55 protein-coding genes (1 of these 55 running past the window's edge) are annotated in these 57,671 nt (G+C 43.4%); 6 read left to right on the top strand and 49 right to left on the bottom strand.

Annotated elements, in window-relative coordinates:
* The 11 genes from der to NFR56_RS04105 all read right to left on the bottom strand — a co-directional run.
* Positions 1–251, bottom strand: the beginning of a protein-coding gene (gene der, locus NFR56_RS04155) for a ribosome biogenesis GTPase Der (RefSeq protein ID WP_031575509.1). Its footprint begins 1,060 nt before the window's first position; the window shows 251 of its 1,311 coding nt (coding positions 1–251); it begins with the start codon at positions 249–251; its stop codon lies off the left edge, out of view.
* Between the two features lie 57 nt (positions 252–308).
* Entirely contained in the window at positions 309–1,022 is a 714-nt protein-coding gene (locus NFR56_RS04150) for a nitroreductase family protein (RefSeq protein ID WP_049492441.1), read from the bottom strand.
* Entirely contained in the window at positions 1,019–1,918 is a 900-nt protein-coding gene (gene dnaI, locus NFR56_RS04145) for a primosomal protein DnaI (RefSeq protein ID WP_003008404.1), read from the bottom strand. The genes NFR56_RS04150 and dnaI overlap by 4 nt, the downstream gene beginning before the upstream one ends.
* Entirely contained in the window at positions 1,919–3,097 is a 1,179-nt protein-coding gene (locus tag NFR56_RS04140) for a replication initiation and membrane attachment family protein (RefSeq protein WP_049492437.1), read from the bottom strand. It lies immediately after the preceding gene.
* The gene (gene nrdR, locus NFR56_RS04135) at positions 3,098–3,571 is read right to left on the bottom strand and encodes a transcriptional regulator NrdR (protein ID WP_003005476.1); all 474 of its coding nucleotides are present in this window, start codon (positions 3,569–3,571) and stop codon (positions 3,098–3,100) included.
* Between the two features lie 164 nt (positions 3,572–3,735).
* Positions 3,736–4,548 carry an endonuclease/exonuclease/phosphatase family protein gene (locus tag NFR56_RS04130; RefSeq protein WP_049483337.1) on the bottom strand — a complete coding sequence of 271 codons (813 nt, stop codon included), beginning with the start codon at positions 4,546–4,548 and terminating at the stop codon, positions 3,736–3,738.
* 85 nt (positions 4,549–4,633) lie between these two features.
* Positions 4,634–6,829: a PTS transporter subunit IIBC gene (locus NFR56_RS04125; RefSeq protein ID WP_118095474.1), complete on the bottom strand. Its 2,196-nt coding sequence runs from the start codon at positions 6,827–6,829 to the stop codon at positions 4,634–4,636.
* A 233-nt stretch (positions 6,830–7,062) separates the two neighbouring features.
* Positions 7,063–7,761: a response regulator transcription factor gene (locus tag NFR56_RS04120; protein WP_049492430.1), complete on the bottom strand. Its 699-nt coding sequence runs from the start codon at positions 7,759–7,761 to the stop codon at positions 7,063–7,065.
* A gap of 9 nt (positions 7,762–7,770) precedes the next feature.
* Positions 7,771–9,195, bottom strand: coding sequence for an NADP-dependent phosphogluconate dehydrogenase (gndA, locus tag NFR56_RS04115; protein ID WP_049472054.1), 1,425 nt, complete (start codon positions 9,193–9,195; stop codon positions 7,771–7,773).
* A 170-nt stretch (positions 9,196–9,365) separates the two neighbouring features.
* On the bottom strand, positions 9,366–10,844 hold the full coding sequence (locus tag NFR56_RS04110; protein WP_003005145.1) for a flotillin family protein: 1,479 nt from the start codon (positions 10,842–10,844) through the stop codon (positions 9,366–9,368).
* 123 nt (positions 10,845–10,967) lie between these two features.
* Entirely contained in the window at positions 10,968–11,507 is a 540-nt protein-coding gene (locus NFR56_RS04105; RefSeq protein ID WP_251457882.1) for a YceD family protein, read from the bottom strand.
* A 204-nt stretch (positions 11,508–11,711) separates the two neighbouring features.
* On the opposite strand from NFR56_RS04105, the gene NFR56_RS04100 reads away from it, so the two are divergent.
* From NFR56_RS04100 to NFR56_RS04090, 3 genes are all read left to right on the top strand, one after another.
* Positions 11,712–12,572, top strand: coding sequence for a helix-turn-helix domain-containing protein (locus tag NFR56_RS04100; protein ID WP_251457879.1), 861 nt, complete (start codon positions 11,712–11,714; stop codon positions 12,570–12,572).
* 110 nt (positions 12,573–12,682) lie between these two features.
* Positions 12,683–12,859 carry a hypothetical protein gene (locus NFR56_RS04095; RefSeq protein WP_162837396.1) on the top strand — a complete coding sequence of 59 codons (177 nt, stop codon included), beginning with the start codon at positions 12,683–12,685 and terminating at the stop codon, positions 12,857–12,859.
* Positions 12,856–14,073 (top strand): MFS transporter, encoded by a 1,218-nt coding sequence (locus tag NFR56_RS04090; protein ID WP_251457876.1) that lies wholly within the window; start codon positions 12,856–12,858, stop codon positions 14,071–14,073. Before NFR56_RS04095 ends, NFR56_RS04090 begins: the two co-directional genes overlap by 4 nt.
* A gap of 26 nt (positions 14,074–14,099) precedes the next feature.
* Here NFR56_RS04090 and htpX read toward each other — a convergent pair whose 3' ends face one another.
* Together htpX and NFR56_RS04080 are read right to left on the bottom strand one after the other, a co-directional pair.
* Positions 14,100–14,996, bottom strand: a complete 897-nt coding sequence (gene htpX, locus NFR56_RS04085) for a zinc metalloprotease HtpX (RefSeq protein ID WP_251457873.1) — start codon at positions 14,994–14,996, stop codon at positions 14,100–14,102.
* A 1-nt stretch (position 14,997) separates the two neighbouring features.
* On the bottom strand, positions 14,998–15,558 hold the full coding sequence (locus tag NFR56_RS04080; protein ID WP_049472048.1) for a LemA family protein: 561 nt from the start codon (positions 15,556–15,558) through the stop codon (positions 14,998–15,000).
* Positions 15,559–15,628: 70 nt separating this feature from the next.
* On the opposite strand from NFR56_RS04080, the gene rsmG reads away from it, so the two are divergent.
* Entirely contained in the window at positions 15,629–16,342 is a 714-nt protein-coding gene (gene rsmG, locus NFR56_RS04075) for a 16S rRNA (guanine(527)-N(7))-methyltransferase RsmG (protein WP_251457870.1), read from the top strand.
* 216 nt (positions 16,343–16,558) lie between these two features.
* Here rsmG and NFR56_RS04070 read toward each other — a convergent pair whose 3' ends face one another.
* The 29 genes from NFR56_RS04070 to NFR56_RS03930 form a co-directional block, all read right to left on the bottom strand.
* A complete protein-coding gene (locus NFR56_RS04070; RefSeq protein WP_070588741.1) occupies positions 16,559–17,461 on the bottom strand; it encodes a carbohydrate kinase family protein in 903 nt (300 codons plus the stop codon).
* 83 nt (positions 17,462–17,544) lie between these two features.
* The gene (locus NFR56_RS04065) at positions 17,545–18,297 is read right to left on the bottom strand and encodes an SDR family oxidoreductase (RefSeq protein ID WP_070588740.1); all 753 of its coding nucleotides are present in this window, start codon (positions 18,295–18,297) and stop codon (positions 17,545–17,547) included.
* Between the two features lie 155 nt (positions 18,298–18,452).
* Entirely contained in the window at positions 18,453–19,226 is a 774-nt protein-coding gene (locus NFR56_RS04060; RefSeq protein WP_070588739.1) for a nucleoside phosphorylase, read from the bottom strand.
* Between the two features lie 156 nt (positions 19,227–19,382).
* A complete protein-coding gene (locus NFR56_RS04055) occupies positions 19,383–20,288 on the bottom strand; it encodes a DUF4299 family protein (RefSeq protein WP_070588738.1) in 906 nt (301 codons plus the stop codon).
* A gap of 99 nt (positions 20,289–20,387) precedes the next feature.
* Positions 20,388–21,371: an oxygen-dependent tRNA uridine(34) hydroxylase TrhO gene (gene trhO, locus NFR56_RS04050; RefSeq protein WP_045759784.1), complete on the bottom strand. Its 984-nt coding sequence runs from the start codon at positions 21,369–21,371 to the stop codon at positions 20,388–20,390.
* A gap of 139 nt (positions 21,372–21,510) precedes the next feature.
* Entirely contained in the window at positions 21,511–22,002 is a 492-nt protein-coding gene (locus tag NFR56_RS04045) for a DUF6773 family protein (protein WP_070589698.1), read from the bottom strand.
* A 10-nt stretch (positions 22,003–22,012) separates the two neighbouring features.
* Positions 22,013–22,495 (bottom strand): DUF6773 family protein, encoded by a 483-nt coding sequence (locus NFR56_RS04040; protein ID WP_070588737.1) that lies wholly within the window; start codon positions 22,493–22,495, stop codon positions 22,013–22,015.
* Positions 22,496–22,523: 28 nt separating this feature from the next.
* Positions 22,524–22,718: a helix-turn-helix transcriptional regulator gene (locus NFR56_RS04035; protein ID WP_003005328.1), complete on the bottom strand. Its 195-nt coding sequence runs from the start codon at positions 22,716–22,718 to the stop codon at positions 22,524–22,526.
* A 125-nt stretch (positions 22,719–22,843) separates the two neighbouring features.
* Positions 22,844–23,431, bottom strand: a complete 588-nt coding sequence (locus NFR56_RS04030; protein ID WP_049497779.1) for an MptD family putative ECF transporter S component — start codon at positions 23,429–23,431, stop codon at positions 22,844–22,846.
* A 12-nt stretch (positions 23,432–23,443) separates the two neighbouring features.
* Positions 23,444–24,136 (bottom strand): methionine ABC transporter permease, encoded by a 693-nt coding sequence (locus tag NFR56_RS04025; RefSeq protein WP_003008487.1) that lies wholly within the window; start codon positions 24,134–24,136, stop codon positions 23,444–23,446.
* Complete coding sequence (locus NFR56_RS04020; protein ID WP_251457867.1) at positions 24,133–25,200, bottom strand: methionine ABC transporter ATP-binding protein; 1,068 nt, start codon at positions 25,198–25,200, stop codon at positions 24,133–24,135. The genes NFR56_RS04025 and NFR56_RS04020 overlap by 4 nt, the downstream gene beginning before the upstream one ends.
* Positions 25,193–26,566, bottom strand: coding sequence for a M20/M25/M40 family metallo-hydrolase (locus NFR56_RS04015; protein ID WP_251457864.1), 1,374 nt, complete (start codon positions 26,564–26,566; stop codon positions 25,193–25,195). The genes NFR56_RS04020 and NFR56_RS04015 overlap by 8 nt, the downstream gene beginning before the upstream one ends.
* 72 nt (positions 26,567–26,638) lie before the next feature.
* Complete coding sequence (locus tag NFR56_RS04010; RefSeq protein WP_251457861.1) at positions 26,639–27,496, bottom strand: MetQ/NlpA family ABC transporter substrate-binding protein; 858 nt, start codon at positions 27,494–27,496, stop codon at positions 26,639–26,641.
* Positions 27,497–27,520: 24 nt separating this feature from the next.
* Positions 27,521–28,348 carry an amino acid ABC transporter substrate-binding protein gene (locus NFR56_RS04005; RefSeq protein WP_024056430.1) on the bottom strand — a complete coding sequence of 276 codons (828 nt, stop codon included), beginning with the start codon at positions 28,346–28,348 and terminating at the stop codon, positions 27,521–27,523.
* A gap of 126 nt (positions 28,349–28,474) precedes the next feature.
* On the bottom strand, positions 28,475–29,614 hold the full coding sequence (locus NFR56_RS04000; protein WP_251457858.1) for an amidohydrolase: 1,140 nt from the start codon (positions 29,612–29,614) through the stop codon (positions 28,475–28,477).
* Between the two features lie 145 nt (positions 29,615–29,759).
* Complete coding sequence (locus NFR56_RS03995; RefSeq protein ID WP_251457855.1) at positions 29,760–30,848, bottom strand: DUF4352 domain-containing protein; 1,089 nt, start codon at positions 30,846–30,848, stop codon at positions 29,760–29,762.
* A gap of 143 nt (positions 30,849–30,991) precedes the next feature.
* Positions 30,992–31,903 (bottom strand): DMT family transporter, encoded by a 912-nt coding sequence (locus NFR56_RS03990; RefSeq protein ID WP_003013343.1) that lies wholly within the window; start codon positions 31,901–31,903, stop codon positions 30,992–30,994.
* A gap of 94 nt (positions 31,904–31,997) precedes the next feature.
* Entirely contained in the window at positions 31,998–33,041 is a 1,044-nt protein-coding gene (locus NFR56_RS03985) for a 2,3-butanediol dehydrogenase (RefSeq protein WP_023918955.1), read from the bottom strand.
* A gap of 133 nt (positions 33,042–33,174) precedes the next feature.
* Positions 33,175–33,558, bottom strand: a complete 384-nt coding sequence (locus NFR56_RS03980; protein WP_070505222.1) for a hypothetical protein — start codon at positions 33,556–33,558, stop codon at positions 33,175–33,177.
* 99 nt (positions 33,559–33,657) lie between these two features.
* Positions 33,658–35,100 carry an Asp-tRNA(Asn)/Glu-tRNA(Gln) amidotransferase subunit GatB gene (gene gatB, locus NFR56_RS03975; protein WP_251457852.1) on the bottom strand — a complete coding sequence of 481 codons (1,443 nt, stop codon included), beginning with the start codon at positions 35,098–35,100 and terminating at the stop codon, positions 33,658–33,660.
* Positions 35,100–36,566 carry an Asp-tRNA(Asn)/Glu-tRNA(Gln) amidotransferase subunit GatA gene (gene gatA / locus NFR56_RS03970; RefSeq protein ID WP_251457849.1) on the bottom strand — a complete coding sequence of 489 codons (1,467 nt, stop codon included), beginning with the start codon at positions 36,564–36,566 and terminating at the stop codon, positions 35,100–35,102. Before gatA ends, gatB begins: the two co-directional genes overlap by 1 nt.
* Positions 36,566–36,868, bottom strand: a complete 303-nt coding sequence (gatC, locus tag NFR56_RS03965; protein ID WP_002884769.1) for an Asp-tRNA(Asn)/Glu-tRNA(Gln) amidotransferase subunit GatC — start codon at positions 36,866–36,868, stop codon at positions 36,566–36,568. The genes gatA and gatC overlap by 1 nt, the downstream gene beginning before the upstream one ends.
* Before the next feature lie 119 nt (positions 36,869–36,987).
* On the bottom strand, positions 36,988–38,481 hold the full coding sequence (locus tag NFR56_RS03960) for a glycosyltransferase (RefSeq protein WP_251457847.1): 1,494 nt from the start codon (positions 38,479–38,481) through the stop codon (positions 36,988–36,990).
* Positions 38,478–39,761 carry a glycosyltransferase family protein gene (locus NFR56_RS03955; protein WP_251457844.1) on the bottom strand — a complete coding sequence of 428 codons (1,284 nt, stop codon included), beginning with the start codon at positions 39,759–39,761 and terminating at the stop codon, positions 38,478–38,480. The genes NFR56_RS03960 and NFR56_RS03955 overlap by 4 nt, the downstream gene beginning before the upstream one ends.
* A 26-nt stretch (positions 39,762–39,787) precedes the next feature.
* Positions 39,788–40,675 (bottom strand): glycosyltransferase family 2 protein, encoded by an 888-nt coding sequence (locus NFR56_RS03950; RefSeq protein WP_155124673.1) that lies wholly within the window; start codon positions 40,673–40,675, stop codon positions 39,788–39,790.
* Positions 40,662–41,885, bottom strand: a complete 1,224-nt coding sequence (locus NFR56_RS03945; RefSeq protein WP_155124672.1) for a glycosyltransferase — start codon at positions 41,883–41,885, stop codon at positions 40,662–40,664. The genes NFR56_RS03950 and NFR56_RS03945 overlap by 14 nt, the downstream gene beginning before the upstream one ends.
* A gap of 111 nt (positions 41,886–41,996) precedes the next feature.
* Positions 41,997–42,575 (bottom strand): cysteine hydrolase family protein, encoded by a 579-nt coding sequence (locus NFR56_RS03940; protein WP_155124671.1) that lies wholly within the window; start codon positions 42,573–42,575, stop codon positions 41,997–41,999.
* Complete coding sequence (gene codY / locus NFR56_RS03935) at positions 42,575–43,363, bottom strand: GTP-sensing pleiotropic transcriptional regulator CodY (RefSeq protein WP_021153765.1); 789 nt, start codon at positions 43,361–43,363, stop codon at positions 42,575–42,577. The genes NFR56_RS03940 and codY overlap by 1 nt, the downstream gene beginning before the upstream one ends.
* Before the next feature lie 187 nt (positions 43,364–43,550).
* Positions 43,551–44,765: a pyridoxal phosphate-dependent aminotransferase gene (locus NFR56_RS03930; protein ID WP_049473129.1), complete on the bottom strand. Its 1,215-nt coding sequence runs from the start codon at positions 44,763–44,765 to the stop codon at positions 43,551–43,553.
* Positions 44,766–44,973: 208 nt separating this feature from the next.
* Between NFR56_RS03930 and NFR56_RS03925 the strand changes: the two genes are divergently transcribed.
* A complete protein-coding gene (locus NFR56_RS03925) occupies positions 44,974–45,426 on the top strand; it encodes a universal stress protein (protein ID WP_003008541.1) in 453 nt (150 codons plus the stop codon).
* Positions 45,427–45,531: 105 nt separating this feature from the next.
* Here the strand turns inward: NFR56_RS03925 and NFR56_RS03920 are convergent, their stop codons facing one another.
* Entirely contained in the window at positions 45,532–46,932 is a 1,401-nt protein-coding gene (locus NFR56_RS03920; RefSeq protein ID WP_251457842.1) for a Cof-type HAD-IIB family hydrolase, read from the bottom strand.
* A 62-nt stretch (positions 46,933–46,994) separates the two neighbouring features.
* Here NFR56_RS03920 and NFR56_RS03915 point away from each other — a divergent pair, with 62 nt between their 5' ends.
* The gene (locus tag NFR56_RS03915; RefSeq protein WP_049473127.1) at positions 46,995–47,957 is read left to right on the top strand and encodes an asparaginase; all 963 of its coding nucleotides are present in this window, start codon (positions 46,995–46,997) and stop codon (positions 47,955–47,957) included.
* A gap of 198 nt (positions 47,958–48,155) precedes the next feature.
* Here NFR56_RS03915 and recG read toward each other — a convergent pair whose 3' ends face one another.
* From recG to NFR56_RS03885, 6 genes are all read right to left on the bottom strand, one after another.
* Positions 48,156–50,171, bottom strand: a complete 2,016-nt coding sequence (recG, locus tag NFR56_RS03910) for an ATP-dependent DNA helicase RecG (protein WP_251457840.1) — start codon at positions 50,169–50,171, stop codon at positions 48,156–48,158.
* A gap of 60 nt (positions 50,172–50,231) precedes the next feature.
* Complete coding sequence (gene alr, locus NFR56_RS03905; protein ID WP_251457837.1) at positions 50,232–51,344, bottom strand: alanine racemase; 1,113 nt, start codon at positions 51,342–51,344, stop codon at positions 50,232–50,234.
* Positions 51,331–51,696, bottom strand: a complete 366-nt coding sequence (acpS, locus tag NFR56_RS03900) for a holo-ACP synthase (RefSeq protein WP_003005615.1) — start codon at positions 51,694–51,696, stop codon at positions 51,331–51,333. The genes alr and acpS overlap by 14 nt, the downstream gene beginning before the upstream one ends.
* A gap of 86 nt (positions 51,697–51,782) precedes the next feature.
* Positions 51,783–52,811 carry a 3-deoxy-7-phosphoheptulonate synthase gene (locus NFR56_RS03895; protein WP_003014498.1) on the bottom strand — a complete coding sequence of 343 codons (1,029 nt, stop codon included), beginning with the start codon at positions 52,809–52,811 and terminating at the stop codon, positions 51,783–51,785.
* 52 nt (positions 52,812–52,863) lie between these two features.
* Positions 52,864–55,383 (bottom strand): preprotein translocase subunit SecA, encoded by a 2,520-nt coding sequence (gene secA, locus NFR56_RS03890; protein WP_155170150.1) that lies wholly within the window; start codon positions 55,381–55,383, stop codon positions 52,864–52,866.
* A 174-nt stretch (positions 55,384–55,557) separates the two neighbouring features.
* Positions 55,558–57,402, bottom strand: a complete 1,845-nt coding sequence (locus NFR56_RS03885; RefSeq protein WP_155170152.1) for a potassium transporter KimA — start codon at positions 57,400–57,402, stop codon at positions 55,558–55,560.
* Positions 57,403–57,671: the final 269 nt, after the last annotated feature.

Below are 57,671 nucleotides of genomic sequence, written 5' to 3'. Positions count from 1 at the left end.
TCTGCTTCGTCCATGGCAATTTCTGCCTGATGCTTGATTTGCTCCATAAATGGGGCATCTACGTCATCAATTCCCCCCGTATCGATGATACTAAATTTTCGATTCAACCACTCAGCTGTTGCATAAATGCGGTCACGAGTGACTCCTTCTACATCCTCAACGATGGAAATCCGCTCACCGGCAATCCGGTTAAAGAGTGTAGATTTTCCGACATTGGGACGGCCTACAATCGCAATAGTTGGTAGGGCCATGATTTCCTCTTTTCTAATGAAAGGCGAGACCTCGGTTCAAGAACGCCTCTCTTCATTTCATAATAGTTTGTGTTTTTCTAGTAGTTTTTTGGTCTCTTCTTGTTCAGGTTGACCAAATTGAGCTGCAAGGCGCTCGCTCCAGCTGTCTGTTGCACGCGCTCCAGCATAATCTGCCTGAACCTTGTCATAGGCAGTCACAACTGATGGGTCTTGTTCTTGGTATTCTTCTTCAAAAGCAACCTGCTCCAATGGCAAACGTGGTTTCACTGCATGCTGCTGATTAGGTACTCCGAGAGCAATCCCAAAAACAGGATAGGTATAGTCTGGCAGACGGAAGAGTTCTGCGACTTCTTCTGAACAGTAGCGCAACATGCCGATAATCACTCCACCATAGCCGAGACTTTCAGCTGCCAATAGCGTATTTTGAGCTGCTAGAGCCGCATCCACTGAGGTGATCAGTAAGTTGTCCACCCCTTCAGGATGGAAATCCTGCTCATGAAGTTTGACAGCTTTTCCAGCGCGGTTTAAATCCCCAACAAAGAGGAGAAAGACGGCTGATTGGCGAATCGCTTCTTGAGGAAGAAAGTCGTAAAGAGCTTCTTTCTTTTCCTTGCTTTTGACCACAATCACAGAATAAGACTGAAAGTTTTTCCAACTTGATGCCATCTGCCCAGCTGATAAAATTTCCTTGAGGTCAGCTTCTTTGATGGCTTCTTCCTTAAAACGGCGAACAGAAAAATGAGATTTCATTAAACGGATGGTTTCATTCATCGGCGATTGACTCCTTCCAGATGGATTTCCTTGGCTAAAAATTTCACGCGCTCCATGACCCGTTTGGCCTGCCAGGTTTCATCTCCATTACGCGAAGCTGCAAAATGACGTTCCAACTCTTCAAAATTAAAGTTAGAAGTAAAGAAGGTTGGGAGATTTTCCTGCATTCGGTGCTGCAAAATCACTTGTAAGATTTCATCTCGCACCCAGGCTGACATCTGTTCCGCACCTATATCATCGAGAATTAAAATTTCGGCTTTTTTCACCTGATCGACGGTTTCTTTGACCAAGCCTGAACTGATGGCATTTTTAACATCGATAGCAAAACTTGGAAAATGAAGTAGGGTAGTAGAGGCCTGGCGTTTTTCGGATAAATCATGAGCCAAGGCTGCCATCATGTAGCTCTTTCCTACTCCGAAATCACCATAGAGGTAGATCCCCTTTTGATATTCAGGATAGTTGGCCACAAAATTAGCTAATTCTTCAAAGGCCTCAAATCGCCCCTTATCATCGAGTTCCACCTTGGCTAGACTCGCTTCTTTCAAGGTTGAAGGGAGATTGATCAAGTTGAGACGTTGGTTGATCGCAGCTCGTTTTTGGGCTTCGATTAACTCTGGCGTTTCCTCATAAGCGACATCCGCATAGCCTTCATTCATGGTGAGGATGGGCTTATAACCTTTGGCAATATAATCCGGATCTCCCAATAAGAAACGGTTGCGTTCACTAATGTATTGATTAAATTTTGAAATACTCCGTCGAATTTCTTGTTCAGACAAAGACTGGTCCTTGATAAAGGCAGCCACTTCTTGGTCTGCCAAGATCTGTGCGACCAAATCCTCATAGTTAAATTGACGCGCACGGTTCATGTGAGACATGGTTTGACCTACACTTTCCATCTACTCACCTCCTTGATTCAGTTTTTCTAATAGGCGTTGTTTCTCTTTAGCAAGATCCACCTTTTCTGCTTGACTGGTTTGATTTTGATAGTTTGGTTGGCTCCACTTGGGAACATTGCTGTTCTTGCCCTTGGCTGATGTAGGACTCGTCCCCTTGTTTCCTTGAGCTTTAGCTTGTTCCTGGCGTTCTCGAACTTTTAAAATCGCTAGTTCTGCACTGTTGACCCCTTGATAAGAAAAATCATTTCCCACCTTCAAAGCATACTTTTCATTGAGATTAGCAGACTGGGTCTTGTTAAAGGTCAACAACAAGATAATATTGATCACCTCGTCTAGTAAGCCTAGATCAGCTAACTTGGATAATGTCTTGCGTTCGCTCTGCGTAATGGTCGCATTGCGCGCCTTCTTAATCTCTGCTAGAAATTGTAGGCTGGATTTTGCCTTAGCTTCCCTCAGAATGGTTTCTTCCTGACGGCTATAGGACATGCGTGGTTGCTCTTGGCTCGCCTGAGCCAACTTTTGCTTCATTCTCTTTGGAGAGACAATCCGGTCTACAGCTGTTTCTTTCGCTAAAAGATAAGTTTCATACCAGGTCCATTGTTGCTCTTCTGCGATGGCAAAGAGGGCTAGGGTTGCTTCTCCTTCATCCACAAAACGAAGTCCATCACGCCCCATCATTCGCTTAAACATCTCCATATCAAACTGCTGTTTCTTACTTGGAAGAACAGTCACCTCCCCAGCATCTAGTCCAAAGACTTGCGAGAAGGAAACTTGCCGTCTAGTCCCTAAAGAGCGTGCTGGGAGCAGATCCTCCACGGCCTTTTCCCCAATCTTTTTTTCAAGCAAGCGTTTGAAAACAGCATTCGAAAAAAATTGTTCTGAGGCAAGAGGAGCATGTAACTGGATGGTGATCCCAACTTCTTCCTCATAGAGATCGATCAACCCCATAGCAATTAAGCGATCAAAGGCGAGTAGCAACTGTGGAAATCCTATATTTAAGTGATTGAGGATTTGAGCAAGTAAATATTGTTTTTCACCCTGATCATAAGAGGCGAGCAGATAACGATAAACTGCTACTGTTTCCGTCTCCAAAATAGGCAGGTAATACTGCTCCAATGCAGCCCCTGCCGGTGGAAGAAGATTATTTTTTAAAAATGCGAAAGGCGTATTGGGCTTCATCTATTTTTCCTTTTTCTTCTTGGTTCCCTTCGTAATTTGTTTCAAGAGGGTCTCTAACTCACCGACATCCTTGAAACTCCGGTAAACACTAGCAAAACGGACATAGGTGATCTCATCTAGATCTGCTAACTCATCCATGACCAACGAACCAATATATTCACTGTTGATTTCATTATCACTTTGGCTGCGAACCTTTTGCTCGATCCGGTTTACAATTTCTTCGATTTCGTCACTAGAAACAGGCCGTTTTTGAGCTGAGCGGATAATACCATTAAAGATTTTATCACGAGAAAATTGCTCGCGTGTCCCATCCTTTTTGACGACCACTAGAGTCCGCTCTTCCACTCGTTCGTAGGTAGTAAAGCGATAATGGCACTCTTCGCATTCCCTGCGACGACGGATGGTATTCCCATCTTCAGCTTGTCGACTATCCACCACACTAGACTTACTTCCACCACATTTTGGACAACGCATTTGCTACCTCCTTAAACTGTTTTAACACTTCATTTTACCATAAATTGAATCGTAAAGAAAGCAGAAGAACAGGAGAATCCCCTATGCTTGCTCCTCATTGATCCATAAAAAAGAGTCGAAGGACGATTGAATAAAATCGTTTTCCTTTCGACTCTCCATTTATATTAAAGTGATAATTCGGCTTCTAAGCCATAGTGATCACTGACATGGGGTTTGTTTTGATCATCAAAAATGACATGTAGACGCTGGATGTCCCATTCTGGACTTGCAAAGACGTAATCGATTCGCAATGGAACTTGATTATCCGTCCAGCCATCGATTCCAGGACCTACAGTATAAGTCCCCTTTGTTTCTTTAGCTTCGATAAAGCTGTCTTGAAGCTTAAGGGAACTGGATAGAATCGTCTCATACCCTTCTTGACCGGCAGGATTATTGAAATCACCAGCTAGAATAAAGGGTTTGCCTACTTGGCTGAAGTAGTTCTCAATGCGTGGCCACTCAAATTGGAAACCTTTGTCCCACCAAGAAAGATGGACGCTGGCAACAGCAATCTCTTTGCCATCTACACTTGTATGGGCAACGGCTACTCGACGAGTATGGTAGTCCGTTGGATCATCCATATTGGATACCAAAATCTCATCCGCCTTCAAGGGTTGACGCGAAAGAACGGCCACACCCTCATTGAGGTGATCATAGCCAATATGGTTATAAGCCCAAGTCCAATAATAGTGGAGTCCTTGAGCAGCTAACTCTTCTACCAATACGCGAACAAAGTGATCTTTGTGAATGGCTACAGCTGATGGCAAGGCTTGATAATACTCATCTGTTTCGACTGCTTCTGAGCCCATTTCTTGATTGACCTCTTGGAAACAGATCACATCATATTGCGCTTCCAAAATTTGTTCCTTGAGGGTTTCAAATTTTTGCTGAGCATTCTCTTCCATCCAACTATGGGAATTTAATGTTAAAAATTTCATCCCCTGATTTCTCCTTCTCTCCAAATCAAGAAACGGCAAGAGGCCGGGTGCACTGCCCCAACCTCATTTTCTTTGCCGATGTCTTTTATAATTCTACTGTTGCAACTGGCGCATTTGCTGCCAATTTACCAGTATGTTCGACCTTAACGGATTTAATCGCATCTGCATTTGTGAAGACAACAATTGTTGAAGTTTCACGACCAGCTTCACGGATCGCATCAAGGTCTGCTTCTACCAAGAGGTCTCCAGCAGCCACTGTTTGACCTTCAGAAACTTTAACCTCAAATGGTTTTCCTTCAAGACTAACAGTATCTAGACCGATGTGAACCAAGACTTCCAAACCATTATCTGTTACCAAACCAAGGGCATGTTTGGTTGGGAAGACGCTAGTAACTTTACCAGCAACTGGTGAAACGATGTGGCCATTTTCAGGCTCAACCGCAAATCCGTCACCCATCATTTTTTGTGAGAATACAGGATCTTTCACATCTTCGATGTTGATCACTTCACCATCTGCAACGGAATGCACTTCATCAGTTACCCCTTTAAAGGTTGCTTCAGCTTTTTGAACTGCTGTCATTTGGCTAGGAAGTGTTTCAGGAATAACTTCACCTGAATCAAGAACGTCTTGGATATCAGATTTCAATACGTCAGCTTTAGGTCCGTAGATCGCTTGGACCCCTTGTCCTTTCATGACAAGACCCATAGCGCCTTCAGCTTTCCATTGTTCTTCTGTTCCTACTTTTTCAGCATCCTTAACGGTTACACGAAGACGAGTCATACATGCGTCAACGTCGACGATGTTAGCACGTCCACCAAGAAGGTTGATAATGTTAATGACTTGTGAGCTTGCTGAGCTTGTAGCAGCACCTGCTGCTGCACCATCTCCTGCAGGGGCATCATCATTTTGTTCATAGTTACCGTTACGTCCTGGAGTTGCATAATTGAATTTCTTAATCATGAAGTTAGCAATGAAGTACATGATAAAGGCAAAGAGGACTGTTACCCATACAAAGTTAAAGATATCTAATGCCAAACCAGCGTTGATGGCCATTGGGGTACGTGTCAAGAACTCGATTGAACCGAATGAGTGGACACGAAGGTGAACCAAGTCAGCCATTGCAAAGGCAGCACCTTGAACAAAGGCGTAGATCAAGTACAATGGTGTTGCAATGAACATGAACATGTATTCAATTGGTTCTGTAACACCTGTCAAGAATGTAGCAAGGGCAGTTGCAAAAAGCATCCCTTTGTATTTTTCTTTCTTATCTGGGTCCACATTGCGATAGATAGCAACTACAACCCCCATCAAGATACCAAATGATCCAATCATTTGACCAACTTTGAAACGAGCTGGTGTGTACGCATGAAGCAAGTGTTGGTATTGGCTAGGATCTGCCTTCTTCAAGTTAACAAGGTCTGTTACCCAAGCTAACCAAAGTGGATCTTGTCCAAATACAGTTGTTCCTTTGGCAGCACCTGTAAGAACTTGGTAGCTACCACCCAATTGAGTATAGTTGATTGGAATGGTCAACATGTGGTGAAGACCAAACGGCAAGAGAAGACGTTCCAAGGTACCAAACAAGAATGGTGCCAATACTGGAGCTGTTGATTGTGAGTTGGCTATCCAGACACCGAATCCATTAATTCCTGATTGAACCACTGGCCACAAGGCTGCCAAAACCAAGGCTGTAAGAGCTGAACGAACGATAACAACGAATGGGACAAAGCGCTTCCCGTTAAAGAAAGAAAGGGCTTCTGGAAGTTTACGGTAGTTATAGTATTTATTGAAAGCAGTTGCTCCAACAAAACCTGAGATAATCCCTACAAACACCCCCATATTAAGTGCCGGTGCCTCAAGGACACTAATGAAGTAGTCTGCAACTTTAATTGATCCACCTAAGATCGTATGAACGGTAGCATCCTTATCAGCCAACATTGCAGATGTAACTCCAAAAACTGCACCGGTAATACGGTTAATCAAGATGAAAGAGAGACCAGCCGCAAAGGCACCCCCAGCACGCTCTTTGGCCCAGCTACCACCGATAGCGAGTGCAAAGAGGATGTGAAGGTTACCGATAACCCCCCAACCGATTTGTTCGAGAATCCCACCTGTAATAACAAGTGGAGATAAATTCGGGTTGATCATAGGGATTGATTTCCCGATTGAAATCATCAACCCAGCAGCTGGCATGACAGCGATAACGACCATCAAGGCCTTACCAAACTTCTGCCAGAATTCAAAGCTAAATAAACTTTTGAATGATCCTTTATTCATCATTCAACCTCCTTATATTGTTTAAGGCTTTTGTTTTTAAGAAAACGTTTGCGCTTAATTTGTTTCTAGTATACCACATTTTAAAAATTTGTAAAGCCTTACATTCATTTTTTTCTCTAAATTTTATCTTTTTTTATCTTTTTTTAGCCAAATCCTTTTTTAAACCCATCCTTTCCAAACGCAAACGTTTCCCTTGAGTCATAAAAATATTCGAACCCTCTAAGGGTTCGAATATTTTATTCTAATGTGTCTTGCATGGCATAGCCAATCCCACGAACGGTCTTAATATAGCTTTTTTGACCGGGTAGATCAATTTTCCCACGGAGATAACGGATATAGACGTCCACAATATTAGTCTCACCTGTACTCTCGTACTTCCAGACACTTTCCAACAACTGATCTCGTGTCACCACCCCTTTGCTTCCCATCAGAGTCGCTAAGAGATCATACTCTCTGCGGGTTAAACTAATCATGTCTTTCCCACGATAGACGGTATGGTGTTCCACATCAATGCGCAAATTGCGGTATGATGTTGGGATTTTCATCTGGCTACAATGTTGGTCAATATAATCACGTCCTCTAAAAATGGCTGTGATCTTATCTACCAAATCGCTGATAATAAAGGGTTTAACCATATAGGAAACGGCAAAGCGCTGAATACTCTCTTTGTGCTCAGCAATTTTTTCGCGGCTATCCAAAACAATCAAAACAGAAGCTGGGCGAATCCGACTGATTTCCTCTGCGAATGTTTCACCAGACATATCTGACAAATCGTAATTAAACAAGATCAGATCATATTTGGTCGCAGCAATCAAAGCCAGACCCGCTTTTCCATCCTCGACCACATCAACTTGATACCCTTCTTTTTGAAGTTCCAAATCAATGAAGCGCGCGATTTGCTTCTCATTTTCTACTAGTAGAACTCGTTTGACCATAGAGCAAGATTATTTTTCGTCGTACCAAGAATAGTGGAAGGTACCTTCTTTGTCTTTACGTTGGTATGTGTGAGCACCAAAGTAGTCACGTTGTGCTTGGATCAAGTTCGCTGGAAGATCCGCTGAACGGTAGCTATCGAAGTAAGTGATGGCTGCTGAGAAGGTTGGTACAGGTACACCGGCTTGAACAGCAAGAGCTACAATGTCACGAACTGATTGTTGGTACTTAGCAGTGACATCTAAGAAGTACTCATCCAATAGAAGGTTAGCAAGATCTGCATCGCGGTTGTAAGCATCTGTGATCTTTTGCAAGAAACGAGAACGGATGATACATCCATCGCGCCAGATAGATGCGATGTCCGCAAATGGCAAGTTCCAGTTGTTTTCTTTAGAAGCAACACGCAATTGCGCAAAACCTTGTGCGTAAGAGATGATTTTTGAGAAGTAAAGGGCTTGACGAATTTTTTCGATCAACTCAGCCTTGTCTCCTTCAAATTTGAATGCAGCTGGTTTTGGAAGAACCTTGCTAGCATGTACACGTTCTTCTTTGTAGGCAGAGATGTAACGGGCAAATACTGACTCAGTGATGAGTGACAATGGCACACCAAGGTCAAGCGCTGATTGGCTAGTCCATTTACCAGTTCCTTTGTTTCCTGCAGCGTCCAAGATGTAGTCTACGATTGGTCCATCTTGACCTTCGTCGTCTTTGCGTTTCAAGATATCCGCAGTGATTTCGATCAAGTAGCTGTCCAATTCACCCTTGTTCCATTCAGTGAAGATTTCAGCCATGTCTTCTGCAGAAAGTCCAAGCAAGTGTTGCATGAGGTCATAGCTTTCTGCGATCAATTGCATATCCCCGTACTCGATCCCGTTGTGGACCATTTTCACGTAGTGACCAGCTCCATCAGGACCGATGTAAGTCACACATGGTTTTCCATCTTCAGGCGCTTTTGCAGAGATTTCTTCAAGAACGTCAGCTACCAAGTCATACGCTTCTTTTTGCCCACCAGGCATGATTGAAGGACCTTCAAGGGCACCTTTTTCCCCACCAGATACACCAGTACCGATAAAGTTAATCCCTGAGTTCGCCAACTCTTCGTTACGACGGATGGTATCTTTATAGAAAGTGTTTCCTCCGTCGATCAAGATATCACCTTTATCCAAATGTGGAAGAAGGGCTTGGATGGTTGCGTCAGTACCAGGTCCTGCTTGAACCATGAGCATGATACGACGTGGTTTTTCGATTGAGTTTACGAAGCTTTCGATATCATAGCTTGGCACAAAGTTCTTTTCAGGATGGCAAGCAACAACATCTTCTGTTTTTTCTTTACTACGGTTATAGATAGCAACTGTGTATCCACGAGATTCAATATTAAGGGCAAGGTTACGACCCATTACGGCCATACCAACAACACCAAAGTTTGCTTTTGTCATGTGACACTCCTCTTTATAGTTTGCCTATATTCTACCATTTTTTGACATCAAATGAAAGTAGAAAATCATACCCTGCCCCTTCATGTAGAAAAGATAGCCCCTATCTACTTTGAAGCAAAAAACAAAAAGTGCCTGAGTTACAGTCCTCAGACACTTTCTGATGAATGACATTAATCTTCTTTTGAAGCTAACTCTTCTGCTTCAATGACCGGTTGTTCTCCTTCTTTGAGTTTGTTGACCGTCATATTAACTCCAAGAGCTCCTGCTAGCAATTGACGAATATCAAATCCGGCTCCTTGAGAGACTTGGTCGATACTTTGCATAATATCTCCCACCATCTTAGAAGCATTGCCTTCCCCGTACATGGTGATCTTATCAACCTTGGTTAATGGTTCTGCGACAGCACGCGCAATTTCAGGCAACTTGTCAACGACCATTTCAGTAATGGCTGCTTCTTGCATTTTCTTCATCGCTTCGGCCTTTTGGTCCAAACCTTTGGCTTCGGCTTCCAGTTTCAAGCGAATGGCTTCAGCCTCGGCACGACCTTTAGCCTCAATAGCTTCGGCCTCTTGCAATTGGGCAAATTTCTCAGCTTCGGCTTGAGCTTTTCGAGCTTCGGCTTCTTTTTGTGTTTCGAAGAGTTCTGCTTCCGCCTTGCGTTGGCGTTCAATCAATTCTGCTTCTGCAGCTTGTTGACGCGCATATTTTTCAGCTTCAGCTTGTTTGCGGATGTTGGCATCCAATTCTTGCTCACGAACCTTAACTTCGCGCTCTTTGACTTCCGCTTCTTTTTCCTGTTTCATGATATTGGCTTCGGCTGCCACGCGCTCTTGTTCACGACGTTGCACTTCTGCCTCAATCCCTTTAGCGGCATCTGCTTTTGCTTGGGCAATATCTGCTTCTTGCTTGAGGGCTGCTTGTTTGAGTTTTAATTCGTTTTGTTTTTGCGCGATTTCAAGATCGGCAGCGACGCGTTTGTCGTTGGCCAATTTATCTTGTTCTGCTTCGACTTCCTTGCGTTCGCGTTCTGCTTTGGCTTTGGCAATCAAGGCATCTTTCTTAATGGTTTCAACATTTTCAATCCCGAGGTTATCGATGACTCCCCCTTCATCAGAGAAGGATTGAACCGTAAAGGCGATGACTTCTAGACCCATTTTAGCCAAGTCTGGTGCTACGTTATCTTGCACTTTTGAGGCAAACTCTTGACGGTCATTGACCATCTTACGGAGCTCCATCTGACCGATCACTTCCCGCAGGTTTCCTTCCAAGACATCTTGAACAGAGTTGGAAATATCTGTCGTATTCCAGTTCAAGAAGTTTTCTGCAGCCCGGGCAATCATTTCATCGGTTGTACCAATTTTTAATTTAACAGCCGCATCGGCACGGACGTTAATGAAGTCCAATGTTGGGACTGCTTCTGACGTCCGAACATCTGTCGAGAATTGCTCAATATCAAGATAAGAGCGTTGTTCGACAAAGGGAATCATAAAGCCAGCTTTCCCACGCAAGTGACGTTGCTTCCGAAGACCGGTAATGACCACGACTTCGTTGGGTTTAGCGTTCACATAACCTTTAACAAGCAAAATCAAAATAATAACTGCGACTATTAGGCCGGTAATCAACCAACCTGGAATAAATAAAGTATCCATACTTTTTCTCCTTTTTAGAGGTCTCCCCTCTGTTGTTTATTAATCCTAGTATATCAAAAGAAGGCCTTTCCTCAAAGAAAAGACCTGTATTTATGTCTAAATTTATCAAATGCAATCTCTAGCTTATTCTTCGTCAAACAAGCCATTTAGACCGGCGAAAGGACTGTTTTCTTCTTTCTTAATCGCTTGAGCGGCTTGGTATTCTTCTTCGGATAGGATTTTCCAATCATTGCCTTCAATAAAACCTTGTCCAGCCTCTTCTTCTGGAGTGAGAACCTTGAGAGGAATATTGAGCAGGATATTATCCGCTACGCTTTCACTCAGGTCAATCTTCCCACCTTCGATTGGAAGGATCAAGTCTTCCTCTAGGGCCTCGATATCTGCGTCAGACTGTACATCCTCCGCAAACACCTCTGTTACAGGATAGCTCTCTTGAAGCTCAACAGGCTCCATGCTTCGGCTAGATGCCAAAACGATGGTATAGCTCAACTGGTAATTCAAGACATAGAGGCCTGTATCATAGGCTACTCGTCCTGTCGCTGTCACATTCTTTAAATCAAGAATTTCTGGATTACGCTTTTGCAATTCTTTGAGCAAATCCAACTCTTGATCAAAGGCTAGTCCTTCAGGATTTTTACGGATTTCTTGTGTAAATAGGTTCATTCTTTTGTCCTCAAATCTTCTAGATACTACTAGTATATCATGAAGCTGCCCCTCAACCAAGAAGTCTCCTCAAAAATTTGTTATAATCATGAAAAAAGATACAGTAACTAGGCCAATTGGTGTTGTACACAAGGTCCCACCATCTCTTGGACAAAAGAGGGTCACTTGCTAGGGCATTGAGCAATGTTAGATAGAGGAGAATTCATGAAAGATATCGGAGCAGTTTTTCGGCAAATACGTGAAAGTCGTCACATCTCTTTAGAGGAAGCTACAGGTGGCGAATTTTCGCGCTCCATGTTATCTCGATTTGAAAGAGGAGAAAATGACCTGACCACGCAACGGTTTTTTCAGGCTTTGCAACAGATCAAAACCAGCCTCAGTGAGTTTTCTCATCTAGCAGGAATCGATCAGCACTCCTTTATTCCCAAATTGTTGAAAGAGCACTATGAAAACATGAGCTTGGAACACGATCAAGACTTGTACCAAAGCTACCAGCAAGCCTATCAGAAATATCAGAAAAAAGAAGACTTCTTAGCCAGCATTATTCTCAAAGTCCAAATGCTTGGCTTCTATCCTGAAGTAGAGCTCACCGCTAGCCAAGAGGAACTCGATTTCCTCCATGATTATCTCTTCTCTGTCACAATCTGGGGAAATTTTGAATTAAACCTGTTTTCTCTGACCTCTCCACTTTTCTCTAGTCAGCTCTATCGACAATACACAGAGGAGTTGGTCCAAAGGGAGGATTTCAAGCTTCTCCTAGATTCCTCTCGTCCTGCCATCAATTCTATTTTCCTTAATGGCTTTTTTCTGGCCATTAGTTCAAATGAATTTGAAGATGCATGTTTTTTTGACCACCTAATTAACGACCACTTTTACTCTGAGAACGAAGCCTACCTTCGGACGGTTTATCTCTACGCCAAAGGAGAATTTCTCTATCGAAAGGGAGAAAAAGAAATCGGTCTTGAAAAGATGGAACAGGCCATCCAGGTTCTCTCTATTCTGGATTGTAAGGACAGTGCCAACTACTACAAACAGGGCCTGCAAGAACTGATCAATAAATCCTAAAAACTCACAGATCTACTCTGTGAGTTTTTGTTGAAAATATGCAACATTAATTTTTTCTTGCTTTTTAGGTTTACAATAGGACTATCAAGTAAAGAAAGAAGGTTCTTCCCATGATGACCAAACTAAAAAACCACTTCCTCCGCTTTCTTCTCTCACATACCAGCGTTTATCTGAAGGATCAGGAACTTCTTCTCTCTGATGATGAGAAACTAGACCTCTTCAAACAGATCGTTCGATCTATCAAACAAGTCCTAGCAACTGATCACGTGAAGGAGGAAGGCTTATGAAACTCTTAGCTCGTAATAAAATTTTTGCCTTACTCAGCCTTTCTCGCTTTTTGAATACCCTTGGTGCTGCCATCTACAATCTGGTCTTTGTGGTCTTTGCTGCCAGCATGCCGCAACCGAGTCTGGCTGTTGGAATTGCTAATCTGATTGTGTTTATTCCTAGCCTCTTTACCATTTTTGTCGGGATGAAGGCTGACCATACGAAGAAAAAAGCTAACTGGTTGATCCGCATTGGCTATCTTCAAGCCATCCTCTTCATCCTTATTGCGCTCATGACCAAGATTCCGGGTTACCTTGCCTTTTCGATTGTTTGCTTCTTAAACATCGTTTCAGATTGTTTGAGTGATTATCGCGGAGGCTTGCAACTCCCTATCATGAAAAAGAATATCCCCGACGAGGATTTGATGGAGGCCTATTCCTTCAATCAACTACTTAGTATGGTCTGTTCGATTTCTGGACAAGCTCTAGGTGTTTGGTTGCTAGCTATCAGCCATCAAAATTTTGCTCTGGTCGCTTCGATCAATGCATTGACTTTTCTCCTGTCTTCCACTTGTCTCCTGATGAGAAAAAAGCAGCTGACACATGATCCCGTCGTTGAGCTCAAAAGTAAGAATTCTTTGGTACACGAATGCCAAGAGATGTACCAGAACGCCAAAAGTATTTTTGCAGATGAAGATGTTCATCACTTTGGCAAGTTGCTCTTCTCATTGGTTCTTATCAATGCCCTAGGGGGATCCATCTCTGGCATCTACAATCTGCAACTGCTTGACTCCCCCTTCTTTCAGTTGAACTTTAGCCAATCTCTCTTGATCTTAGAGGCTGTAACTATTTTAAGCATGGTCTGGGCTAGTCTGACACCTCACGATTATTTTTCCAAGCAAAGCCTCCATCATATCCTCCTGTGGATAGCAGGTGGGCTGACTATGCTTGGGCTCACAAATATTCTGGTGCACTGGGATTTCTTTTCCCTCCTACTCATCACTTTCCTTGGTTATCTTGTAGCAAAAATCAACCCAAAAGTTTCCAGTCTTTTAATGAGTAAATTACCCGCTGAAAAATTAGCTTCTACCTCTAGCTTTTTGGGACTGATGGTCAGCTTTGCCATGCCCCTTGGAACAGCTCTTTTTTCTAGTCTAGCTATCTGGAGCCTTCCCCTAGCTTGGGGGACCTTTGCTATTCTTGGTTTCACTACCCTCCTCTTAACAACCAAATAAAAAATCCACCGTTTGGTGGATTTTTTTTACATTTTTCTTAGGCGAGCTACCCGCTCAGCAATGGGTGGGTGGGTATAAAAGAGTTTTTGCAATCCGGATTCTTTTTTAGGATCGTTGATAAAAAGAGCACTGCTCGCATCATCGACATGTCGTTGCATTGGTTCACTATTGTCTAGCTTTAACAAAGCATTGATCATCCCTTGAGGATTCCGCGTCAATTCAACACTTGAAGCGTCTGCTAGGAACTCCCGTTGACGAGAAATGGCTAACTGGACCAAGGTCGCTGCTAATGGCGCTAAAACGATGGCAAGCAGGGAAAGGATCAACATAACAATCTCCAAACCACCGCTACCTTCTCGATCATCGTCCCGGCTACGGCCACCGCACCACCACATCATCCGGCCACCAATGCTAGAAAGCATGGTGATGGCACTTGCAAGGGCAACCGCAATCGTAGAGATGCGAATATCGTAATTGCGAATGTGGCTGACTTCGTGTCCGATGACTCCCTCCAATTCCTCACGGTTCATCACAGCTAGAAGACCTGTCGTTGCTGCAACAGCAGCATTTTGAGGATTAGACCCTGTCGCAAATGCATTCATAGAAGGATCATCCACAATATAGACCCGAGGCATGGGTATCTGGGCTACCATGGCCATATCTTGGACAATATGGTAGAGTTGAGGGGCTTGCTCTTCCGTTACCTCACGCGCCCCATTCATCCGCATGACAACTTCGGTGGATTGAAAAATCATGCTAAAGGCATAGATACCCCCAATAATCAAAGATAGGATGACGCCCCCAAGGGAGGAGCCTAACCAGAGGTAACCAACGGCTGCTCCGATAAGAGCTAAGAGTATGAAAAAAGCAATAAGGAGAATCCAGGTTCTCCTTTTATTGCTTGCAATTTGGTCAAAAAGCATATTAGTCTCCTAATCCGCTAAAATCCACCTTTGGTACAGCTTTTTCTTCTTCAGGCACTTGAAGGAATTCGGCTTGTCTGAAGCCAAACATTCCAGCAATTACGTTTGTTGGGAAAGTTTCCAATTTCACATTGTAATTGCTTGTGACACTGTTGTACAATTGACGGGCATAAGAAATTTTGTTTTCTGTATTGGTCAATTCTTCTTGCAATTGCATGAAGTTGGTGTTAGCCTTCAAGTCTGGGTAGTTTTCAGCAACCGCAAAAATGCCTGCCACTTGACGTGAAAGAGCATCACTGGCTGCCATCGCTTCTGCAGGTGAAGTAGCTTGAGCCACTTGTTGGCGAAGTTGAGTCACTTTTGCTAGTGTATCTCCTTCGTACTTGGCATAGCCTTTAACGGTTTCGATCAAGTTTGGAATCAAGTCATTTCGACGTTTCAATTGCACATCAATTTGACTCCAAGCTTCGCGAGTCTGCATGCGGCTTTTCACCAAACCGTTGTAAACTCCTACTACAATCAACACAAGGACCACAATGATCCCAAGAATAATCCAAATCATTTTATTGAATTCCTTTCATTTCTTTCTACCAGTATATCAAATTTCCCTTATTTTGTGGTAAAATAAAAGCATGAAACCAGAAGAATTTTATGTCCGTTTAGCCGACCTCGGCTTTCCATTAACTGATCGTCAAAAAGAGCAATACGAACGGTATTTTGAGCTCCTCGTGGAATGGAATGAAAAGATTAATCTCACCGCCATCACCGAAAAAGACGAAGTCTATCTCAAGCATTTTTATGATTCGATCGCACCCATTTTACAAGGTTTGATCGAAAACCAACCCATCCGTCTCTTGGATATCGGAGCTGGTGCTGGCTTTCCCAGCCTACCAATGAAGATCCTATTCCCTGAGCTGGATGTGACCATCATTGATTCCCTCAATAAGCGGATCAATTTTCTCCACTTGCTGGCTGAAGAGTTAGGTTTGAGCGGAGTTCATTTCTACCATGGACGTGCGGAGGACTTTGCGCAAGAAAAGGCTTTTCGTGCCCAATTTGATATCGTAACTGCCCGCGCTGTTGCCCGCATGCAGGTCCTCTCTGAACTGACCATCCCTTACCTGAAAGTAGGAGGACGTCTTCTTGCTCTCAAGGCCAGCAATGCTCAAGAAGAGTTGGAAGAAGCCAAAAATGCCCTCAATCTGCTCTTTAGCAAGGTTGAAGACAATTTACAATATGAATTGCCAAATGGCGATCCACGCTATATCACTGTAGTCGAAAAGAAAAAAGAAACACCCAATAAATACCCAAGAAAAGCAGGCATGCCTAATAAGCGGCCATTGTAGTAAGATACAAAGGGCTAAGAGAATAAAAGTCAAATAAGAGGCTGGGACAAAAGTCCTAGCCTCTCAATTATTTTTGGATTGTCGAGCAAGACGCAGTGGTTGAGTGGGCTCTACTACGCTAATTTCATCAGCTTTTACAGCCCTACTCAACTGTGAGGAGGTGGGACGACGAAATCGAATTCTAACGAATTACCGATTTCTGTCCCACTCTCTTTTTTATTTTTGTTTCAATTCTGTTCGCAGGGCTTCTTGCTGCTCTTTTGTCAGATGAACGCCCTTACTTGCAACAATCTGGCTAGAGACTTTGTTGGCAAAGCTTAAGGCTTGCGCGATGTCTAAGCCTTCTAGACGAGCGGATATAAAGGCTCCTACATGGCTATCTCCAGCGCCTACTGTATCGACGACTTCTGTTGGAAAACCGTCTGCCTCATACCAGTTGCCATCATAGGCAACCGCTCCGTTTTCACCCAAGGTGACAATGACTAATTGTCCCGTTCTCTGATACAAGTGTTCGATGGCTGGCTGGATCTCTCTACACCCTGAAAAAGCCAGTGCTTCAGCCTCATTAACATGGAGAATCGGATGCAGATCATAAATTGCTTCCAGTCGATCCTTTGGAATCAAGTGTCCGCGTGGCCCAGGTGCGAAAATCACCTGGCCTTCTAGTTGCGAAATAGACTGGACCAATGCAAGACCGGTTGGCTCCTCGACTTCAAGGCCACACAAGTAGATGTAATCAAACCGATCTGTCTCGATCTCTTTTAGCCACTCTGCTTGGAAGCTATACTCCACTCCGTGGTCCGATAAGAAGGTCCGCTCACCATCAGACTCTACAAAGCAGTAACAGCAACCATTGGCCCCTTCTAATGAGATGCTAGAGGAAATTCCTAATTGTTTCAACTCTCTCCGAATAAAATCACCATACATCCCAGAACCAACTGGCGAGACAAACTGGTAGGGTTGCGACAAAAAATGAAGGATATTAACGACATTAAAGGCACAACCTCCCACAGACCATTGCTGGTGATCAATATGGGCATCTCCTTCACGACTTGGCAAACGATCCAAGTAGATCATCACATCACAAACTGTAGAACCAATAATTAACGCAGCTGTCATCTTTTTCTCCTTACTTTGCCTTCTATTATACCAGAGGAAACATAAAAAACAACCAACCCCTTGTGGAGTGGTTGCTTCTCTTTTTAATCACGATAAACGGGTTGAGGGCCAAAGGTTTGGGAAACCGGCATGATTTCAATCCGATTGACATTGACATGCTTGGGCTGTTGGATCAACCAAGCTACGGTGTTAGCAATGTCTTCAGGTTGAATGGCATGGGCATCACGATAGAGGGCTTCTACCCGTTTTTCGTCTCCTTTAAAGCGAACAGAAGAGAACTCTGTCCCTTCACAAAGACCGGGTTCAATATTGCTGACACGAATCTTTTTGCCAGCTAGATCCGCCCGAAGATTGAGGGAGAATTGCTTGACAAAAGCCTTGGATGCCCCGTAAACATTTGCCCCTGGATAAGGCACAGTTCCTGCTGTAGAGCCCAAATTGATAATATAGCCATCATTTCGTTCCACCATCTGGGGCAAGATTTTCCTTGTCAGATAGGTCAAGCCGACAATATTGGTCTGAATCATGGTCAGCCAGTCTGCGACCTCTGCTTCATAAGCTGGGGCGAGGCCTAGGGCCAAGCCAGCATTATTGACCAAAACATCCACTTTCTCCCAATCTTTTGGCAAACTGGAAAGTGCATGATCTACCTGAGAAAGATCCGTCACATCCATTTGCAGGGGATAAAAGGCTTCTCCCAACTCTTCTTGAAGGGCCTGTAATTTATCGATGCGTCTAGCTGACCCGATCACACGGTATCCATCTGCTACTAAGCGACGGCAAATCGCTTGACCAAAGCCAGCTGAAGCTCCTGTTACTAAAATCGTTTCTGACATGTCATTACCTCCATGGATTGTAAAAACGTCCCTGATTGAGAAAGATCCATCAGGTTCTGTCTCGACTTAGAATCTAGATGAAACAATCCTATCTTGCAAAATTACTTCTTGTATTGGAAGGAAAAATCCTTCAGTTCAATCATTGCTTCTTTCATTTAGTTTGCCTTTCCCCAAAAGAGCGCAAATTGGATGGCTAACTCCGCGATTCGATCCTTGCTATCTAAATCCTCATGACTAGATAAGGTTCGGATATCCCATTTTTCTTCCGAGAGGTGGTCAGCTGCGTAGAAGAAATGGCAGAGCTCAAAGCCCCTATAAGCTGCTAGGGCTGCCACTGCCGAACATTCCATATCCACACAGATGGCTCCCGCTTCCTTTCGTCGCTTCATCTTGTCGGTGGTTTCCCGGTAAGGTGCATCTGTCGTCCACACTTTTCCTGACTGATAGGAAACCTTGTGGCTGTCCAGAAAGGCTTGGAAGAGAGGAAGGGTTTTCTTGTTTACTTCCACTTCATCACTAGCCGGAAGATAGTGGTAACTGGTCCCCTCGTCGCGAAGAGCCGCTGTTGGAATGATGATGGAGGTTGCTTCGATATCTCGATCTAATACCCCACAGGTCCCAAAGAGCACCAGTTTTTCCATCCCAAATTGAATCAGGTCCTCTATAATTCCCACACAGGAAGCAGCCCCAACTGGTGCATTAAAGGCACCAATTTGTTGGTCTCCAATAGTGATCCCATAGACCATGACTTCAAAATTAGCCATGGAGGTTCTTGCAACGACCTCATGTTCATAATTTTCAAGGAGGCGCGCAAAAGTTACTCTTGAAAAGCAAGAGATGACTACTTTGGGAAATCCTTCAATTGGTTCGTGTAAGTCTTGTGGATTGATAATCGCCTGTCGATTGGCATCAAATTCTTCTAACAGCATTTCGTGCACCTCTTTCATTCTACTTCTAGGCCCCTATTATACCACAATTAGCCTAGTCATTGGTTTTTGATCAAAGGAAGGGCATAAAAAAGAACTGCTCCCAGACGTTAGATTTTTCGGATCAAACGTCGGAGGGACAGTTCACTATGATATTTTTTACTTGTTCTCCAATTGCGCTAATTCTAGCAAGCGTTCTTTGGATAATTTTTTAATTTCAATTTGACTAGCATCTAGCAGCTGATATTCATCTGGCTCTAGCGCTTCTATAAGTTTCTTCAGAGCAAGAGAACCAATTGGATGGTAGTTTTCTGGCTTATCCGGATCTCCATCGATCGCAACCAAAAGAACTTGCCAATCAATGATACCCGCTAAGCCCACAATTTCTACATATTCTGCAGGAACATGTGGCACGCTTGGCAAGACCGTATCCGTATCTTCTGTCAAGCTATAGCTAGCTAAAAATGCTCCTGTCTCCTCCTGTTGATAAAAACGGACTTGACTGAAATAAGCTGCACTATATTGAATCTTCTTGATAAAGGCAGAGTAGGCTTCTAGTGGATGGACATGGTTCAAGACTTCCTGCACTGTATCCCGATCCAAATAGACCGGATGAGCGAAGCCTTGTACTTCAAACTCTTTTAGATCTTTTTCTTTCGTCAAATTACCCAGCGTTTCTAGGATAACGACTTCATAATCAAAATGGAAAATAGAATCTGGAGTATAGCTCACGCCGTCGCTAGCCACAATCTCCGTTCCTAATACTTCTCCTAGGCGACTGATCCATCGAAGGGCCAACTGCCAATCTTCTTCTATCGCAAAAGAGGGCACCTGAATCTGATAAGACTCTTCCTCATCAAAATAGCGTAACTGCAGAGGAAGACCGCTCTTACCAAATACGATACAGTTCAAGCCTTCAAAATCATTTAAGGGACGATGAAGGGTGGCAGGATCATAGTTGTAGGTTGTTAACCCCTCCACTAATTTAAGAACTTCCTGTGCTGCGAGTACTTTCTGATAGCCAAATAAGCTCTTTTTATTTTTGATTGAAAACACGATACTCATTTGTTTTCTCCTTTGTGAAATCGCTTACCTAAAGTATAGCACAATTTTCAACCAATTTCCATATAAAAACAGCCTGAGCTTTCAGACTGTTTGTTTCTATTATGCTGGTGCTCCATCAAGCGTTTCACCGATAAGGGCCAAACGCTCACGAACTTCTGCTTGTGACAAGTTGTGTTCTTCAACATAACGATTGCGAGGGTGAACCCGGCACTCATGCGAACATCCGCGAAGGTACTTATCTTCGTTTTCTTCTGAAGTCAAGATCCGACGGTTACAGAAAGGATTTCCACAGTTGACATAGCGTTCGCATGGTGTTCCATCAAACCAATCTTTTCCAACTACACTTGGATCGACATGGTTGACATCGACTGCAATCCGCTCGTCAAAGACGTACATTTTCCCATCCCACAGTTCGCCTTGAACTTCAGGGTCTTTCCCATAAGTGGCGATTCCACCATGCAATTGACCAACATCTTTGTAGCCTTCACGCACCATCCAACCCGAGAATTTCTCACAACGGACTCCACCAGTACAGTAGACGACAACACGCTTGTCCATGAATTTTTCCTTGTTATCACGGACCCATTGTGGCAATTCACGGAAATTGCGGATGTCAGGACGAATAGCGCCACGGAAGTGTCCAAGGTCGTACTCGTAGTCGTTTCGAGTATCAAGAACAACGGTATCCTCGTCGAGAAGAGCTTCTTTAAACTCTTTTGGAGACAAGTAAGCACCTGTCGTTTCAAGAGGATTGATGTCATTATCGAAATTATCATCCTCTAAACCAAGGTGGACAATCTCTTTCTTATAACGTACAAACATCTTCTTGAAAGCTTGCTCTTCTTCCTCGTCAATTTTGAACCAGAGGTCTTCCATACCTGGAAGGCTGTGAACGTAGTCCATGTATTTTTGTGTTGTTTCGTAGTCACCAGAAACAGTTCCATTGATTCCTTCGTCAGCGACTAGGATACGTCCTTTGAGGCCGATTGATTTACAGAAGGCCAAGTGGTCGGCTGCAAATTGTTCTGCATTTTCAATGGGAGTATAGAGGTAGTAGAGTAATACGCGAATAGGTTTTGCCATAATATTCTCTTTTCTAAGATTAAATTATCAGAATTTTTCATTCAACTATACCAGTATACTCTCCCAAGAAAACGAATGCAATTTATTTGACTGAAAAATAAAAGCCTGGGATACCAGACTTTTACACGATGAAACCAAGTTACTCTTCTTTTTCCATCTGATCCAGATAGGCTTCATAGCGTTTTTTCTCAACTTTTGCAAGAAGCATTACAAGGGTATTCACTCCCCATACAATTGGAAGATTCAGTAAAAAGGTAATTGGAAGTACTAGTAAAAATTTTGAATGGAAGGGATTGGCCTGATAGACAGCTTGGTTTAATTGAAAATTTTGGGCCCAGATGAACAAGGAGAGAATAAAGGTTACTGCTACAATTCCTGTCGCATTTAGATAGCTATAACTGATAAATTTCACACCCAATCGTTGACAACGAACAGAGTAATACAATCCTGAGACGATGAGTAAGGCTACCACCATGATTGGACTGAGCCCCACCTTAGATGTAAAAATGGATCCCACACTAAAAACAGTTAAGGCAAGGCAAAGAAAACCAGCCGTCTCAGCACCAGCCTTATTAGCTAAGCCTTCTTCTCGTTCATCTATGATTTGTTTGTTCAGCAATTGTAATCTCATCTCTTCCTCCTTATTCTTCATCCTCTAACTCTGCCTCAATCTTCTCTTGTTTTTTCCGATTGATAATAGCAAGTGGTTTTTCAAGCAGATCTGTCAGGAGGGCAAAGACGAGAATTTCTAATAAAATTTTGACCAGATACTTGGGACTGAGCATAAAGCTCATTGCTTCTCGCTTTCCAATCACATCCATAGCTGTCACAAGCACAGCAAAGAATAGACCTGACCCAAGGCGACTCAACCAGCTATCTTTTTCTAACATATCTCGGATATCAATCCCTGAACTGATCCTTCTCACAAAGGCATAGGCTCCCATGGCAATCAGAAGGAACATCTCAGGGAGATAAGCGACTAGGTCTAAGTCCAGGATACTGGATTTCACAAAGGCAGATAGGGCAATAAAGCAGGTCATACCAAGGACAAGTTCTCCTGCGATTTTTCCATCAAGTAGCATGGTCCGTTCATCTTTTACAATTGGTTCTTTCTTTTGTTTCATATTCTTCCTCTTTCTATTATTAAAACTGTTACTCCCAGAACAGTTGATCCAGCGTCTTATCCAAGGTCTTACAGATGGCAAGGCAGAGACTGAGGGTTGGGTTATACTTTCCCGCCTCAATCAGACCGATGGTCTGGCGCGTCACTCCAATGGCATCTGCAAGATCCCCCTGGGTCATATCATGCTCGACCCGGGCCATTTTTAATTTGAGATTTTTCGCCACATGATTTTCCTTTCTTGTTTTTATAGCTTTATTATACACTATATTTTCTATTTTGCAATATATATCTTACATTTTGTAAAAAATATTTTTGATAAAACAAAAAAAGCCTGGTTTCCCAGGCTTTCTTAGTTTCCTCTTCTTTTTGTTAGAAATGACTGTAGGATATATGATAGTCCCCATCCTAATCCAGCACCCAGTATGACCGTGAGGACAAACCAAGTGATGGTCGCTAGATCTGGTGATACCATCACCCGATTGACATAGTCTATCGATTTACCACGATCCAGTAACGACATGCGGTAACTGGCTGGATAGAACCACATCATAAGAATGGGCCCTGTTGTCGCAAAGGCAAAAATAACAAAAGACAAGGCATTTCGTAAATTCGAGCGAAAACGACCACTTGAGGCGACCATCTCCGCAAAACTTCCGGCGATCAAGGCTGGAATAAAGGCACCTGCACCATGACGCGAAAAGAGGAAGAAGGATCCGATCACGCAGCCAACTATAAAGATAGATCCAACTCCTTTTATTTTTTCTAGATAATAGCGGTAGATCGTCCCGCCAAACAGGGCTGAAAAGGCAGGAGCATAAAACATATTTCCTTGATGATCGACCAGATTTCCAACTAAGACCCCCAGTCCAATCGCAAGAAAATAGAGGAAAGTGAAGGCTCCAACTTGTTTTATTTGATTCACATTTATTCTATTCATTGGATACTGATCCTAACGGTGGCTAATTTTCTTCGAAAGGAAGTCCCCGATAAATTGGACCAGAACGATCAGAATCAGGATCAATAAGGTCGCCACAAAGATGACATCATTGTTAAACATATTTTTCCCGTAGTTGATGGCCAAGGTTCCTAATCCTCCAGCACCAACGGCACCCGCCATGGCGGTTTCTCCGATCAAGGAAATGATGGTCACTGTTGTCACACGGATCAAATCAGGAAGCCCTTCACGCAGGTAGACTCCGACAATATCCCAGAAGGTTGCCCCACTGGCTTGCGCTGCTTCAATCACACCTCCATCCAACTCGGATAAGACCACTTGGACTTGGCGGGCAAAGAATGGAAAGACAGCCAAAGACAGTGGAACAAGGGCTGCTGTAGGACCAATGGTATTTTTCAAGAGCAAGTAGGTCAAGGGATTAATAAAGGCCAACAAGATAATGAAAGGAATGGCGCGGAACAAGGAAGTAATCTTATCCAAAATTTGGAAAACGATTCTATTTTCGATGACACCACCTGGACGGGTCAAGACTAACAAAAGTCCTGTCACCAAACCTAAAAATCCACCAATAATGAAGGAAATAACGGTCATGTAAAGAGTCAAGTAAATAGCGGTTCCCCATCCATACTGGCCAGACCACCCTAATTTATAGACATTTGGTAAATATGTTTGAATTAACTGGATCATGCTTTTCTCCCATCTTTCACAATAGTCACGGAAACTCCTGCATTTTCTAACTCAGCTTTGGCCGTTTCCAGATTTTGATTTTCACCTGATAAGATGACCACCAACTCTCCAACAGGCGTGTTATCAAGGATCTCGATGTTCCCAAATAAAATGTTGGCAGATACTTGGTACTGCTTGTAAATATCATTGATGATGGCTGTATCTGTCACAGAACCTGCATACTTGAGATGCGCCAACATCGAATCATCAGGCAAGTTCTTCACAATCGCTTGTTGATTGATTTTTACCATGGCTTCATCGATTCCTGTTGCAACCGTGATAAAGTCTTGCGTCAAAGCATTTTTCGGATTCGAGAAGATATCTAAAACAGACCCTTCTTCAATCAGCTCGCCATTTTGCATGACAGCTACCCGGTTGGCAATATCTTTGACAATTTGCATCTCATGGGTGATCAAGACAATGGTTAAGCCAAGTTTTTTGTTTAACTCTTGCAACAAAGCTAGAATTTGTTTGGTCGTCTTTGGATCCAAGGCTGAAGTTGACTCATCTGAGATCAAAATTTTTGGATCGTTGGCAAGGGCACGCGCAATCGCTACCCGCTGCTTTTGACCACCAGACAATTGTGCTGGGTAATTCTCTGCACGGTCAGCTAGACCAACCAATTCCAACAATTTCGCCACTTTCTCATTCTTTTGTTCTTTGTTTAATTTAGAATGTTTAAGAGCAAAGGCCACATTTTCTGCGACAGTCATTTGAGCCATCAAGTTGAAGTGTTGGAAAATCATTCCGATATCCCGACGTTTCTCCCGAAGGGCAGCCGGTTTTAGGGTCACCTGATCTTGATAAATCACATCTCCATCCACAGTGATGGTTCCGGCACTAGGCACTTGCAAGAGATTGATCACCCGAACCAAGGTCGATTTCCCGGCTCCGGAATACCCTACAATCCCATAGATATCGCCTTCATTAATATGAATGGTCACATCTTTGACGGCTTGGATCTGACGTTTCTTTTGCTGGAAGGTCACATCAATGTGGTCCAGCTGAATCATTGCTTTACTCATAACTTGCTATTAACTCCTTTATCAATTCAATATGGGTGTAATAATCGGCGATTTTCACATTTTCGTCGCCCCCATGATCACGGCTATTGGCATTGCCAATTCCAAAGGCTGCCATCGGCACCTGCAAAGCCTCAAATACCGTATGCATGGGTCCGGTCCCCGCTGTTGTTGGAAGAACAGAAACTCCTTCTCTATAGAAATCTTTGGCCAGCCGTATGACATTTAAAATCGATGGGGCACTCATATCACTTCGGTAACTCATTTCACCGAGAGTATAGACCAATTCGACCTGATCATAGCCATTTTTCTTCAATTGTTGCTTGATCTTTTCTAAGACATCCTTGGGATCTAGACCTGGAACCAAGCGCACCTCCATCTTGGCACGCGCCTCTGCCGGAAGAATCGTTTTAACACCTTGTCCTTGGTAACCAGAGCCAAAACCTTCAATATTCAGGGCTGGTTCAAAATAGAAACGACGCAGGAATTCTTTTCGGTCTTCCTTCAAGATTGGAAGGGTTAGACCATAGGTTTCCGCTACATCTTCTGGTCCTTTGTTGGCATATTGCTCGATCAAAGCTAGCTCGCGTTCATTGGGTTCTTGGATCTGATCATAAATCCCATCCACCAAAATTCGACCTTCTTTGTCACGAAGACTGGCGATAGCATTTAACAAATACCAAGAAGCAGAGTCTACCACACCGCCATAGCTGGAATGGATATCCACTTCTGCACTCTTCACCACCATATCAAAGGTGACGATCCCTTTGCTACCACCGGAAATTTCCAACTGACCCTGATTATTTCGGGTACCTTGTTCCCACACTAAGAGGTCTGCCCCACGCAAGTGTTTCTTGTGTTTGGCCAAGTATTTATCCAAGTCAGTCGATGCAGACTCCTCTGCCCCTTCGATGATAAAGGTGATATTGACTGGCAAATCGCCACTTTCACGAATGTATTTTCGAAGAGCTGTGAGACGAGCCGTGATATGCCCCTTGTCATCATCAACCCCTCGACCGTACATGTTTCCATAATGAACCGATAAGGTAAAAGGGTCTCCCGTCCAAGGTTGGTCCCCATCAGCTGGTACCGTATCATAGTGGTTATAAAAAATGATGGTTTTGGCTTCAGGATTTGGCGAGAAAAATTTGGCAATCACAAAAGGAGCTGTATAGCTATCATCAACTTCGACTTTGGCTCCTGCAGCTGTAAAAATTTCCCCCAAATAGTTGGCCACTTCCTTGAGACCAACTTGTTGGGCAAAGATGGATTTTTTTGAAATCAATGTTCGCAACACTTCAAAATAATGTTGTGCGACCTCATCATTTTCAAATTTACGGATTTGTTCCGCTTCTGTTGCAAAAGGCATGCATTCCTCCTAATACACGATAAGAGGTAGAGAATTGCTTCTCCACCTCCTTCATACACTTGAGATCAAATCTTAGAAGACTGGTTGGTCCATTCCTTCTGAAGATTCTTCGATCACTTTCTTCACATTGTCTTTGTGATAGGCTTTGATGATTTCTTTGATTGCTTTTGCTTTATCAGATTTTTCCCAATCTTTCTTAGCAGCGATCACGTTGTACCATTGTTTTGAGTTGTTGTCTTTCTTTTCAACATAGATAGCTTTTTTGAAATCAACGCCTGCTTCACGAACGAAGGTATTGTTGATGACTGCAGCATCTACTGATGGAAGAGCAGATGGTGTTTGTGAAGCATCCAATTCAGAAATCTTCAAATCTTTTGGATTTTCTTTAATGTTTGACACGTTTGCCAATTGACCATCTTTGGTATCCAATTTAATCAAACCAGCTGATTGCAAGACATACAAGGCACGGCTTTCATTTGTTGGGTCATTTGGTACAGCGATTGTTCCACCTTTAGGAATTTCTTTAATTGAAGTGTATTTGTTTTTACCGTTTTCTGTACCAGAGTAGAGACGGATTGGAGCAATGTAAGTATCCGCTACAGAGACAAGCGCATCATCATTTTTAGAATTCCAGTTATCCAAGAAGTTGTGGTGTTGGAAAGCATTGATATCTACACTACCATCTTTTACAGCCACGTTTGGTTGTGAGTAATCTGTAAATTGGGTGAATTCCAATTTGATGCCTTTTCCTTTGAGGTTTTCTTCGACTGCATCCCAACGAGCTTTTTCAGTGTCGCTCAAATTCATGACACCCACTTTAACTGTTGTTTCGCCATCTTTGCTAGATGATTTTGAAGAACCACATGCTGCAAGAGCAAATGTTGCAATAGCTGCAAGAGCTGTTAAACCAAGAATTTTTTTCAATTTCATTTTGAAATCTCCTTTAAATAAATATTATTCTTTAATATCTTTTGCTTCTGGTAGATAAACTCCACCAAAGTATTTTTTAGACAGTTTTTCAAGGGTTCCATTGTCATAGAGTTCCTTGATACGTTTATTGACAAATTTTTGAAGATCTTTATCTTCTTTTGCAATAATTGGATACACATAAGGCTGTTGGTCGCTTGGAAGCTCGATAACCTTCAAGTTGTCATAGCCTTGATCACGAATGATAGTATCTACTGAGATTCGTTCGAAGATCTTGTAATCTGTACGACCATCCGCTAGATTAGCCATGATGGTTTGAATGGTTCCATCTGTGTATTGCAAGTCAGTTGGATTATCTGAATGTTTTTTATTGTAATCTTCTAATTGTTTAGCAGTAGATGTTCCTTGAACAACTTCTGTTTTCTTGCCACCAATGTCATCCAAAGATTTAATAGAAGAATCTTTTGGTACGACCAATACTAATGGATTGCGAGCATATGGATTTGGATAGAGGTATTTTTCTTCCCGCTCTTTTGAGTAGCTGATGTTGTTGGCACCGATTTGGAAACGGTCACTATCTAAGCCAGCAAAGACTGAAGACCACTCTGTTTTGTTAAAGTTTACTTCGTATTTGTCTGAACCTTTAAAGATTTCACGCAATACTTCGATCTCATAACCAGTTAGCTTGCCGTCTTTTTCTTCATAAGAGAAGGGTTTGGTTGTTCCAACCGTTCCAACTTCAATGGTTTTCTTCCCACTGGCTGATTTGCCAGATGAACATGCTACTAAAGCACTGGTTGCAAGGACTGCAACTAATCCTAAAGCAGAATACTTAATCATTTTTTTTAGATTCATAGGATCTCCTTTTTGGTTTCAGGCACATAAAACGCCATTTTAAAAGTATTTTTTTATTCTATCAGAAAAGCATTCACTTGCCTAATATATATTTTTTATGGAGGTGATAGTTTTTCTTTATCACACTTATTTTTCTTTAAAATACCGCAATAAAGCTTGCGCATTTTCAACATAATAGGGAACCGACACCTGAAAGGCTGCATCATCGATGGTCATGTGATCATGATGGAGGTCTGGCGCATCCGGCTCTCCATTTGAACCGATAAAGGCAAAGACTCCAGGAATTCGTTCTTGGTAAAAGGCGAAGTCTTCTCCAGCTGTAGATGGATTTGCTGGAAGCACCTCAGCCAAGTCTTGTGAAGCTTCCCAAACGACTTTGGTCAATTCCTCATCATTAAAGGTAACAGGCGGGGTCACTCCCCACTCAAAAGCCACATCCACTTCCAGGCTTTTTGCTATATGACGAATGATCGAAATAAAATGTTCCTTCAACTCTCTTTGCACACTCGGATTAAAGGAGCGAATCGTTCCTTCAAAATAGCCTGATTTTGGAAGCACATTCCAGGTTGAGCCCACATCCAGGTGCGTAATGGACAAAACAGCTGTTTCAAAGGGAGAAACGGTCCGTGAAATTAATAATTGTAAGTTCTGAACCATGGTTGTGACGGCCGTTACAGTGTCAACTCCTAAATCTGGTCTCGCAGCATGACTACTAACCCCTGTCACAGTAACCTTGAATTTCTCAACCCCTGCCATCATGGCTCCAGCATTCAAGGCAAGTTGCCCTGCTTTTAGCTGGGGAATATTGTGAAAACCAATAATTCCTTGAACATCCTCCAACAGTCCTGTTGCTAAAACATCAGAAGCACCTTCTGAGATTTCTTCTGCTGGTTGAAAGATCAAGCGTACGGTCCCTTCAAGCTGGTCTTCTTTTTCCTTGAGAAGAGCTGCTGCTCCCAGAAGACTGGTTTGATGAAAATCATGGCCACAGGCATGCATGACGCCTGGATTCTGACTTTGGTAGGGCAGATTCGTTTGTTCCAAAATCGGAAGGGCATCGATATCTGCTCGAAGTGCCACCACCGGTTGGCCGGACCCAATTTCTGCAATCAGACCAGTTTTTAATCTACTCTCTAAAATACGAATCCCCAACTCTTCAAGACGCTCTTTTAGAAAGGCGGTTGTCTGGTATTCTTGACCAGACAATTCTGGGTGTTGGTGGATATAGTGGCGAATCTCTGCTAACTCTTCATAAGAAAAAGACACAAGCCTTCATCTCCTTTCGAACTTAAAATTATTTTATCACTAATAGGTGTTTCCGTCTAATTCCTGTTTCTTGGATTTTGATATAGTTTAAAGCTATAGACAAAAACACTCCTAGATTCATGTCCTAGGAGTGCCAACTTCAGCATTAAGAAAGATTTCCCTCGAATTTTTCCATAAAGCTATCACTATTGTAGGCTTTTTCTACTTCCCATTTGCCATCTTTCTTAACAAAGGTCAACTGGTAGTCGTATCGATCCGGCGTCGTCAAGGGGCGATCTGCAAGAGAAGCCATCATTTCCTCTCTATAGGCTTTGTTTTGAGCCTGATTCGCCTCGATGATCCCTGGATAGTCTTTTCGATGTTCCTGATAGAAGGTCTGCATGTGGTTTAAGATCGTCTTTTCCATGCTGACTGTCTCAGGATTTAGACTAATGACTACCTTGTCTGGGAGATATTGTTTAACCTTATAGGTTAATTTTGCGCGCTTAGCATTTTCCTTTTCATAAGCATCGATAAACTGGGTCACTTCTTCTTCAGGGAATTGGTAATCATGCAATTTACGAGTAAAATCAGCCGCAAATTTCGCACGGAAATCACTGCGTTCCTTTTTCAAATCAGTTCCCAAAACAAAAGCGTCATCCTTTTTGACCTTTCGTTGGCCACTGAAGTAAACTTGATTGATGTATTCATCTGCTAGAATAGTGGAAGCTTCCACCTTGTCCTCATACTGAGAAGAATCCACCGCAAATTTTAAAGGCTTGGATTTTTTATCAGAGCTATAGGTTTTTCGTTCATACTGCACTTCGTACTTCTTGCCTTTTTCGACTGGAAAAACGATATAACCGGTTAATTTTTTATCCTGGGCCAACTGATCACTCTTGAGGAGTTGGAATGCTTCACTGTGATCATAAATTCCTGACTGCAATTTGACCTTGTTATTATCCGCATCGTAAATGGTGATATCTGAATCTGACACGTTGATAGATTCTTTGGCAACATTTTTAAATTCTAATTGAAGGGCTAAATAAGTGCCGTCTTCTGAGTCATTGAGGACAGGCGGTTTGATGTATTGCCCTCCTTTTAGGCTCAGCTCTACTTGACCGTCAGATGCTGAATTTTTCGCCGCTTTTTCCGTCTTTGATTGCTGCGAATTTGTCTTTTGAGCAGTGGTGCCACAAGCTACTAGACTCAATGTCGCCACAGCAAATAGGGTCCATTTAAAAATCTTTTTCATCCTTATCTCCTTAAAAAAGTTTTGTTCTATTTTAACATCTTTTTCTATCTATGTATACGCTATATAGTGATAACTCTTCCCTATCATAAAAAGGCCAAGACCTTCGTCTCAACCTTTTAACTAAAATATGATAGGTCTTGATTTTACAAGATGCCTTTTTCTTTTTGAATCATGAAATCCTTGAGGGAAATCAAGAGAACTGCAAGGAGGATCATGGCCATCCCAATCACATCAACCATAAAAAAATGCTCCTTCATAATGACAAAGGCAAAGAAAACTGCCGAAACAGGCTCAAAGGACGCCAGCAAGCTTCCTTTAACGGCTCCTACCAAAGAGGTTCCTTTCAGAAAGGCTGTATAGGCAAAAATCGTCCCAATCACCACCAAGCCAAAAAGGGCCATCCAGGTATCGAGTCTGTAGTTTCCAGAAGAAGAGAGAAGACCACTAAAAGGGAGCATTAGGATTCCTGGAATAGTCATCCCAACTCCAATCACCAGCATGCTTCCCCATTTTTGAATTAAGTTCAGAGGTAGAATGATGTAAAGGGCATAGGCAAATGCTGACACCACTCCCCAAGCCAAACCTTTGGGATTGATGGCCAATTGATTGAGTTGACCATGGGTTGCTATTAAGAATGTGCCACCAATCGCTAGAAGCATCGAAAACACTTCTGCTAGTGTAGGGGCCACCTTATCCATGATACAGGTATAGGCTAAAATTCCCACTGGACAGAGATACTGTAACACCGTAGCAGTCCCAGCATTGGTTTCAGCAATCGCCTCTAAATAGGTCAACTGAGTCAATAACAATCCTAAAAAGGCAAAAATAAGAAGGGGAAGGTAGGAAGATTTATCTTTGGCAAAGGCCAAAAACTTCTCCTTATCTGCAACGTAGGAAAGAAGAATAAGGACAATTCCAGAAAAAAGCAAACGGAGATTTGTTAACTCAATAGCCGAAAATCCATGAACCATTAAATATTGTCCGCTAACTCCGGATAGTCCCCAAGCGATCCCGGCGATCAAGGTCATGAGTGTTCCTTTCATCGTCTTTGACATAGTCCCCTCCTAAATCTGTTCCTTACTTTTATTGTATCATAAAAGGCCGAAACGAAACGTTTCAGCCTCATATATTTCATATAAATTTATTTGCTTATTCAGGTTGAACCAAGATCTTGATTTGAGATTTATCTTGTGTTAATTCAACAAATCCTTCTTCAACGATATTTTCCAATTTAATTTTCTTGGTAACCAATTTTTCAGCAGAGAAGTAGCCTTGTTCCATCAATTCCAGCACTTTAGGGAAGATATGACGGTAGGCAATAATTCCTTTGAGAGATTTTTCTTGGATAGCAAATTCATTTGGATTGATGCTGGCTTCACGTTCCCAGATAGATACGACCATACATTCCCCAGCTTTATGAACAGCTGCAAGGGCTTGACCTAAAACAACTGGAACTCCAGTCACTTCATAAGAAACATCTGCTCCACCACCTGTTAAACGATGGATGGCTTCGACGATTGTTTCTCCTTCTTCTGGGCGAACAACGATTGCTCCCAATTCTTCCGCTTTCGCTTGGCGTTCAGGAGATAATTCAACCGCATAAATTTTTGATGCTCCTGCTGCACGAAGGGCTTCAACAATCAAAAGACCGATTGGACCCAAGCCAAAGATAACGGCTGTATCCCCAGCTTTCAATGCAGATTGACGAACTGCATAAACGGCAACGGCAGCAGGTTCTGTAAGCGCTGCTTGCTCATAGCTCAAGCTATCTGGAATCACATGGACCAAATCTCCATCTAGGACACAGTATTTAGCAAACCCACCATCTGCCGCAAGACCGACGAAGTTCAAGTTTGGATCGAGGTTGTAGTCACCAATTAAGTTGTGTTTTGCCAAAATTGGCTCGATCGTCACACGATCACCGACTTTGACACGAGTCACATCACTTCCGACTTCTACAATTTCACCAGAGAATTCATGTCCCAAAGTAACCGGTGCTTTTTGACCAGAATACACATGTTCTTCAGTTGGGATGAAGATCGGTCCATCCAAATATTCATGCAAGTCCGTCCCACAGATCCCTGTGAACTTAACTGCCACTTTTACTTGATGTGGTTGTACTTCAGGTACTTCCACTTCTTCGATACGAACGTCTTTTGCTGCATGCCAGCGAGCTGCTTTCATAGTAGCCATATGATGATCTCCTTGTTTTCACCTTTTTTGTTTTCTTTTCAGGAAACTTTATATTTAAAATTGTAAACGTTTTCCTTTTGTTTGTCAAGGAAAAACTGAAGATGAAAAAGAGCAGCCCTTTGACTGCTCCTTCTTATTTCTTCTTGATCCGAGAAGATTCCAATCTCCACCCAACAATCCAACCAAGGACAAGGAGATAATTTTCAAGCGCACCAATCCCATTGACCGGCAGATGATAGTGAAAATAACTGAAAAGATGATTGGTCCCAATTCCAAACCCACCAATGATCAAGGCCACTAGTACCGTCCGAAGATAAAACCAATCGTATTTGAGATTGACGGCAATCAAGATCACAAGGACTGCCATATTCCAAATCCCAATCTCCCGTTGCCAACCGACAGAAATACCATATCCCGAATGACTTCCCATATAGGATGGAAAGAATAGTTGGAAGATAATCGCTCCAGACATAGCGATAATGACTAGGATAAATAAAACTCTTAAAAATTTGTTCATGTGACTCCTCCTAATGATAGTTGATATGTAATGGTCTTTCCTATTCTAACACAATTTTATGGATAGTAAAAACCAACCTCTCGGCTGGTTCTTTTTCTATCAATCTTCTTTCAACTTCGCCAATTCTTGAGCAAGTAACTTGAGGGCTACTTGTGGGTTAGCTTGGCCTTTGGTTGCTTTCATGAGGAAGCCTGTGAAGGCCTTGTCCGCATTCCGTTTCCCTGACTTGAAGTCGGCTACGGCTGCTTCATTGTCTGCGAAGACTTGGTGGATGATTGGAATCAAGACTTCAGGGTCTGAAATCTGTACCAATCCGGCTTTTTCGACGTATTCACGCGCACCGCCACCGTTTTTCGCCAAATGAACGAAGACTTTCTTGGCAATCTTAGAAGAGATGGTTCCATCTTCGATGATGGCAATCATTTCTACTAAGTTTTCTGGTGTTAATTGGATTTCTTCCAGTGTTTTGCCTTCTGCATTCATGAATTGCGCCACTTCACCTTGGAGCCAGTTAGACACTTGCTTGGCATCTCCACCAAGGGCTACGGCTGCTTCAAAGAAGTCAGAAGTGACTTTCGTCGCTGTCAATTGGCTGGCATCATAGTCAGACAAGCCAAGCTCTGCCACATAGCGAGCACGGCGGTCTTTTGGAAACTCTGGCAACTCCGTGCGCATTTCCTCAATCCACTCATCTGAGATTTCAAACAATGGAAGGTCTGGTTCTGGGAAGTAACGGTAATCCGCTGCTCCTTCTTTGACACGCATAAGAATCGTGCTCTTGTTGGCCTCATCATAACGGCGTGTTTCTTGACGAATGACACCACCTGAACGCAAGATTTTCGCTTGGCGCTCCACTTCGTATTCAAGACCTTTACGGACGTTGGAGAAGGAGTTCAAGTTTTTCAACTCCGTCTTGGTACCAAATTCCTCTTGACCGTATGGGCGAAGGGAAATGTTGGCATCCACCCGCATCGATCCTTCTTCCATCTTGACGTCAGAAATACCTGTGTATTGGATAACTTCTTTGAGGGCTGTCAAATAAGCGTAGGCTTCTTCTGGAGAACGCATATCTGCTTCAGATACGATCTCAATCAATGGCACCCCTTGACGGTTGAGGTCTACATAAGAGAATCCATCTGTTCCGTGCGTGTTCTTACCAGCATCTTCTTCCAAGTGGGCCCGTTCAATCCCAATTCTCTTAGTTGAGCCGTCTTCCAATTGCACTTCAATCCAACCGTTATATCCGATTGGCTCGTCAAATTGCGAAATTTGGTAGGCCTTTGGATTATCAGGGTAGAAGTAGTTCTTACGGTCAAAGTGCATGTGCTGATGGATATCCATATTCAGCGCCAAAGCAGCCTTGATACCAGCATCCACAACACCCTTGTTCAAGACAGGAAGCACCCCTGGGAAAGACCAGTCAATCACATTGGTATTGGCATTTTGCTCGTTCCCAAAGTGGGCAGAGGTTGGTGAGAAAATTTTTGAGTTTGTATTCAATTCAACGTGGACTTCAAGTCCGATGACTGTTTCAAAGTTCATTAATTGTCACCTCCGAAAATAAGGGGTTGTTGCTTGTGGTAATCCGTCGTAGCTTCAAAGGCAGCTGCAGCTTGGTAGATAGTTTCTTCAGAATACTTCGGACCAATCAACTGCAAACCAACTGGAAGACCTTGCGCAAAACCTGCAGGAATCGAAATTCCTGGAAGACCTGCCAAGTTGACTGGAATGGTCAAGAGGTCAGCCAAGTACATGGCAACCGGATCATGGTTGAGCGAATCCAAATCAAAGGCTACACTTGGAGCTGTTGGACCAAGGATAAGGTCGTAATCCGCAAAGACTTTTTCGAAGTCTTGAATAATGAGGGTACGGACTTGACCAGCTTTCTTGTAGTAAGCATCGTAGTAACCAGATGACAAACTAAAGGTACCAAGCATGATACGGCGTTTGACCTCATCACCAAAGCCTTGACTACGAGTGTTCACGTAGATATCATCCAAGTTTTTAGCATCTTCTGCACGGAAACCATAGCGAATACCGTCGAAACGTTGCAAGTTTGAAGAAGCTTCAGATGAAGCGATGATGTAGTAAACGGCAACCCCGTATTTAGAGTGAGGCAAGCTGACTTCTTCGACAGTTGCTCCCAATTTTTCAAAGTGTTTAGCCGCATTGAGGATGGTTTCTTTGACTTCTGGGTCAATACCTTCACCGAGGTATTCCTTAGGAAGGGCAATCTTCATGCCTTTAATGTCTTGACCAATCTTAGAAGTAAAGTCTGCTACACGAACAGGTGTAGAAGTTGAATCCTTGGCATCTTCGCTGGCAATAACATTAAGCAATTGGGCATTTTCCTTAACCGTTGGTGAGAAAGTACCAATTTGGTCAAGTGAACTACCAAAGGCAATAAGACCAAAACGGGAAACTGTTCCATAAGTAGGTTTGAGACCAACAATCCCGTTAAAAGCAGCTGGCTGGCGGATAGAACCACCTGTATCTGAACCAAGGGACAAACGGACTTGTCCTGAAGCGACAGAAGCTGCTGAACCACTAGAAGATCCACCAGGCACCTTGCTGTGGTCCCAAGCATTCTTGGTTGGTCCATAGTATGAAGTTTCACCTGATCCACCCATGGCAAATTCATCCATGTTGGTCTTCCCGATGACAATCATATCTTTAGCTTTGGCATTGGCAACCGCTGTCGCATCAAAGATGGGCTCGTAGTTATAGAGTATTTTTGAAGCCGCAGTGGTCAAGATGCCATCTGTTGAGATATTGTCTTTGACAGCAAGTGGAATCCCTGACAAGAGGTTGTCTGCATCGATTCCTTTTTCATCAATAGCCTTGGCTTGTGCAAGGGCCGCTTCTTCGGCCACCGTTACAAAGGCGTTAACTGCTTCTTCACGCGCCTTGATGTCTTCAAGAGTCGCTTGTGTCAATTCGGTTGCTGAAATTTCCTTAGAGACAAGGAGGTCGTGCAACTCTTCAATGGTTTTATGGTTGAATGACATTAGGCATCTCCTCCATCTTCTAGGATAGCTGGTACCTTGATGTAATAGTTATCTTTTTCAGGTACATTTTTAAACAAGCGATCTCGGTCAGTCCCTTTTTCAGCAACATCCGGACGCAATACAGTCTTACGATCCGCCATGGTCGTTGTTGGAGCAACGCCTGTTGTGTCCACTTCTTCCAACAATTCCACCATGTCGACAATCTTCGACAAAGTTGTTGCAAACTCAGCTGTCTCTTCTGGAGAGAATTTCAATTTTGAAAGATTGGCAACGTGAGTTACCTCTTCTTGCGTTATTTTCATCTTGCTTCCTTTCGTGAAATGATGATTTTTCAATACCCTCTATTTTACCATAATTTAGCCCAATTTGCTTGCCTTAGAAAAAATCTGTAGGACTTTTTTGTCGCTACAGATTCTTCATTTTATATTTCTTTTCCGCCTAATTGCCCCATCTCCATTAGAGTCTCTTTCCAGACTTCCTGGACCTTAGAAGCGAGGTAGGAAGTGGCCAAGTCATAAGAAGCCTGATGGAATGGAGCGAGGTCGCTTTCAAAGAGCTGGACCAGCTTGTCTGCCAACTCTTTCACCAACTCTTCTTCTGGCACTGTCTCGCTATAAGGTACCAAAAAGCCATTTTCACCCTCTTTTATAAAAGTTGGATTACCATAACGGGCATCAAAGCCCAGCAAGGCCAAACCTGCTCCAGCCGCCTCCATCAAAGTCAAACCAAAGGTCTCCCACTGAGAAGTGGTGAGGTAGGCTTGGTAGCAAGGATAGATCTGCTGAAGATCCGCATGACCGCGTAGGTGAATATAATCTTGTGCTGCAAGCTCCTGAATCAGGTGGCGCAAGTTGTCCGCTTCTCCACCCTTCCCATAAATATCAAACTGAAGGGCTGGGAGTTTTTCATGAGCTTGGGCCACTACTCGAATAGCCAAATCGATGCGTTTTCTTGGATCCAAACGGGAAGCTGTGAGCACACTAAAGGGAGGTCGATCTCCTTGTGATTCTGTCAATTCTTCTAGATGCCCAACCGGAATGCTATAGATTGGAATTCCTTGGCATCCTTGTTTAGCAAGTGTCTGCTCCAAGACTTCTTTTTGAAGATCCGTTGCCGTGATGAAATAATCGAAGCGTTTAGCACACTTGAACACATAATAATATTCATAATTGAGATGGCCATTTTCAAATTCATGCTCCGAATGAAACACCATGGCGAGCTTTGAAGAAGCAGGTTTCTCCAACAAAGGGCGGGCAAAATCCATGCGCGAAGCCCGGTCAAGCAGAATCAGATCTTCTTCTTTTAGCGACAGCTGCGACAAAAAACGTCTCATCACTTCTGTATGGTTGGTCAAAATCTCAGACCCCAGTTTATAGAGCCAGCTTCCACCTAACCTCGATTCTTCAAAAGCGATAGTCCCATCTTGATGGTGATAGATCCGTCTGACAACACTACCATACTGAAAATACTCTGTGACAAGTTTACAAGCTCCATAATACTCTCGCTTGATCCTATTTCCAGCCAAAAGATAGTCTACATAGCGGACACAGTTTGGATGATAGGGATCCAAATGAAAGCTCAAGGCGTTTCCATCCGCAAATTGGTAGCGAATGACTCTTTCCGTTTTTTCAACAACATCCAGACGAGTCAGTTGAAACTCCATTTGCAAGGCCCCTACCGTCTTTTGAGGGACCGTAGTCTGTTGATCCGTAAAAGCTAAATGAGCAAAAAGCAGTTCCTCATCCCGGTGCCCCAATGAGAGGTAATAGGCCAATTTTTCTGGAGTGGGCCAAGTGGTAAAGATAAACTTCGCTGCTACTCCCAGTCCCCGGAGCATCTTTGCCCGAGAGGCTTGGGCAACATCGACCCCATTGGGTTCGAATCCCACTAATAGATTAAAGGTATAAATGGTCATGCGGTCCCTCCCTCTAATCGCTTAAACAGCTCTTCCAAAGCTTCTTTCTCAGGCAGTTTCAAAATTCGTGCCTGCTCTCTTACCAATTCTTTGTAGTTCTCTGGATGCTGGAGTAATATTTCTAGTTGCTGTTCCATTTCTTCGACTGTATCTGTGATCGTGCTCAAGTCTTTATAGGCTTCCTGATGCACCGTGCTCTTCAAACCAAACAAAATTTGCCCATTTTCAAGAGCATGAAGACTACTACTCCATACTTCTTCTCCCTGGTTGCAATCCAGATAAATAGAGCAGCTGGATAACAAGTCCTCATATTTGTCCAGCGAAATCCCTGGATAGAGGCGCACATTGGGACGAGTTGCTAAGTCTGTTAATTTCGGCCCCATAGCCGTCAAAGCAGCAATGTGAAAGGTGACTTGTGGGAATTGATGGACTAGGCGAGATAAGCCTTCGACCTCTTGAGAAGCCGTCATGACCAGGGCTTCTGGTTGAAAACTTTCCTGCTCCACATCTACCAGCCCTGACAAGGCTGTGATCCCGTCTTTTTTCTCCCTCAACAGACCATCTTCTACCAACAAAATCTGACTGACTTGTTCTTTGATCTCGTCTAGATCACGAGCGTCATTGGCACAGTAGGCGAGTCTTTCCTTTGGTATCTCTTTCACAACATCTAGCAATGCCTTGTCCATCAAAAGAACGGCTTCATCTTCTGGCAAGACTTGTTCTAGGACAGCTCTTTGTAGCTCTTCCTTACTGGCATACAGGCGATCCCGTCCCTTAGGAGTTTGAAGCAAAAAGGTTCCTTGTGAGACAAAGTGAAGTAAGACTTCTTCTTGCTGACGGTTCAAATAGATGTCTAAATAGGATTGGCCAGCTTCCGTAAGGAGACTCTGTTTGCTTCTCCAACCATAGCGATTGTAGACATCAATGGATACGATCTCTTCTCTCTGACCAAACCATTCCACTCTTTCAACCGTTCGGGACAAGATATCCTCTCGCAAAACTACGTTGGCACGACGTTCCTCACCATCAAAAAGATAGGTCGTGATCCCTAGTGTCCAACATTCCCATAATTCTGGAACTTCTAGATCATTGAAAAATAAAGGTTTTCCAATTTTTGATACTGGGTCTTTTTGGGTAAAAAAGGTCGCAAGACTCTCTGTCTGTTGGTCCAAATCTGTTTCCAAATTGGTCACAAATACTCGGTAGGGCTGGCCAAGTTTGTCCAAGTATTTTTGCAAACGATCCAGCTCTCTGGTCTGCTCTGATGCAATAATGAACATGCTGATCCTTTCTCATCAATAAGTTCTTAGTCCATGGTTTCAACAAAACTGAGGTTGATCACCACGCGCTCATAGGTTTCTGACTCTTGTAAGCCAGCTTCTTCTAGTTTTTCAAGAGCCCGTTTCAACCGCGTTTTGTAGATATAGCGATGCCAGGTCAAATCATAACCTAACATCCCTAGTAGAGCCAACTTCTCCTGCTTGGCTTCCATCTCATCCAGTACCCGCTTTTCTGTCCAAACCTGGGACAGAGTATCTGAACGACCCACGCGATACCAATAAATACATTTCTCCGTATGGACCACCCGATTGGCTTTTAAGAAGAGCTTGTACATGAGAAAGTTATCTTCAACATTTTTTCCGACCGGAAAACGAAGTCCTTCAAATAAACCACGCTTATAGAGCTTCATCATGGCACAAGCCCAGGCCATATCTCTGGTCTCCTGGATGGCATCGTGGTCCATGATCTCTCTCCCCTCATAAAGGGTCTCTGAATAATCGTCGTCCGTTACCTTGATCAAGTATTTGCTACTACTGTCATCATAGAGGTTATAGTTGGCTACGGAAACATCCGCATTATATTTTTGAAGTTGGCGATAGAGCACTTCTACATAGTCTTCCGTCACCCAGTCATCTGGATCAATAAAGGTGATGTAATCACCAGTCGCTAACTCAATCCCTGTATTCCGAGCAGCAGATAAGCCACCATTTTCTTGGCGAACGTAGCGGATGCGTGCATCCTTCCTAAAAAATTCTTTACAGATCTCTTCTGACTGGTCTGGCGAACCATCATTGACCAGGATAATTTCAAGGTGAGGGTAAGTCTGATGGATAACCGTTTCCAAACATTGTCTCAAATAAGCTTCTACATTATAGATGGGAATGATGATACTCACTACTTCATTTGTTTCCATGCTTCTTCTCATTTCTCTTTAAATAATCGCGAATCGCTGCCACCATCTCCTGCACCTGATCATCCGCAAACACTTGGTTCACACCATTCTCTACATGATTGGTTCCTTCAAAAGAGAAAATCGGCAAGCCCAATTGATGGATCGTTTGCGTCATCTGATCCACCTCATCATAAGGATTGATATCCAGGTAAAAATCCAATTTCTCTAAGACCTTTCGACTGGTCAAAGGATCAAAAGAGGGATAAAGAAAGAGGTTGGGGTAGCGTTCCAATTGCACCAAGTTAAAACCAAAATGGCTATGGGCAAGGACATGAATCGCTACGTCTGGCAACTCTTTTAACAACGTCTCCAACTCGTGGATATCTGCTGTATGGGTATAAATAGCCGCATGATAAGGAAAATCTCCCACTAGATCTTGATAGGTTTGCTTCAAAATCGGTTTTCGAAGCAAAATTTCCTCCCAAGAGAGGGCATAATAAAACCACCATAATTCACGAAAACGATTGAAGCGTTTGGAGGTCCATGGTTTATTATGAGAGGTATAGTGAACGACTGCTGGGATCCCTTGGAAGGCATCATACCAGTCCAAATCACCATAGAGATATTGATCCTTATCAGACCCTACTTGTAGATTATAGGTCCAAGGTAATGGATACCAAGCATCTTTGAAATACAGATTCAAAATTCCTTGATCTCCGTAAACATGCTGATGGTGCTCGCCAGTGAGGTCAAAAAGAGCCTCTGTCACTTGGTGCTCTTGCCACCAAGCCTTATCAATCACCAAAAGTCCAGCATTAAAACCATCTGTAGTCGTCGGCTTATCTACCACTGCACCCAGTCCATAACCTTTTAGATCGACCTCAAATAAAGGCGATAAATCCTGTGTAAAGATCATATCACAATCCAGATAGAGGATTCGCTCTTCTTCCACCATCTCTGGAATAGCGTAACGGAAATAGGTTGCATAGTGAATATGGTCACTCGGAAGCGAAAAGGACTGGAATTGCTCGGGAGACATCCGACAATTGATCACTTCTGAATCCAACTTGCGCAAGCGCTGATTCATGATAGTAAACCACTCAGTTGGTAGATCTTCATTTAAAACATAAATTTTCAACTGGTCCTGATGGGCACACAGTGACTTCATAGCGGTTTCCAACTTTTCCATATAAGACAGATTGGCTGAAAACACGACAGCTTTTTTACTCATAACTTCCCCTTTTTTCTTTCATTAGAATACCATTTTCAAGAGAGGAAAACAATTTCTAAGCCCAAAAAAGAGGCCTAGACAAGTGTCTATGACCTCTTTTACATCGGTTTCTTATTTTGGGTCTAATTCAGCTAGTGTATCGTCTACCAAACTTGCCCCTAAGACATGCTTGAAGTGATTCAAAGCAAACTGGTGATTTTCAGGAGTGAGCGATGCCACTGCAGGTTCCACAACTTCGATCTGATAACCCAGATTGTAGGCATCAACCGCTGTATGAAGGACACAGATATCGGTCAAGACACCCGTCAAAATAACAGTATCCACATGACGTTCCCGAAGGCGGATATCTAGATCCGTCCCTGAAAAAGCAGAATAATGACGCTTGTCCATCCAAAAGACACGTGAATCCGCTTTATGTTCTCGATAAAAATCTGCTAAAGGGCCGTACAAATCGCGTCCACTAGTCCCAATGATATTATGGGGTGGGAAGAGCTTGCTTTCAGGATGAAAAGGATCGTCTACATCATGCGCATCAATGGCAAAAAAGACATAGGCTCCTTGATCAAAGGCCAATTGGGTCACCTGAGCAATGCTCTCAGAAATGGCTTGTGCAGGAGCACCTGCCGTAAGCTTACCATCATCCGCCACAAAATCGACAGTATAGTCAATTGAAATCAAAGCTTTGGTCATTAGTAATCTCTTTTCTTAATTTCTTCAAAAATATCTGGTATCAACACTTTAAGATAAGTTCCCTTCATTCCAAGAGAACGGCTTTCAATAATGCCGGCCGACTCCAATTTCCGAAGTGCATTGACAATCACAGAGCGAGTGATGCCAATCCGATCCGCGATGATAGAAGCAGTCAACTGCCCCTCATTTCCTTTCAATTCACTAAGAATGGCAGAAACAGCCCGCAATTCAGAGTAAGACAAGGTATTGACAGCCATATTCACCGCTGTGCGGCGACGAATATTTTTTTCGTCTTCTTCGCGTTGGAAATTCAACATTTGAATCCCCACCACGGTGCTCGCAATCTCAACCAAGATCAAATCATCATCCGCAAACTGTTTATCATTGCGCCAAATGATCAAGGAACCCAACCGAATCCCAGAAACATGGATAGGCGCAATGGTGGTCAAGCCATCAGGAAATTCAGACTTGGTTTCGACCGGAAAGATACTCAAATCATGGTCCACATCTAAATTAGCTTCTGTATCGTAGACCAAACTAGCCGCCTTGGCATAATCTTCTGGTAATTTTTTATTTTGAAAGAAAGCTTCTACCCGGTCATTGTTGGTCTTGTAACGCATGAAATAACCAAGAAGGGTTCCCTTGCTATTAATGATACAGGCATTACAGTGGATAATATCCGCTAATTGCTGGGCAATATCATTATAAGGCATCTCGACCTGCAACTGTTCATCAGTCCGTTTCAAGATGGATGTAATTTTACGTGTCTTTTCTAATAAGTTTGCCATAATAAACCTCGCATATAGTCAGCTCAAGTATATCATATAAGTGTGGGAATTTCAATCAAATTATCTGAAAATTATTTATTTTTTCTACAATTATGCGCAATTCAGAAAAATGTCGTTTCGATGACATGGATTTTATAAAATGAATCAAAAAAAGATTGAAGACTTTCCTCTTCAATCCTTTATCTAATTAACGTTTGTATTGCTTCAAGAAACGAGTCATTTTTTCTTGAATTTGAGCTAACTCATCGACACGTGGAAGGTAAACGATCCGGAAGTGATCTGGATCTTTCCAGTTAAATCCGCGGCCATGAACCAAGAGAATTTTTTCTTGCTTCAAGAACTCTAAAACAAATTGTTCATCATCATCCACGCGGTACATGTCCCGATCAATCTTAGGGAAGATATAGAGACCAGCCTTTGGCTTAACAGCTGAGAGACCTGGAATATCATTGATGGCTTTGTAGATAAAGTTCCGTTGTTCGTAGATTCGACCACCTGGAAGCAAGAGTTCATCCACGGATTGGTAGCCTCCAAGAGAGGTTTGCACAACTTGTTGAGCCAAGACATTTGAACAAAGACGCATATTGGACAACATGTTCAAACCTTCGATATAGCCCTTCACATGGTGCTTGGGTCCGGATAGAACCATCCAACCAACACGGAAACCGGCAATCCGGTGAGATTTTGACAAGCCATTCATACTCACACAGAAGAGATCAGGCGCTAAACTTGCGATAGCCGTGTGTTTTTCACCATCCATGACCAAGCGATCGTAAATTTCATCCGCAAAGATGATCAAGTTATTTTGACGAGCGATCTCTACAATCTCAAGCAGGATCTCATCTGGATAGAGGGCACCTGTTGGGTTATTCGGGTTGATGACAACGATAGCCTTAGTGTTTGAGGTGATTTTCGACTTGATATCTTCAATATCTGGATACCAGTTTGCTTCTTCATCACAAAGATAGTGAACCGCATTCCCACCAGCTAGGCTGACGGCTGCTGTCCAAAGAGGATAGTCCGGCATGGGAACCAAGACCTCATCCCCGTTGTCGAGCAGTCCTTGCATGGACATGACGATCAGCTCACTCACTCCATTTCCAAGGTAAATATCATCAATATCCACATTTGGAATTTTTTTCAACTGGCAGTACTGCATGATGGCCTTGCGGGCTGAAAAAATCCCTTTTGAATCTGAATAACCTTCACTATCACGCGCATTCATGATCAAATCATGGATGACTTCATCTGGAGCTGTAAAGCCAAATTCAGCAGGATTCCCCGTATTCAAACGTAGAATTTTTTCTCCATTTGCTCGCATGCGCATGGCTTCTTCCAAGACTGGACCACGAATATCGTAAGCGACATGTTCGAGTTTGCTTGATTTATTATATTCCTTCATATTCTGCCTCGATTCACGAAATTATCTCTATTATACCACTAGTTCAAATAGAGTACAAACCGAGGACTTTAAAAATTCTGCAAAAATATAGCAGAAAAGCGAGACTTTACCTTTACATTCTAGCTCAAAAGAGATAAAATATAAGTGTATAAAGAATAGGATTCCCTTCTATTCTATCCATGTTTTCAAGCTATAAGGAGGTAGGATTATGTCTCAAAAATACGAAAACATTATGGTCGCTGTCGACGGTTCTCATGAAGCAGAATTAGCCTTTGAAAAAGGGGTTAACGTTTCTCTTCGCAACGGCTCTAAATTGACGATTGCCCACGTCATCGATACCCGTGCCCTTCAAAGCGTCTCAACTTTTGATGCTGAGGTCTACGAAGAATTGCAAGAAGAAGCCAATGAATTGCTCAAAGGCTACAAGGAACGTGCTGAAAAAGTCGGCGTTCAAAATGTTGTGACTGTTGTAGAAATGGGAAATCCAAAAGTCCTCTTAGCCAATGATATCCCAAGTAAGGAAGGAGTTGACCTTATTATGGTCGGGGCTACCGGACTCAATGCCTTCGAACGGTTAATGGTCGGATCCTCCTCAGAATATATCCTTCGCCACGCCAAAGTAGACTTACTAGTGGTACGTGATAAGGATAAAACCATGTAAGAAAGAACATATTTCGACTTCTTTGTAGAACACTTTACTTATCTTAGTAAAAAATAGTTTGTCTACATTCTAAAAAAGGTTTGGAACCTTTGTTCCAAACCTTTTTTAGTTGTCTTTTTTTGCTTCTTTTTGTTTTGCATGTTTTTCGTAGGCCTTGAGCTGGCGATCGAGTTCTTTTTTGATGGCTGGTTCTGGGGCGTATTTTTCTTCCCAATCATCTGGCTTCAGAATTTTGTGGGTTACTGGATCAAAGTGCGCCTTTCCATCTGGGAAAATCTTGCCCATACTAGCCCGGTGAACAATCTCAAAGACCTCTTCAGGATCGACCCCCATTAGTACAAAGCTACCATAAGTCAGATAGAGGGTATCAATTAAGGCATCAACCTGCCCTACCATGGAGATCTCAGCTGGATGCTTGCTCCGAACCTTATCTGCAGCCTTATCCAAGGCTTCGTGAAGAGCTGCTACCGAGCGGTCAAATTCTTCCTCACTTGTGCTAGCTGCTCGGACAAATTCTACCAACTCCTCTTGCTTGAACATGGTTCGATAAAGGGCGTCTTGAGGTTGCCAAACAACTGGTTTCTCCTGGGTTTCTCCATCCATCACACCATGGAAGGTTTTGACCTTATTGAAGTGATCATCCTTAGAAAGAAAGAGTTCTTTCTCTGAGAGAATACCAAAGTGTTGCAGGGCCTTTTGGATGCCATCCTTGCCATTACTAGTCGTGGTATGCTTGGCAATTGCCTTGACACTGGTCGTCCCATTTCCCATCGCAATAGACAAGCCAACACCTGACAGCATCTCTAAGTCATTATCAGAATCTCCAAAAGCCATCACTTCATCGATGTCAAAGCCAAATTCCTGACCAACGATGCGGATCCCTTCTAACTTGGAAATCCCTGGGTTGAGGACATCTGCTGCAAAAGGACTAGAACGTGTGAATTTCAGATCCGGAAACTCTTTTTCAATTTTTGCAGTCTCTTCTGGACTCGATAAGATCAACACTTGGTAGATTGGTTCTTGCGCTAGTGCATAGAGGGTGTCCTGATCTTGTGGGACGACCTTGCTGACCACTTTGTTAAATCCTCGACTGACTGTACGGGCCATTTTGCGGGGCACAAAGCGACTGGACCAGGTTGAAATAGGACTCATCCCAAAACTCATGATCCGAGAACCGAATACCCCATCCTTGGTACCGAGAGCAATTTCCTTACGGTGTTCCCGAGCATAGTCAATTAGTTGGTGCAGACTCTTTTTATCGATTGGACTGGTAAATAGCACGCGGTCCTTGGTCAAAATATACTGACCATTATAGGTCACGGCAAAATCAAAGCCATAGCGTTCCATAAACGGTTTGACAAAGGCCGGTCCCCGCCCTGTCGCAAGGCCTACATAGATCCCTTCTTCCTTTAAAAACTGAATAGCTTTTTCTGTTGATTTGAGGACCGCTCGACTATCATTCACCAAGGTTCCATCGATATCAAAAAAGACTGCTTTTATTTCCATGTCTACTGTTTCTTTCTTTTTATGATAAAATAAATTATATCACATATTCCAAGGAGCTTCACATGTTTAAGAAAATTTTAGCACTACATACCGGAGGGACCATTTCGATGGCGGCAGATGACTCTGGGGCAGTGATTACCAATGAAGTCAATCCCATGACCCAAGTTACTTCACCAATTGAAGGGATTGCAGTCACCTCAGAGGACTTCTTCAACCTTCCCAGCCCTCAAATGACCCCCCGTCACATGTTAGCTCTATATCAAAAAATCAAAGAGGAAGCCCACAACTACGACGGCATCGTTATTACCCACGGGACAGATACTCTGGAAGAAACGGCTTATTTCTTGGATACCATGGAGTTACCAGAGATCGCTGTGGTCATTACAGGAGCTATGCGAAGCTCCAACGAGCTCGGAAGCGACGGTGTCTACAATTTTCTGACAGCCCTTCGAGTAGCTGCCGATCCAAAAGCACGCGATAAAGGGGTCTTAGTCGTCATGAACGATGAAATTCATGCGGCTAAGTACGTCACCAAAACCCATACCACCAATGTCAGCACCTTCCAGACACCAACCCACGGTCCACTAGGTTTGGTCATGAAAAAGGAAATCCTCTTCTTTAAAACAGCCGAGCCAAGGGTGCGCTTTGATCTCGATACCATCGATGGGTTCGTTCCGATCATCGCTACCTATGCAGGGATGAAAACCGATCTACTGGATATGCTGGATCTTTCAAAGCTTGACGGCCTCATTATCCAAGCCTTTGGAGCTGGAAACATCCCTAAAGAAACAGCACATAAACTCCAAGAATTCATGGATGCAGGTCTTCCAATCGCTTTAGTATCCCGTTGCTTCAACGGGATCGCTGAACCCGTCTACGCATATGAAGGAGGAGGCGTCCAACTCCATCAAGCAGGTGTCTTTTTCATCAAAGAATTAAATGCCCCCAAAGCGCGTATCAAACTCCTCATCGCCCTCAATGCCGGCCTAAAAGGACAAGAACTCAAAGACTATATCGAAGGGTAAAATAAGATACAAAGGGCGTAGCGGATACAGTCAAAATAGGGAATACGACGAAGAATCCAAAAGATTCTAGGAGGATTCATCTTTTTGACACAATCCGCAGCCCGTGTTCAATTAATAAGATACAAAGCCCGTAAAATGCCATCTTAAAGGGAGTGGAGTGGAATCCAAAGAATTTCCTCTCTACTCCCTTTTTATATTTTAGTCTAAATGTTCTTTCTTTTCTAAGTAAAGCGAGAGCAGATGCCAATCGGGGTGTTCGCGCCAATCTGGCGTGGCTACGATCTGGCTGGCAACTTTCCTTGCTTCTTCCAGAATGGGATAATCTTCTACCAAATCCGCCACTTGAAATTCTGGAATCCCAGATTGACGGGTTCCAAAGATTTCACCTGAACCCCGCATTTTCAAATCTTCTTCCGCCAGCACAAACCCATTGGTTGTCTCTGTCATGATTTTCATGCGCTGCTTGCCACTATCTGTCTTAGGGTTGGCTACTAGAATAGCATAGGATTGCTTGTTTCCCCGACCAACCCGGCCTCGTAGCTGGTGAAGTTGGCTAAGACCAAACCGATCTGCATCCATAATGACCATAACGGTTGCATTGGGTACGTTGACTCCTACTTCAATAACGGTCGTAGACACCAAAACATCGACTTGGTGCTCTTTAAAGGCCTGCATGATGGCATCTTTTTCTTCACTTTTCATCTTCCCGTGAAGCAGAGAAACGCGTGCTCGCTGTCCAAAGAAGGTCTCTAGCTCTTCTTGGAGGGCAAGGGCGTTTTTCAAATCTAGCGCCTCTGACTCCTCAATCAATGGAGAAATAAAGTAGGCTTGAGAACCTTTGCCAAGTTCTTTGACTAACCAGTCGAGGACCACTTCTAACTGCTCATGCTTGACCCAACGTGTGATGATTTCCTTGCGTCCCGCAGGCATCTGATCAATGATGGACACATCCATATCTCCAAAGGCTGTAATAGCCAAGGTCCGGGGAATAGGGGTAGCCGTCATCATCAGGACGTCTGGATTTTGTCCTTTTTCTCGAAGAATACGGCGCTGGGAAACCCCAAAGCGGTGTTGCTCATCAATAATGACCAAGCCTAGATCTTGGTAGTGAACTCCCTCTTGAATCAAGGCATGTGTCCCCACAATCAATTGGGCTTTTCCTGAGGCGATCTCTTCTAAGACTTCTCGTTTCTCAGCCGCCTTTAATCCTCCTGTTAGAAGGGCAATTGGCAAATCTGGAAAAAGATTTTGCAAGCTTTCCTTGTGCTGCTCTGCCAAAATCTCCGTTGGAACCATCAAGGCAGCTTGCTTACCAGCACTAATAGCTGCATACATAGCAAGACCGGCCACGACTGTCTTCCCGCTTCCCACATCCCCTTGTAAGAGGCGGTTCATATGATAAGGAGAAGCCATATCTGTCAAGATTTCATTCAAGCTGTTTTCTTGAGCTTGCGTTAGCTCAAAAGGGAGCTGTTTTTTTCGTTCTGCTAATTTTTCTGGATCCCAGGCCAAGGAAATCCCTTGGCTTGCATCGTGATTTTCTTCTTTTAGCACTTGGAGTTGCAGCTGGAAAAAGAGGAGCTCTTCAAATTTTACCCGGCGAAGGGCTTGCTTGTACTCTGCCAGATCCTTAGGGAAATGCATAGCTTGCACTGCTTGGGAACGGGACATGAGTTGATAACGCTCTCGTAAGATTTGGGGTACATTCTCTTCTAAAAGCTGGTCCAAGCCCTGGTCGAATGCTATTTTGATCAATTTCACCAGACTGTTTTGGCTGACTCCTTGCGTCACTCGATAGACCGGCTGCAAATCATCTTCCACTTGAGCCAGGAGCTTCATTCCTGTCAAACTGCCTTTGGCCTTGTCCCATTTCCCAAAAATCGCCACTGTCTGCTGAACCTCAATTTTGTCTGCTAGATAGGGTTGGTTGAAAAAATTAACCGCAATGACCTGGTCTCCCTGTTTGATCGAAAAACGCAAGCGATTTCGTTTGTAGCCATAATATTGGACATTGGCTGGTGTTGCTACCACCCCAGAGATGACGGCTTTTTCACCATCTTCCAACTCTAAAACATTGCGCGTTTTGAAGTCTTCATAGCGAAAGGGGAAATACAAGAGCAGATCTTCTAAGGTTTCAATCCCTAACTTTTTAAATTTTTCCGCCGATTTTGGACCGACTCCAGGAAGTACGGATAAGGGTTGGTGTAGATTCATTTTTCCTCCTTTCTTTTATAAAAAAGCAGGCCCATCCGGGAAAATCCCACCTGCTTCTTCTTATTCTTCACCTGTATAGTCACGAGGAATCCGATCACTCAAGAGACAGACCACTTCATAATTAATGGTCCCACGGTAATCTGCAACCTCTGTTGCCGTAATTTCTTTTTCTCCATCTCGGCCAATTAGGGTAACCTTGGTCCCCAGAGGCAATTCTTCTGGAAGGCGAACAGTAATCTGGTCCATCGAAACGCGACCAACAATGGGACAATAGTCCCCCTTAATCAGCACATGAAAGTTTTGCATCTCTCGGATCCAACCATCCGCATAGCCGATAGGAATCGTTCCAATCCATTGGGGTTCTTCTGTCGTATAGGTTGCTCCGTAGCCAATATCTTGACCAGCTTCTAACTGTTTCACATGAACTAACTCACTCACCAAACTCAAGGCTGGCTTAATTTCATAAGGCAAGGCTAGCACAGAACCGCTGGGATTCAAGCCATACATGACATCTCCCAAGCGCACAGCTGTGAAAATCGTATCCGCATGCCACAAAGAGGTGGCTGAATTACTCGCATGGACAATGGGAGGAAGGGTTTCAAGAGCAGCCAATACTTCTTTGAAAAACTGGTATTGCGCTTGGAATTTTCGATCATCTGCCTCATCTGCTGTCGCAAAATGAGTAAAGATTCCTTCAATTTCAGCTCCAGCTGCTATGAGAAGGCGTTCAGCTTCTTTGATCTCTTCGATCGTTCGGAATCCAATCCGCCCCATTCCAGAATCCACCTTGATATGGACCTTCAATCCTGAAAGATCTGCTTCTTGTCCAAGCAATTGAACCAACCAAGCAAGACTCGCCACCGTTAAGCGGATGTCATGCTCTTTGGCTAGATTCACTGTTTCACTCGGCACAACTCCCAAAATCAAAAGAGGGTGTTGCAAACCTTCTTCACGAATTTCAAGGGCTTCATCCATATTGGAAACACAAAAACCATCTACCTGAGGTGCCAATTTTTTGGTCACCGCAACGACCCCATGACCATAGGCATTGGCCTTGACGACTGCATATTTCAAGGCTTGACTCGGAATATGGTCACTGACTTGTTGCACATTAAAGGCAATGGCATCCAAATCGACTCTAGCAACAGTTGGTCTATGTTTACTTGCTTTCATTTTCTTCCTCCAAAATGACACTGGTCGACACTAGGTCTCCCTTGTGACTGATCGAAATCCATACCTTCCCAGAAAAAGGAGACTTGGAAAAATAGGGAGCTCCGTGGGCATCATTTAAAATTTCTAAATCTTGAAAACCAACTGGTCCAATCCCTGTTCCCATTGCCTTTGAAAAGGCTTCTTTGGCGGACCATCGGCCCGTTAAATATTCCATTTTCCGTTTTCCAGACAATTCCTCAAAGCGCTCTCGCTCAGCCTCGGTTAAAACTTTTTCAGCGAATCGGGTATTCTTCTGATAGGCTTTTTCAATCGCAGCGATCGATTCGATATCGATGCCATGTCCTTTGATCATCTTGTTTTATCCTTATTTATCGTTTCAGTATCGTTTTACTGACAAAAGAGAAGAGGCTAAAGAATCACTCCTTCCGCCCCTGCCTTTTACTTATTCATCGTTGCAATTTCTTTGACCAAGGCCTGTGTTTTTTCCCAACCCAGGCAAGGGTCTGTGATGGATTGACCATAAACCACTGGTTCATTTTGACGGCCATCTTCTAGATAGGATTCAATCATGAAACCACGAACTAAAGTTGCCAAATCCTTGTTCCAAGCACGGTTCATCATGGTTTCTCTCACGATGCGTACTTGCTCTTCGAATTGTTTGCCAGAATTGTCATGGTTGGTATCCACCAGGATGAAGGGATGTTGCAAGCCCATTTCGCTATAGCGTTTTGCTGCCGCTAGCAAATCTTCATAATGGTAGTTTGGAATATTCTTACCACTTGCATCCAAGCCTCCACGAAGGATCGCATGAGCTAAAGGATTTCCTGATGTTTCCACTGCTTGGGCATTGAACAAAAAGTTTTGGGGATGTTGGGCTGCATAAATCGCATTGAACATGACAGAAAGATTTCCAGAAGTTGGATTCTTCATGCCTGTCGGAGCAGAGATCCCACTAGATACAAAGCGGTGCTCCTGGTCTTCAACTGAACGCGCTCCAATGGCATGATAAGAAATCAAATCCTCAACATACGGAAGACTTGCTGGATAAAGCAACTCATCCGCAGTTGTCAAACCAGTTTCTGTAATCACACGGTAGTGGAGATGTCGGACTGCTTTCAAACCGTCCACAAAGCTTGGTGCTGCATGTGTATCTGGTTGGTGCATCAAGCCTTTATAGCCATCCCCATTGGTCCGAGGTTTAGCCGTATAGACCCGCATCACAATGAAAATCTGATCTTTGACTTGCTCTTGCAAGTCTGCCAAACGACGGGCATAGTCCATCACAGCTTCTTCATTATCAGAAGAGCAAGGCCCGATCACAAGAAGGATCCGTTGGTCTTCTCCTTTGATAATAGCTTCCAATTCTCGATCACGCGCTTCTTTGCGCTCCAAGGCTGGACCTTCCAAGCGGTAAAGCGAAGTGATCTCTTGCTCATCAATCTTATTGCTCTTCGTAATGAATACCATACGGCCTCCTTATGCTAGCTAGACCCATCCTCTTTCTATTTCAGAGGAGCTCTTAAAATTTACGTCCGTGACAGTTTTTAAATTTCTTGCCTGAACCACAAGGGCACAAATCGTTGCGTTTCACTTGTGACAAGTCAATATCTGCTGGAATATCTTGTTGTTGCGCTGCAATGTTGCGAGTCGCAGTTGTTGAAATACTGTGTTCCGTACGTGGACGTTCTTGTTCGTGAATTTGGGCTTTCATCATAAGACGAGTCACATCAAATTCAATCGATCCGATCATATCGTTAAACATACGGAAACTTTCTGATTGGTATTCCACTACTGGGTTATTTTGCGCATACCCACGGAGTCCAACGGCATTTCGCAATTGATCCAAAGCATCGATGTGGTCTGTCCACTTGCTGTCCACCACGCGAAGGATCAAGACTTTTTGGAACTCTTGTACAGACTCTTCGTCACGCAATTTCGCTACCTGACTGGCATAGATTTCTTCTGCTCGTCCATACAAGTAATCGATAACTTCCTTGTCAGATTTTCCTTCAATATCGCTTTCAGAAATCGTATCTTCTGGAACCAAATTGTATTTGGCAAAGTTCAGAATCGCTTCAACGCGTTCTTCCTTACTTGAGTGGCTGGCTCCTTCAACAATCCGTTTGATGGTCCGTTTGATCATGGCCTTGATCTCAGGTGCCAAGTCACGGTTAGCTGTGATAACATCATAGCGTTCAGCATAGATAATTTCCCGTTGTTCCCGCATCACGTCATCGTATTGAAGGACTTGTTTACGGGTATCGTAGTTGTTTCCTTCAACCCGTTTTTGTGCACCCTCTACTTGACGGGTGAACATATTTGAACGGATCACCGATTCTTCTTCGCTCAACTTGAAGCGATCAAGCACTGCTTTGATCCGTTCAGAACCGAAACGGCGCATCAATTCATCTTCAAGAGACAAGTAGAATTGAGATTCACCTGGATCCCCTTGACGTCCTGAACGTCCACGAAGCTGGTTATCGATCCGACGACTTTCGTGACGTTCTGTCCCGATAACACATAGTCCACCGAGTTCGCGAACACCTTCACCAAGCTTGATATCGGTACCACGTCCGGCCATGTTAGTCGCGATAGTAACAGCACCACGTTGACCAGCGTTCATGATGATTTGCGCTTCTTTGTAGTGGTTTTTCGCATTCAAAACTTCGTGAGGGACACCTGCTTGAACCAACAATTGAGAAAGGTAATCACTGGTTTCAACGGCAACGGTACCTACTAGGACTGGTTGACCTTTTTCATGACGAGACTTGACATCTTCCACAACAGCTTTGAATTTTGATTTCAAGCTTGGGTAGAGAAGGTCTGGATGGTCAATACGGGCAATCGGACGGTTTGTTGGAATTGGAATCACGCGAATGTTATAAATTTCACGGAATTCTTCTTCTTCGGTTTTCCCTGTCCCTGTCATCCCTGACAACTTCTTGTACATACGGAAGAGGTTTTGGTAAGTAATCGACGCAGATGTTTTGGTTTCTTCTTGAACTGGAACACCTTCTTTGGCTTCAATCGCTTGGTGAAGTCCATCAGAATAGCGACGTCCTTCCATGGTCCGACCAGTAAATTGGTCGACGATCAAGATTTCTTGATCTTCGCTGACCACATAGTCGATATCCAAAATCATGATGTAGTTGGCACGAAGGGCATTGTCGATAAAGTGAGTCAAAGCTACGTTTTCAATATCGTACAAGTTTTCAAGATTAAAGTAGCTTTCTGCCTTATCGATTCCTGAATCAGACAAACCGATGGTTTTAGATGGGACATCGATAATGTAATCGTCCTCTGTCAAGGTCTTCACATAAGCATCCGCCATGTGATAGAGCTGGCTCGTATCAGAAGCTGTCTGACCAGAAACGATCAACGGAGTACGGGCTTCGTCAATCAAGATGGAGTCTACCTCATCGACCAAGGCATAGTTCAATGGACGTTGAACCATGTTTTCTGCACGCACAACCATGTTGTCACGCAAGTAGTCAAAACCAATCTCTGAGTTGGTTGAGTAAGTGATATCACAGAGGTAAGCTTCTTTTTTCTCAGCTGGAGATTTTGCTGCAAGGTTGATCCCTACTGAAAGGCCAAGCCATGAGTATAGTTCTCCCATCTCTGTTGCATCCCGCTCGGTCAAGTATTCATTGACGGTGACAACGTGCACCCCTTTGCCAGACAAGGCATTCAAGTATACCGGCATGGTTGCTGTCAGGGTTTTTCCTTCCCCTGTACGCATCTCTGGAACGTCACCATGGTGAAGGACGATTCCCCCCATGACCTGAACCTTGTATGGGAACAAACCAAGAACCCGTTTTGCAGCTTCACGAACAACTGCAAAAGCTTCGTACAAGAGATCATCCAAAGACTCACCATCTTGGTAGCGTTGCTTAAACTCAACTGTTTTCGCTTTTAATTCGTCATCCGTCAAAGCTGCCATTTGGTCTTCATAAGAAAAGACCTTGTCAGCCATTTTTTCAAGGCGTTTGATTTCGCCTCGATCATTTTCAATAATTGTTTTTAATAAATTTGCCATTTTTTTCCTTACTTTGAATTTTTCAAAATCTAAAATGTTCTTTTTATTCTAGCATTTTTTAAACATTTTTTCAAGATCAAGGCTGTATCTTACAAGACTTTCGAGTGGTTTTTTTCGTGTAAGAAAATCCAAAAAGATGCCTGCTCAAGCAGACATCTTTTCTATATACGGTGTTTATTCAGACAAATGGTAAGAATAGCTTGCCACAACCACTTCTTCATGCCAACGAAGTGCATACTTCAATTTCAAACTCATTTGGTTGTGGAGAATATTTTGCCAATGTTTTTTAGGAATAAATTGAGGAACTAAGACTGTAACAGTGTTGCCTTTTTCCTTGGCTTCCTCAGCTACTTTTGAGACAAATTCAACTGTTGGCTGGATAATATCCCGGTAACTGGTCATGACATTTTCAAAGCGAATATGAGGGAAATAATGCTTAAATTCTTCCGCCACTTCCGCATCTTTAACCTTGGTTTCTTCCGTTGAGACGTGCATAGCTATAACATCGTTTCCTAGGCTATTTGCATAACTCATAGCTCCCACACTTACCTGAGTGACATTCCCAACAAGGACAATCACGGTATTGCCCGCATAACTTGTCTTTTCAATCTTACCTCCCAAGCGCAATTGAGCCGCAACTTTATCATAGTGATTACGGATACTCAAGAACATCCAAAGCAAGAGACCAATAATAGGGAAGAAGGGCCAGATCTCACGCAAACGGAATAATAAGAGGATCAAGACAATCCCATAACAGATGGCTGCCCCCAGGATATTGGCAAGCGAATACTTAAGAAATCCTTTTTGATATTGGCGTTTCCAGTGGATCACCATCCCTGTTTGAGAAAGGGCAAAAGGAATGAAGACCCCGATGGTATAAAGCGGAATCAAGCTTTCTGTTTGCCCATCAAAGATCAAGAGCAAAACGATGGCACCAATCGCCAAGGTCAAAATCCCATTAGAATAGCCCAGACGATCCCCTTTTTCCATATACATGTGTGGCATGTATTTATTTTTAGCCATGTTAAAGGCCAACATTGGAAAGGCTGAGAAACCGGTATTAGCCGCAACTGCCAAGATCAAGGCTGTTGATAATTGGAAGACGTAAAAGAAGGCTTGTCCGACTGGGGAATTCCCTAAGATGGCTTGGGCCATTTGGGCTAGAGTTGTTACCCCTTTTGCCGGAACGACACCCACCCAGTAATTGAGGAAGGTAATCCCTGCAAACATAATCCCCAAAATCAAAGCCATGATGGTCAAGGTAGAGGCTGCATTCTTTGCTTTTGGTTTCTTAAAGAAAGGAACCGAATTGGAGATGGCTTCAACCCCTGTTAGTGAAGCCGATCCACTCGTAAAGGCCCGCAATAAGAGAATGACACTAACCCCTGAAATGGTTTGACCCACATGAGCAGTTGCGTTATAGGCCAAGTGACCCGTCAAGATTTGGATCACACCATAGCCGATCAAGGCAATGGTACTGACAATGAACAGATAGACCGGAATCATCAAGGAAGTAGCCGATTCGCGCAGTCCCCGAAGGTTCATCAGCATCAAGATCAAGACCAATAAAATGGAAATGTGAAGATTATAAGGATGAAGAGATGGAATCGCTGACGTGATGGCATCTGCACCGGAAGAAACAGATACCGCTACCGTCAGCATGTAATCGACCAAGAGACTACCACCAGCAATCAAACCCGCTTTGGGAGACAAGTTCTCCGTAGTCACCATATAGGCCCCTCCCCCTTGAGGGTAGGCATGAATGACCTGGCGATAAGAAATTGTTAAACTGGCTAGGAGAATCAGGACCACAATCCCAATTGGAATGGACCACCAAATGGCTCCTGCTGATACGGTCATCAAGACCAGGATAACTTGCTCTGGACCGTAGGCGATAGAAGAAAGTGCGTCACTAGAGAGCATGGCCAAAGCCTGCATTTTCCCTAGCAATCCGCCTTCACCTTCTGCACCAGATTTCAACGGACGGCCAATAAACCATTTTTTCAATGTTGAAAACATAAAAAACTCCTTGAAAAAAGATCATGAGGCCGGGAATTCCCTGCCTCTTTTCATAAAACAGGGGTTATTCTACTCCTTTTTTTCAAGACTGTCAACCAAAATTGTGAAATTCTCATAAAGTTTTCATTGTGTTCATCCATTCAAGCTCTCTTAGATCGGTCAGCTTCTTTTCAAATCGATCCAAGCAAAAACGAGGCTGGGACAAAAATCCTAGCCTCTCAATTATTTTTGGATTGTCGAGCAAGACGCAGTGGTTGAGTGGGCTCTAC

This window comes from Streptococcus caecimuris, assembly GCF_943193075.1.
Taxonomy (GTDB): domain Bacteria; phylum Bacillota; class Bacilli; order Lactobacillales; family Streptococcaceae; genus Streptococcus; species Streptococcus caecimuris.
The sequence above is the reverse complement of the archived record's forward strand: the minus strand, read 5'-3'. Positions and strand labels throughout refer to the sequence as shown.

Excerpts from the sequence above, each read along its gene's own strand:
- NFR56_RS04045 (WP_070589698.1), bottom strand. The coding sequence starts at position 22,002 with ATGAGATTACAATTGCTGAACAAACAAATCATAGATGAACGAGAAGAA.
- NFR56_RS04060 (WP_070588739.1), bottom strand. The coding sequence starts at position 19,226 with ATGCTGTTAGAAGAATTTGATGCCAATCGACAGGCGATTATCAATCCA.
- secA (WP_155170150.1), bottom strand. The coding sequence starts at position 55,383 with ATGGCAAATTTATTAAAAACAATTATTGAAAATGATCGAGGCGAAATC.
- NFR56_RS04125 (WP_118095474.1), bottom strand. The coding sequence starts at position 6,829 with ATGATGAATAAAGGATCATTCAAAAGTTTATTTAGCTTTGAATTCTGG.
- NFR56_RS03990 (WP_003013343.1), bottom strand. The coding sequence starts at position 31,903 with ATGTCAAAGACGATGAAAGGAACACTCATGACCTTGATCGCCGGGATC.
- trhO (WP_045759784.1), bottom strand. The coding sequence starts at position 21,371 with ATGGCAAAACCTATTCGCGTATTACTCTACTACCTCTATACTCCCATT.
- gatC (WP_002884769.1), bottom strand. The coding sequence starts at position 36,868 with ATGAAAATAACGCAAGAAGAGGTAACTCACGTTGCCAATCTTTCAAAA.
- NFR56_RS04020 (WP_251457867.1), bottom strand. The coding sequence starts at position 25,200 with ATGAGTAAAGCAATGATTCAGCTGGACCACATTGATGTGACCTTCCAG.
- NFR56_RS03915 (WP_049473127.1), top strand. The coding sequence starts at position 46,995 with ATGTTTAAGAAAATTTTAGCACTACATACCGGAGGGACCATTTCGATG.
- NFR56_RS04030 (WP_049497779.1), bottom strand. The coding sequence starts at position 23,431 with ATGAATAGAATAAATGTGAATCAAATAAAACAAGTTGGAGCCTTCACT.
- NFR56_RS03995 (WP_251457855.1), bottom strand. The coding sequence starts at position 30,848 with ATGAAAAAGATTTTTAAATGGACCCTATTTGCTGTGGCGACATTGAGT.
- NFR56_RS04105 (WP_251457882.1), bottom strand. The coding sequence starts at position 11,507 with ATGAACCTATTTACACAAGAAATCCGTAAAAATCCTGAAGGACTAGCC.
- NFR56_RS03885 (WP_155170152.1), bottom strand. The coding sequence starts at position 57,402 with ATGTTTTCAACATTGAAAAAATGGTTTATTGGCCGTCCGTTGAAATCT.
- htpX (WP_251457873.1), bottom strand. The coding sequence starts at position 14,996 with ATGCTTTTTGACCAAATTGCAAGCAATAAAAGGAGAACCTGGATTCTC.
- NFR56_RS04025 (WP_003008487.1), bottom strand. The coding sequence starts at position 24,136 with ATGATCCAGTTAATTCAAACATATTTACCAAATGTCTATAAATTAGGG.
- NFR56_RS04120 (WP_049492430.1), bottom strand. The coding sequence starts at position 7,761 with ATGGTCAAACGAGTTCTACTAGTAGAAAATGAGAAGCAAATCGCGCGC.
- NFR56_RS03950 (WP_155124673.1), bottom strand. The coding sequence starts at position 40,675 with ATGGAAACAAATGAAGTAGTGAGTATCATCATTCCCATCTATAATGTA.
- NFR56_RS03980 (WP_070505222.1), bottom strand. The coding sequence starts at position 33,558 with ATGAACAAATTTTTAAGAGTTTTATTTATCCTAGTCATTATCGCTATG.
- NFR56_RS03920 (WP_251457842.1), bottom strand. The coding sequence starts at position 46,932 with ATGGAAATAAAAGCAGTCTTTTTTGATATCGATGGAACCTTGGTGAAT.
- nrdR (WP_003005476.1), bottom strand. The coding sequence starts at position 3,571 with ATGCGTTGTCCAAAATGTGGTGGAAGTAAGTCTAGTGTGGTGGATAGT.
- NFR56_RS04090 (WP_251457876.1), top strand. The coding sequence starts at position 12,856 with ATGAAACTCTTAGCTCGTAATAAAATTTTTGCCTTACTCAGCCTTTCT.
- NFR56_RS04080 (WP_049472048.1), bottom strand. The coding sequence starts at position 15,558 with ATGATTTGGATTATTCTTGGGATCATTGTGGTCCTTGTGTTGATTGTA.
- NFR56_RS04010 (WP_251457861.1), bottom strand. The coding sequence starts at position 27,496 with ATGAAATTGAAAAAAATTCTTGGTTTAACAGCTCTTGCAGCTATTGCA.
- NFR56_RS03930 (WP_049473129.1), bottom strand. The coding sequence starts at position 44,765 with ATGAAGGAATATAATAAATCAAGCAAACTCGAACATGTCGCTTACGAT.
- NFR56_RS04015 (WP_251457864.1), bottom strand. The coding sequence starts at position 26,566 with ATGCCTTTTGCAACAGAAGCGGAACAAATCCGTAAATTTGAAAATGAT.
- NFR56_RS04055 (WP_070588738.1), bottom strand. The coding sequence starts at position 20,288 with ATGAGTATCGTGTTTTCAATCAAAAATAAAAAGAGCTTATTTGGCTAT.
- gndA (WP_049472054.1), bottom strand. The coding sequence starts at position 9,195 with ATGACAAAAGCAAACTTTGGTGTTGTTGGTATGGCCGTAATGGGTCGT.
- NFR56_RS04100 (WP_251457879.1), top strand. The coding sequence starts at position 11,712 with ATGAAAGATATCGGAGCAGTTTTTCGGCAAATACGTGAAAGTCGTCAC.
- rsmG (WP_251457870.1), top strand. The coding sequence starts at position 15,629 with ATGAAACCAGAAGAATTTTATGTCCGTTTAGCCGACCTCGGCTTTCCA.
- NFR56_RS04070 (WP_070588741.1), bottom strand. The coding sequence starts at position 17,461 with ATGACAGCTGCGTTAATTATTGGTTCTACAGTTTGTGATGTGATGATC.
- NFR56_RS03955 (WP_251457844.1), bottom strand. The coding sequence starts at position 39,761 with ATGTTCATTATTGCATCAGAGCAGACCAGAGAGCTGGATCGTTTGCAA.
- NFR56_RS04065 (WP_070588740.1), bottom strand. The coding sequence starts at position 18,297 with ATGTCAGAAACGATTTTAGTAACAGGAGCTTCAGCTGGCTTTGGTCAA.
- NFR56_RS04095 (WP_162837396.1), top strand. The coding sequence starts at position 12,683 with ATGATGACCAAACTAAAAAACCACTTCCTCCGCTTTCTTCTCTCACAT.
- dnaI (WP_003008404.1), bottom strand. The coding sequence starts at position 1,918 with ATGGAAAGTGTAGGTCAAACCATGTCTCACATGAACCGTGCGCGTCAA.
- NFR56_RS04040 (WP_070588737.1), bottom strand. The coding sequence starts at position 22,495 with ATGAAACAAAAGAAAGAACCAATTGTAAAAGATGAACGGACCATGCTA.
- NFR56_RS04140 (WP_049492437.1), bottom strand. The coding sequence starts at position 3,097 with ATGAAGCCCAATACGCCTTTCGCATTTTTAAAAAATAATCTTCTTCCA.
- codY (WP_021153765.1), bottom strand. The coding sequence starts at position 43,363 with ATGGCAAACTTATTAGAAAAGACACGTAAAATTACATCCATCTTGAAA.
- recG (WP_251457840.1), bottom strand. The coding sequence starts at position 50,171 with ATGAATCTACACCAACCCTTATCCGTACTTCCTGGAGTCGGTCCAAAA.
- NFR56_RS04005 (WP_024056430.1), bottom strand. The coding sequence starts at position 28,348 with ATGAATCTAAAAAAAATGATTAAGTATTCTGCTTTAGGATTAGTTGCA.
- gatA (WP_251457849.1), bottom strand. The coding sequence starts at position 36,566 with ATGTCATTCAACCATAAAACCATTGAAGAGTTGCACGACCTCCTTGTC.
- NFR56_RS04150 (WP_049492441.1), bottom strand. The coding sequence starts at position 1,022 with ATGAATGAAACCATCCGTTTAATGAAATCTCATTTTTCTGTTCGCCGT.
- NFR56_RS03985 (WP_023918955.1), bottom strand. The coding sequence starts at position 33,041 with ATGGCTACTATGAAAGCAGCTCGCTGGCATGCAGCAAAAGACGTTCGT.
- acpS (WP_003005615.1), bottom strand. The coding sequence starts at position 51,696 with ATGATCAAAGGACATGGCATCGATATCGAATCGATCGCTGCGATTGAA.
- NFR56_RS03925 (WP_003008541.1), top strand. The coding sequence starts at position 44,974 with ATGTCTCAAAAATACGAAAACATTATGGTCGCTGTCGACGGTTCTCAT.
- alr (WP_251457837.1), bottom strand. The coding sequence starts at position 51,344 with ATGAAAGCAAGTAAACATAGACCAACTGTTGCTAGAGTCGATTTGGAT.
- NFR56_RS03960 (WP_251457847.1), bottom strand. The coding sequence starts at position 38,481 with ATGACCATTTATACCTTTAATCTATTAGTGGGATTCGAACCCAATGGG.
- NFR56_RS03945 (WP_155124672.1), bottom strand. The coding sequence starts at position 41,885 with ATGAGTAAAAAAGCTGTCGTGTTTTCAGCCAATCTGTCTTATATGGAA.
- NFR56_RS04130 (WP_049483337.1), bottom strand. The coding sequence starts at position 4,548 with ATGAAATTTTTAACATTAAATTCCCATAGTTGGATGGAAGAGAATGCT.
- NFR56_RS03940 (WP_155124671.1), bottom strand. The coding sequence starts at position 42,575 with ATGACCAAAGCTTTGATTTCAATTGACTATACTGTCGATTTTGTGGCG.
- gatB (WP_251457852.1), bottom strand. The coding sequence starts at position 35,100 with ATGAACTTTGAAACAGTCATCGGACTTGAAGTCCACGTTGAATTGAAT.
- NFR56_RS03895 (WP_003014498.1), bottom strand. The coding sequence starts at position 52,811 with ATGGTATTCATTACGAAGAGCAATAAGATTGATGAGCAAGAGATCACT.
- NFR56_RS04110 (WP_003005145.1), bottom strand. The coding sequence starts at position 10,844 with ATGGATACTTTATTTATTCCAGGTTGGTTGATTACCGGCCTAATAGTC.